The organism is Staphylococcus sp. SA22, from assembly GCF_054165785.1.
In genome coordinates this window covers 1-57671 of sequence record NZ_JBSZQY010000012.1, presented here as the reverse complement: position 1 = coordinate 57671, position 57671 = coordinate 1, and the positions used below count along the sequence as shown (strand labels likewise).

General features: G+C 33.9%; 56 protein-coding genes (1 of these 56 running past the window's edge). 39 read left to right on the top strand and 17 right to left on the bottom strand.

Annotated features, from left to right (window positions below; all coding sequences use genetic code 11):
* Positions 1-133, bottom strand: partial view of a hypothetical protein gene (locus ACXQH5_RS10570; RefSeq protein ID WP_078065156.1) — the start only. The gene continues 368 nt to the left of window position 1, outside the view; the window shows 133 of its 501 coding nt (coding positions 1-133); it begins with the start codon at positions 131-133; the stop codon falls past the left edge of the window.
* A 197-nt stretch (positions 134-330) separates the two neighbouring features.
* Positions 331-900, bottom strand: a complete 570-nt coding sequence (locus tag ACXQH5_RS10565) for a TetR/AcrR family transcriptional regulator (protein WP_078065187.1) — start codon at positions 898-900, stop codon at positions 331-333.
* Positions 901-1084: 184 nt separating this feature from the next.
* Between ACXQH5_RS10565 and ACXQH5_RS10560 the strand changes: the two genes are divergently transcribed.
* The 13 genes from ACXQH5_RS10560 to ACXQH5_RS10500 all read left to right on the top strand — a co-directional run bounded on the left by ACXQH5_RS10560 (position 1085) and on the right by ACXQH5_RS10500 (position 16186).
* Positions 1085-1183, top strand: coding sequence for a hypothetical protein (locus ACXQH5_RS10560; RefSeq protein WP_223181132.1), 99 nt, complete (start codon positions 1085-1087; stop codon positions 1181-1183).
* Between the two features lie 126 nt (positions 1184-1309).
* Entirely contained in the window at positions 1310-2365 is a 1056-nt protein-coding gene (locus tag ACXQH5_RS10555; protein ID WP_000200684.1) for a PTS transporter subunit IIC, read from the top strand.
* Positions 2366-2973: 608 nt separating this feature from the next.
* Positions 2974-3675: a lytic transglycosylase IsaA gene (gene isaA / locus ACXQH5_RS10550; protein WP_000751271.1), complete on the top strand. Its 702-nt coding sequence runs from the start codon at positions 2974-2976 to the stop codon at positions 3673-3675.
* Positions 3676-3950: 275 nt separating this feature from the next.
* A complete protein-coding gene (locus tag ACXQH5_RS10545) occupies positions 3951-4439 on the top strand; it encodes a GNAT family N-acetyltransferase (RefSeq protein ID WP_000996742.1) in 489 nt (162 codons plus the stop codon).
* Between the two features lie 503 nt (positions 4440-4942).
* The gene (locus tag ACXQH5_RS10540) at positions 4943-6754 is read left to right on the top strand and encodes an acyltransferase family protein (RefSeq protein ID WP_000379824.1); all 1812 of its coding nucleotides are present in this window, start codon (positions 4943-4945) and stop codon (positions 6752-6754) included.
* 360 nt (positions 6755-7114) lie between these two features.
* Positions 7115-7882, top strand: a complete 768-nt coding sequence (locus ACXQH5_RS10535; RefSeq protein ID WP_000725219.1) for a CHAP domain-containing protein — start codon at positions 7115-7117, stop codon at positions 7880-7882.
* A 174-nt stretch (positions 7883-8056) separates the two neighbouring features.
* Complete coding sequence (gene crtO / locus ACXQH5_RS10530; RefSeq protein WP_001824501.1) at positions 8057-8545, top strand: glycosyl-4,4'-diaponeurosporenoate acyltransferase; 489 nt, start codon at positions 8057-8059, stop codon at positions 8543-8545.
* Positions 8538-10031 carry a phytoene desaturase family protein gene (locus tag ACXQH5_RS10525; RefSeq protein WP_000160452.1) on the top strand — a complete coding sequence of 498 codons (1494 nt, stop codon included), beginning with the start codon at positions 8538-8540 and terminating at the stop codon, positions 10029-10031. The genes crtO and ACXQH5_RS10525 overlap by 8 nt, the downstream gene beginning before the upstream one ends.
* A gap of 5 nt (positions 10032-10036) precedes the next feature.
* On the top strand, positions 10037-11164 hold the full coding sequence (gene crtQ, locus ACXQH5_RS10520) for a 4,4'-diaponeurosporenoate glycosyltransferase (protein WP_057504558.1): 1128 nt from the start codon (positions 10037-10039) through the stop codon (positions 11162-11164).
* A gap of 36 nt (positions 11165-11200) precedes the next feature.
* On the top strand, positions 11201-12064 hold the full coding sequence (gene crtM, locus ACXQH5_RS10515; protein WP_000178301.1) for a 4,4'-diapophytoene synthase CrtM: 864 nt from the start codon (positions 11201-11203) through the stop codon (positions 12062-12064).
* Between the two features lie 11 nt (positions 12065-12075).
* Positions 12076-13584 carry a phytoene desaturase family protein gene (locus ACXQH5_RS10510; protein ID WP_000686178.1) on the top strand — a complete coding sequence of 503 codons (1509 nt, stop codon included), beginning with the start codon at positions 12076-12078 and terminating at the stop codon, positions 13582-13584.
* Between the two features lie 426 nt (positions 13585-14010).
* Complete coding sequence (locus ACXQH5_RS10505) at positions 14011-15165, top strand: aminotransferase class I/II-fold pyridoxal phosphate-dependent enzyme (protein WP_000625068.1); 1155 nt, start codon at positions 14011-14013, stop codon at positions 15163-15165.
* 22 nt (positions 15166-15187) lie between these two features.
* Positions 15188-16186 carry a D-lactate dehydrogenase gene (locus tag ACXQH5_RS10500; RefSeq protein ID WP_000161354.1) on the top strand — a complete coding sequence of 333 codons (999 nt, stop codon included), beginning with the start codon at positions 15188-15190 and terminating at the stop codon, positions 16184-16186.
* An 89-nt stretch (positions 16187-16275) separates the two neighbouring features.
* Here the strand turns inward: ACXQH5_RS10500 and copZ are convergent, their stop codons facing one another.
* The 3 genes from copZ to cwrA all read right to left on the bottom strand — a co-directional run bounded on the left by copZ (position 16276) and on the right by cwrA (position 19788).
* Positions 16276-16482, bottom strand: a complete 207-nt coding sequence (copZ, locus tag ACXQH5_RS10495) for a copper chaperone CopZ (protein WP_000076662.1) — start codon at positions 16480-16482, stop codon at positions 16276-16278.
* Between the two features lie 466 nt (positions 16483-16948).
* A complete protein-coding gene (locus ACXQH5_RS10490; protein ID WP_000024120.1) occupies positions 16949-19357 on the bottom strand; it encodes a heavy metal translocating P-type ATPase in 2409 nt (802 codons plus the stop codon).
* A 239-nt stretch (positions 19358-19596) separates the two neighbouring features.
* Positions 19597-19788, bottom strand: a complete 192-nt coding sequence (gene cwrA, locus ACXQH5_RS10485) for a cell wall inhibition responsive protein CwrA (protein WP_001221404.1) — start codon at positions 19786-19788, stop codon at positions 19597-19599.
* Between the two features lie 238 nt (positions 19789-20026).
* Here cwrA and ACXQH5_RS10480 point away from each other — a divergent pair, with 238 nt between their 5' ends.
* The 3 genes from ACXQH5_RS10480 (at position 20027) to ACXQH5_RS10470 (ending at position 22640) form a co-directional block, all read left to right on the top strand.
* Positions 20027-20626 carry a sugar O-acetyltransferase gene (locus ACXQH5_RS10480; RefSeq protein ID WP_000136498.1) on the top strand — a complete coding sequence of 200 codons (600 nt, stop codon included), beginning with the start codon at positions 20027-20029 and terminating at the stop codon, positions 20624-20626.
* Positions 20627-20816: 190 nt separating this feature from the next.
* On the top strand, positions 20817-22361 hold the full coding sequence (gene pruA / locus ACXQH5_RS10475; RefSeq protein ID WP_000259692.1) for an L-glutamate gamma-semialdehyde dehydrogenase: 1545 nt from the start codon (positions 20817-20819) through the stop codon (positions 22359-22361).
* Between the two features lie 111 nt (positions 22362-22472).
* Complete coding sequence (locus ACXQH5_RS10470; protein WP_001796738.1) at positions 22473-22640, top strand: hypothetical protein; 168 nt, start codon at positions 22473-22475, stop codon at positions 22638-22640.
* 76 nt (positions 22641-22716) lie between these two features.
* Here ACXQH5_RS10470 and farR read toward each other — a convergent pair whose 3' ends face one another.
* Entirely contained in the window at positions 22717-23265 is a 549-nt protein-coding gene (gene farR / locus ACXQH5_RS10465) for a fatty acid efflux pump transcriptional regulator FarR (protein ID WP_000665226.1), read from the bottom strand.
* A 143-nt stretch (positions 23266-23408) separates the two neighbouring features.
* On the opposite strand from farR, the gene farE reads away from it, so the two are divergent.
* The 4 genes from farE (at position 23409) to ACXQH5_RS10445 (ending at position 28530) form a co-directional block, all read left to right on the top strand.
* Positions 23409-25898, top strand: a complete 2490-nt coding sequence (gene farE, locus ACXQH5_RS10460) for a fatty acid efflux MMPL transporter FarE (protein WP_001051437.1) — start codon at positions 23409-23411, stop codon at positions 25896-25898.
* 215 nt (positions 25899-26113) lie between these two features.
* Positions 26114-26341: a FeoA family protein gene (locus tag ACXQH5_RS10455; RefSeq protein ID WP_000932073.1), complete on the top strand. Its 228-nt coding sequence runs from the start codon at positions 26114-26116 to the stop codon at positions 26339-26341.
* 11 nt (positions 26342-26352) lie between these two features.
* The gene (gene feoB / locus ACXQH5_RS10450; RefSeq protein ID WP_000432888.1) at positions 26353-28347 is read left to right on the top strand and encodes a ferrous iron transport protein B; all 1995 of its coding nucleotides are present in this window, start codon (positions 26353-26355) and stop codon (positions 28345-28347) included.
* A gap of 12 nt (positions 28348-28359) precedes the next feature.
* Entirely contained in the window at positions 28360-28530 is a 171-nt protein-coding gene (locus ACXQH5_RS10445; RefSeq protein WP_000111116.1) for a FeoB-associated Cys-rich membrane protein, read from the top strand.
* Between the two features lie 67 nt (positions 28531-28597).
* On the opposite strand, the gene clpL is transcribed toward ACXQH5_RS10445, so the two are convergent.
* A complete protein-coding gene (gene clpL / locus ACXQH5_RS10440) occupies positions 28598-30706 on the bottom strand; it encodes an ATP-dependent Clp protease ATP-binding subunit ClpL (RefSeq protein ID WP_001063329.1) in 2109 nt (702 codons plus the stop codon).
* Positions 30707-31068: 362 nt separating this feature from the next.
* Between clpL and ACXQH5_RS10435 the strand changes: the two genes are divergently transcribed.
* Together ACXQH5_RS10435 and sey are read left to right on the top strand one after the other, a co-directional pair.
* Positions 31069-31590, top strand: coding sequence for a methylated-DNA--[protein]-cysteine S-methyltransferase (locus ACXQH5_RS10435; RefSeq protein WP_000262593.1), 522 nt, complete (start codon positions 31069-31071; stop codon positions 31588-31590).
* Between the two features lie 200 nt (positions 31591-31790).
* A complete protein-coding gene (gene sey / locus ACXQH5_RS10430) occupies positions 31791-32456 on the top strand; it encodes a staphylococcal enterotoxin type Y (RefSeq protein ID WP_000644943.1) in 666 nt (221 codons plus the stop codon).
* A gap of 228 nt (positions 32457-32684) precedes the next feature.
* Here sey and ACXQH5_RS10425 read toward each other — a convergent pair whose 3' ends face one another.
* Positions 32685-33851 carry a hydroxymethylglutaryl-CoA synthase gene (locus ACXQH5_RS10425; protein WP_000151980.1) on the bottom strand — a complete coding sequence of 389 codons (1167 nt, stop codon included), beginning with the start codon at positions 33849-33851 and terminating at the stop codon, positions 32685-32687.
* Between the two features lie 254 nt (positions 33852-34105).
* On the opposite strand from ACXQH5_RS10425, the gene ACXQH5_RS10420 reads away from it, so the two are divergent.
* Complete coding sequence (locus tag ACXQH5_RS10420; RefSeq protein WP_001191008.1) at positions 34106-35386, top strand: hydroxymethylglutaryl-CoA reductase, degradative; 1281 nt, start codon at positions 34106-34108, stop codon at positions 35384-35386.
* A 139-nt stretch (positions 35387-35525) separates the two neighbouring features.
* Here ACXQH5_RS10420 and ACXQH5_RS10415 read toward each other — a convergent pair whose 3' ends face one another.
* Positions 35526-35957 (bottom strand): CHAP domain-containing protein, encoded by a 432-nt coding sequence (locus ACXQH5_RS10415; protein ID WP_000455861.1) that lies wholly within the window; start codon positions 35955-35957, stop codon positions 35526-35528.
* Positions 35958-36347: 390 nt separating this feature from the next.
* Positions 36348-36566 carry a sterile alpha motif-like domain-containing protein gene (locus ACXQH5_RS10410; protein WP_000011686.1) on the bottom strand — a complete coding sequence of 73 codons (219 nt, stop codon included), beginning with the start codon at positions 36564-36566 and terminating at the stop codon, positions 36348-36350.
* A 166-nt stretch (positions 36567-36732) separates the two neighbouring features.
* On the opposite strand from ACXQH5_RS10410, the gene cidR reads away from it, so the two are divergent.
* The 8 genes from cidR to ACXQH5_RS10370 all read left to right on the top strand — a co-directional run bounded on the left by cidR (position 36733) and on the right by ACXQH5_RS10370 (position 45304).
* Positions 36733-37611, top strand: a complete 879-nt coding sequence (cidR, locus tag ACXQH5_RS10405) for a cidABC operon transcriptional activator CidR (RefSeq protein WP_000351763.1) — start codon at positions 36733-36735, stop codon at positions 37609-37611.
* A gap of 212 nt (positions 37612-37823) precedes the next feature.
* Positions 37824-38219: a holin-like murein hydrolase modulator CidA gene (gene cidA, locus ACXQH5_RS10400; RefSeq protein WP_000549734.1), complete on the top strand. Its 396-nt coding sequence runs from the start codon at positions 37824-37826 to the stop codon at positions 38217-38219.
* The gene (locus tag ACXQH5_RS10395) at positions 38212-38901 is read left to right on the top strand and encodes an LrgB family protein (RefSeq protein ID WP_001001019.1); all 690 of its coding nucleotides are present in this window, start codon (positions 38212-38214) and stop codon (positions 38899-38901) included. Before cidA ends, ACXQH5_RS10395 begins: the two co-directional genes overlap by 8 nt.
* A gap of 39 nt (positions 38902-38940) precedes the next feature.
* The gene (locus ACXQH5_RS10390) at positions 38941-40680 is read left to right on the top strand and encodes a pyruvate oxidase (RefSeq protein ID WP_001062648.1); all 1740 of its coding nucleotides are present in this window, start codon (positions 38941-38943) and stop codon (positions 40678-40680) included.
* A gap of 299 nt (positions 40681-40979) precedes the next feature.
* The gene (gene ptsG / locus ACXQH5_RS10385) at positions 40980-43046 is read left to right on the top strand and encodes a glucose-specific PTS transporter subunit IIBC (protein WP_000473669.1); all 2067 of its coding nucleotides are present in this window, start codon (positions 40980-40982) and stop codon (positions 43044-43046) included.
* A gap of 360 nt (positions 43047-43406) precedes the next feature.
* Positions 43407-43817: an acyl-CoA thioesterase gene (locus ACXQH5_RS10380; RefSeq protein WP_000206030.1), complete on the top strand. Its 411-nt coding sequence runs from the start codon at positions 43407-43409 to the stop codon at positions 43815-43817.
* Positions 43818-43858: 41 nt separating this feature from the next.
* A complete protein-coding gene (locus ACXQH5_RS10375) occupies positions 43859-44203 on the top strand; it encodes a thioredoxin family protein (RefSeq protein WP_000240662.1) in 345 nt (114 codons plus the stop codon).
* 132 nt (positions 44204-44335) lie between these two features.
* Positions 44336-45304: an alpha/beta hydrolase fold domain-containing protein gene (locus ACXQH5_RS10370; protein WP_001228163.1), complete on the top strand. Its 969-nt coding sequence runs from the start codon at positions 44336-44338 to the stop codon at positions 45302-45304.
* A gap of 80 nt (positions 45305-45384) precedes the next feature.
* Here ACXQH5_RS10370 and ACXQH5_RS10365 read toward each other — a convergent pair whose 3' ends face one another.
* Complete coding sequence (locus ACXQH5_RS10365; RefSeq protein ID WP_078065155.1) at positions 45385-46320, bottom strand: DMT family transporter; 936 nt, start codon at positions 46318-46320, stop codon at positions 45385-45387.
* Positions 46321-46502: 182 nt separating this feature from the next.
* Positions 46503-46706, bottom strand: a complete 204-nt coding sequence (locus ACXQH5_RS10360) for a hypothetical protein (RefSeq protein ID WP_001177186.1) — start codon at positions 46704-46706, stop codon at positions 46503-46505.
* Positions 46707-47254: 548 nt separating this feature from the next.
* On the opposite strand from ACXQH5_RS10360, the gene ACXQH5_RS10355 reads away from it, so the two are divergent.
* From ACXQH5_RS10355 to ACXQH5_RS10335, 5 genes are all read left to right on the top strand, one after another.
* Entirely contained in the window at positions 47255-48298 is a 1044-nt protein-coding gene (locus ACXQH5_RS10355; protein ID WP_000353637.1) for a PTS fructose transporter subunit IIC, read from the top strand.
* Between the two features lie 2 nt (positions 48299-48300).
* Positions 48301-48981, top strand: coding sequence for an L-serine ammonia-lyase, iron-sulfur-dependent subunit beta (gene sdaAB, locus ACXQH5_RS10350; RefSeq protein WP_001140231.1), 681 nt, complete (start codon positions 48301-48303; stop codon positions 48979-48981).
* A 13-nt stretch (positions 48982-48994) separates the two neighbouring features.
* Positions 48995-49894, top strand: a complete 900-nt coding sequence (sdaAA, locus tag ACXQH5_RS10345) for an L-serine ammonia-lyase, iron-sulfur-dependent, subunit alpha (protein WP_000460421.1) — start codon at positions 48995-48997, stop codon at positions 49892-49894.
* Positions 49895-49912: 18 nt separating this feature from the next.
* Positions 49913-50011, top strand: a complete 99-nt coding sequence (locus tag ACXQH5_RS10340; protein ID WP_031845086.1) for a hypothetical protein — start codon at positions 49913-49915, stop codon at positions 50009-50011.
* Between the two features lie 61 nt (positions 50012-50072).
* Positions 50073-50243 carry a hypothetical protein gene (locus tag ACXQH5_RS10335; RefSeq protein WP_001549802.1) on the top strand — a complete coding sequence of 57 codons (171 nt, stop codon included), beginning with the start codon at positions 50073-50075 and terminating at the stop codon, positions 50241-50243.
* A 148-nt stretch (positions 50244-50391) separates the two neighbouring features.
* Here ACXQH5_RS10335 and ACXQH5_RS10330 read toward each other — a convergent pair whose 3' ends face one another.
* Positions 50392-50883 carry a GNAT family N-acetyltransferase gene (locus tag ACXQH5_RS10330; protein WP_000617353.1) on the bottom strand — a complete coding sequence of 164 codons (492 nt, stop codon included), beginning with the start codon at positions 50881-50883 and terminating at the stop codon, positions 50392-50394.
* A gap of 193 nt (positions 50884-51076) precedes the next feature.
* On the opposite strand from ACXQH5_RS10330, the gene srtA reads away from it, so the two are divergent.
* Positions 51077-51697, top strand: coding sequence for a class A sortase SrtA (gene srtA / locus ACXQH5_RS10325; RefSeq protein ID WP_000759357.1), 621 nt, complete (start codon positions 51077-51079; stop codon positions 51695-51697).
* A 160-nt stretch (positions 51698-51857) separates the two neighbouring features.
* Here srtA and ACXQH5_RS10320 read toward each other — a convergent pair whose 3' ends face one another.
* Both ACXQH5_RS10320 and ACXQH5_RS10315 read right to left on the bottom strand, forming a co-directional pair.
* Positions 51858-52589 carry a peptide ABC transporter permease gene (locus ACXQH5_RS10320; RefSeq protein ID WP_078065307.1) on the bottom strand — a complete coding sequence of 244 codons (732 nt, stop codon included), beginning with the start codon at positions 52587-52589 and terminating at the stop codon, positions 51858-51860.
* Positions 52590-52594: 5 nt separating this feature from the next.
* Entirely contained in the window at positions 52595-53230 is a 636-nt protein-coding gene (locus ACXQH5_RS10315) for an ATP-binding cassette domain-containing protein (protein WP_000773919.1), read from the bottom strand.
* Positions 53231-53550: 320 nt separating this feature from the next.
* Between ACXQH5_RS10315 and ACXQH5_RS10310 the strand changes: the two genes are divergently transcribed.
* Positions 53551-54351 (top strand): Cof-type HAD-IIB family hydrolase, encoded by an 801-nt coding sequence (locus ACXQH5_RS10310; protein WP_000237542.1) that lies wholly within the window; start codon positions 53551-53553, stop codon positions 54349-54351.
* Between the two features lie 247 nt (positions 54352-54598).
* On the opposite strand, the gene ACXQH5_RS10305 is transcribed toward ACXQH5_RS10310, so the two are convergent.
* Positions 54599-55591 carry a D-lactate dehydrogenase gene (locus ACXQH5_RS10305; protein WP_000161536.1) on the bottom strand — a complete coding sequence of 331 codons (993 nt, stop codon included), beginning with the start codon at positions 55589-55591 and terminating at the stop codon, positions 54599-54601.
* A gap of 269 nt (positions 55592-55860) precedes the next feature.
* Between ACXQH5_RS10305 and ACXQH5_RS10300 the strand changes: the two genes are divergently transcribed.
* Positions 55861-56532 (top strand): NAD(P)H-dependent oxidoreductase, encoded by a 672-nt coding sequence (locus tag ACXQH5_RS10300; RefSeq protein WP_000069098.1) that lies wholly within the window; start codon positions 55861-55863, stop codon positions 56530-56532.
* 119 nt (positions 56533-56651) lie between these two features.
* Here the strand turns inward: ACXQH5_RS10300 and ACXQH5_RS10295 are convergent, their stop codons facing one another.
* A complete protein-coding gene (locus ACXQH5_RS10295; protein WP_000863974.1) occupies positions 56652-57458 on the bottom strand; it encodes a VOC family protein in 807 nt (268 codons plus the stop codon).
* Between the last annotated feature and the right edge of the window lie 213 nt (positions 57459-57671).

The following is a 57671-nucleotide window of genomic DNA, read 5'->3' as shown; positions in this document are numbered from 1 at the left end:
GACATGTGTTGTTTAGACATACTATACTACTATGTCGTACGTTTGCCAATAAACACGCACATATCATTTGTTGCCTAAACAACATATTGCCTGAAGTGTTGTTTAAGTACGCAAAAACAAAAATGCTTGTCACTAAAATCTATATGTTTTAATGACAAGCTTATTTTCATTCAGTTAACGACTGCCAATATGACATTGTAGAGTATAGGACGTTGATTTATGTCCTAGACACGGCTAATCAATCGTAATACGTTAAATTTTATTGTGTGTACAAGTATGAACCTAAGTCACATAGTGATTTCTAGATGCATGACTAAATACCAAGTTTAATTAAAAATGTGCTATATGATGAATTAAAAATGGAAGGTTGCGATCGATAAACACATCGGCTGTCTCTTGGCTCGTGTTAAACCAATGTAATGCTAAGCCTGATATACCAGCTGCTAAAAAACTCCCACTATTTACAATGATATCTCGTTGATGCTCTGGGTAGCTGTTTTCTAACATAATCGCAAAAATATCTTCTAATTCATTATTAATACGTTGATGTGCTTTGTTACAAAATGCTTCACTATTTAATTCGCAAGACTTTGCAGCATCTTTGATATAACTCGCAATTGAAATGAAAATATTACGCAGTACCTTTTCATTAATGACACTAGAAATGCTCAAGTTATCATTCAAGTCTTTTAAAATGGTTACAGACAATGTGTAGTCTAGGAGGTCTTCTTTATCAGTGAAATGAGCGTAAAATGTTGCACGATTTAGCGTAGCAATATCAGTGATATCTTTAACTGTAATTTGAGATAATTTCTTTTCTCTAGAAATTTTAAGAAAAGCATCGACAAGCAATTGTTTGGTTCTAACGATTCTTGGATCTATGGATTTACTTTCCATCATTTGTTCACTACCTAACATCTGTTGTTTTAACACTTATTATCAGTATCTTCTATTATATTGTCAATTGTGTTGATGATATGTAAGTGCTGATACGCTCCTAACAAATAATGTACCTTTTTGGTAAGCATTTGAATGTCTTTCTTCTATTATATTAATGGATTTTAAAAATGAAGATAAAATAAAAGTGTATTGTAACAATATGTTTGAAAAATTGCCAATTTCTTTATCTAAAAATTCAGAATTTTGTGATATACTATTTTTCATAGTCTTGAGTTATAGATGATACTGCTAGCCTAAATATAACAACATCGGCATGCACATCTTAGAATTTAAGCTAGTGGCAGCTTATAACTTAAGGCTCTTTATTATTTGCATAAAGATGTATATACATAAATGGAAGGATGATATTATGACATCAATTAAAACAATTACACCCAAAGATTTTATATTTAGAGTTTTATCAGGTGTCGCCATAGGTATTGTTGCGGGTTTAGTTCCTAATGCGATACTTGGAGAAATTTTTAAATACTTTATGGATTATCATCCGATTTTTAAAACGTTATTAGGCGTTGTCGTTGCAATTCAATTTACAGTACCTGCTTTGATTGGTGCATTGGTTGCCATGAAATTTGACCTATCGCCATTAGCAATTGCTGTTGTGGCAAGTGCAGCATATGTAGGAAGCGGTGCAGCGCAGTTTAAAAATGGTGCTTGGATGATTACGGGTATTGGTGATTTAATTAATACAATGATTACAGCAGCGATTGCAGTGTTGTTCATTTTACTTATTCAACATCGCGTAGGTAGTATGGCATTGATTGTATTCCCAACAGTTGTTGGCGGTATTTCAGGTGCAATTGGTGTTTTAATATTGCCGTATACGAAAATGATTACAACAGCCATCGGTAATATGGTTAATGGTTTTACAGAATTACAACCAATTGTCATGAGTATTTTGATTTCAATGGTATTTAGTCTTATTATTATTTCTCCACTATCAACTGTGGCCATTGCCTTTGCGATAGGTATTACAGGTTTAGCAGCTGGGTCAGCGTCAATTGGTATTTCCGCGACTGAAGCAGTATTGATAATTGGTACAAGTAAAGTGAATCGTTTAGGGGTGCCGTTATCCGTCTTCTTTGGAGGTGTTAAAATGATGATACCTAACATGGTGAAATATCCAATTCTTATGTTACCAATATTGACGACAGCCATTGTATCAGGTTTGGTATCAGCATTAGTAGGTATTCATGGAACGAAAGAGTCAGCTGGATTTGGTTTTATAGGGATGGTAGGACCGATTAATGCATTTAAATTTATGGAGGTTGATTCTGCTTGGTTGAGTGTCTTACTAATTGTAGTAGCGTTCTTTGTTGTACCATTTGTAACAGCTTGGCTTGCAGATATCATTTATCGTAAAGTGTTTCGTTTATATACTAATGATATTTTTAAATTCATGGGATAAGGACAGTATGTTTTTTGAAAATATGAGACCAAAAATTATTTAATGTTATTGTGAATTGAGAGAATAAAGTTTAACAATATAATTGAGCTGTAGTTTATTTGTGCTTATAAAAGATAAGTCAATCCACAAAAGATGTGTGCATAGTAACTTTGAATATATAACAATAATAGCAATCAACACATTTGCAGAATCATATGTGTTGATTGCTTTTTAATTGCGTTTAATGTACGAAAATAAGAGAAGTTACATGTCAGATATATTACAGCTATGTAACAAAAATACAATCTGTAATATTACGAAAGTTGTAATAGTTGAGCTAAACATAGTAAAAATCTTATGTGTTAAAGACTATTTCAAGGGTTGATTGGATTCTAAAAGGTACATATTTCACATTGCAGTATAAAACAGCCATATTTCAACATTACAAATAAAACTTGATATTGTAATGTTTTGTAAAGAAAGTGTAATTTACTGGCTGGTTTTTTGTGATATAGTGATTACCGTTGAAAGAAATAAAAGACAATTTAAACTTGCACTACGACATTTCAAATTCAAAATATAATTACTAAAAACATAAACTTACAATTATTACTGGAGGATTTTTTACTATGAAAAAGACAATTATGGCATCATCATTAGCAGTGGCATTAGGTGTAACAGGTTACGCAGCAAGCACAGGACATGAAGCACACGCTGCTGAAATGAACGTTGATCAAGCACACTTAGTTGACTTAGCACACAATCACCAAGATCAATTAAATGCAGCTCCAATCAAAGATGGTGCATATGACATCCACTTTGTAAAAGATGGTTTCCAATATAACTTCACTTCAAATGGTACTACATGGTCATGGAGCTATGAAGCAGCTAATGGTCAAACTGCTGGTTTCTCAAACGTTGCAGGTGCAGACTACACTACTTCATACAACCAAGGTTCAAATGTACAATCAGTAAGCTACAATGCACAATCAAGTAACTCAAACGTTGAAGCTGTTTCAGCTCCAACTTACCATAACTACAGCACTTCAACTACTTCAAGTTCAGTGAGATTAAGCAATGGTAATACTGCAGGTGCTACTGGTTCATCAGCAGCTCAAATCATGGCTCAACGTACTGGTGTTTCAGCTTCTACATGGGCTGCAATCATCGCTCGTGAATCAAATGGTCAAGTAAATGCTTACAACCCATCAGGTGCTTCAGGTTTATTCCAAACTATGCCAGGTTGGGGTCCAACAAACACTGTTGACCAACAAATCAACGCAGCTGTTAAAGCATACAAAGCACAAGGTTTAAGCGCTTGGGGATTCTAATTCCTTCATAATTAATAAAAGTAATGTTTAGACATTAAATATATAGCTCTTCCCATAGAAATTGGGAAGAGTTTTTTTATTAATTAAAAATACATTTCTTAAAAAGTGGATATTGAAGTTAGGGAAATTTATTGGACTTTATTGTATTACTGCTAAAATACTTGTCTTTATTAAGTGCCAAGTGGAATGAAACTTCATTTGAGGATGTACTGAGTACACTAGATACAAACTAAACGCGCATTTTATGATTAAATTAAATGAAAAAGGAGATAAAAATGGCTATAAACATAATTGAATATAATAGGTCTTATAAGGAAGAGTTAATCAAATTTATTTTATCGATTCAAAAAAATGAATTTAATATAAATATTGATAGGAATGATCAACCTGATTTGGAAAACATCGAACATAATTATTTGAATAGCGGAGGTCAATTTTGGCTTGCAATAAACAATCATCAAAATATTGTTGGTACTATAGGTTTGATTAGACTAGATAATAATATGTCTGCACTTAAAAAAATGTTTGTTGATGAAGGTTATAGGAATTTAAAAATAGGTAAAAAACTTTTAGATAAAGTTATAATGACATGTAAAGAACAAAATATCGATGGTATTTATTTAGGAACAATTGATAAATTTATTAGTGCACAGTATTTTTATTCTAATAATGGCTTCCGTGAAATTAAGCGAGGAGATTTACCAAGTAGTTTTCCTAAATTAGATGTAGATAATAGGTTTTATTATAGAAATTTAAAAGATTAATTCGATGCAATGAATAATTGATATGACAATCTTAGTAATATTCATTTTAAAAGTGACACATAGCGTTTAAATATAAAGGCTGACGTGATATATCGTTTGGTTTAAATTAGAGGATAGGCTGCATTTCACTTTATTTTCAATACATATCAGTTTATTCAACTTTTTAAAAGTAAATTCGAACAGCATATCTTAATGATTCTGTTACAGTAAGATGCATAAAATATAAAACGAACTTTTTTTGTAAAAATATAATGAAAATAACAGTTATTTTGCTAAAAATTCAAGAATCTATGATAATCTATGTTATGTAGTAAAATCGACAAATTTATATGTGGTTTGCAGTAATGAAATTAACTGTAATAATTGTTTTCTACTTAATAAAAAATTTAAAACTATCTTAATTAAGGGTTAAATCAATTAATGAAAATCATTGCAATATTTTATTTTCAAAAATATTGTGATATGCTACAAAATAGAGAAAAATAAATGGGGCGTTTATTAACATGGATACAAAAGACTTTAAACGTTTAGAAAAAATGTATTCCCCGCGATACTTACCCGGATTAGATGGATTGAGGGCATTCGCAGTTATAGGAATCATTATTTATCACTTGAATGCACAATGGTTAAGTGGGGGCTTTTTAGGAGTAGATACATTCTTCGTTATTTCAGGTTATTTAATAACAAGTTTGTTGATAAGTGAGTATTATCGGACGCAAAAAATCGATTTGCTAGAGTTTTGGAAGCGACGATTGAAACGACTCATTCCGGCAGTGTTATTTTTAATCTGTGTCGTGCTTACGTTCACACTGATATTTAAACCGGAATTGATTATACAAATGAAACGAGATGCTATTGCAGCTATATTCTATGTTTCAAACTGGTGGTACATTTCACAGAATGTAGATTATTTTAACCAATTTGCTATTGAACCACTCAAACATTTATGGTCTTTAGCCATTGAAGAACAATTTTACTTGCTTTTCCCATTGGTTATCACGTTCTTATTACATAGATTTAAACCGAGAAATATTATTCAAACGCTATTTATTGTATCGTTGATTTCTTTAGGACTTATGATAGTGATTCATTTTATCACTGGAGATAATTCACGTGTGTATTTTGGGACAGATACACGACTGCAAACTTTATTGCTTGGTTGTATATTAGCATTTATTTGGCCACCGTTTGCTTTGAAAAAAGATATTTCTAAAAAGATTGTCGTATCATTAGATATTATAGGGATATCTGGTTTTGCGGTGCTAATGACTTTGTTCTTTATAGTTGGAGACCAAGATCAATGGATATATAATGGAGGATTTTACATTATATCATTTGCAACTTTATTCATTATTGCGATTGCGGTACATCCTTCTAGTTTATTTGCTAAATTTTTAAGTATGAAACCTTTGCTAATTATAGGTAAACGATCATATAGCTTATATTTATGGCATTATCCTATCATTGTTTTTGTGAACAGTTATTACGTACAAGGACAAATACCGGTATACGTTTATATTATAGAAATTTTGTTAACAGCGTTAATGGCTGAAATTTCGTATCGCTTTATTGAAACACCTATACGTAAAAAAGGATTTAAAGCTTTTGCATTTTTACCTAAAAAGAAGAGTCAATTTGCTAGAACTGCGTTAGTTATCTTATTATTGATTCCATCTATCATCGTGCTCAGTGGGCAATTTGATGCACTTGGTAAACAACATGAAGCTGAGAAGAAAGAGAAGAAGACTGAATTTAAAACAACGAAGAAAAAGGTCGTTAAAAAAGATAAGCAAGAGGATAAGCAGACAGCGAATAGTAAAGAGGATATTAAAAAGTCATCACCGTTATTAATTGGTGATTCGGTTATGGTGGATATTGGTAATGTCTTTACTAAGAAAATACCAAATGCACAAATTGATGGTAAAGTTGGACGGCAACTCGTTGATGCTACACCAATTGTGAAATCGCAATATAAAGACTATGCTAAAAAAGGTCAAAAAGTTGTAGTAGAGCTTGGTACAAATGGGGCATTTACGAAAGATCAATTAAATGAACTATTGGATAGTTTTGGAAAAGCAGACATATATTTAGTTTCTATTAGAGTACCTAGAGATTATGAAGGTAGAATAAATAAATTAATTTATGAGGCAGCTGAAAAGCGTCCTAATGTACACCTTGTAGATTGGTATAAAGCTTCTGAAGGTCATCCGGAGTACTTTGCATATGACGGCATACATTTAGAATATGCAGGTAGTAAAGCATTGACTGATTTGATTGTAAAAACAATGGAAACACATGCTACAAATAAGAAATAACTTGATGCACTAAACTTTTGAAATATTACATTACTTCTGATTTTTATTATCAAAAAGGATGTATTTCATTAAAAGTTTAGTGCTTTTTTATTTTCAAATCCCATGTTAACGGTGCAGAAAAAGTGTTGTAAACATTCTAATTGGTATATTACATTCAATGATGCTTTGTTAGGAACAGATTACATTATGATAACAAAGACCACAAGGTACCTAATCTCTGTTATAGTTTGTTTTGTCGCAAAACTATAAAAGTTATAATTATTTGCATACTAAAAAAATAAAAAATATAAAATTTAAAATAATTGAGTCGCTAATGACTATATGTATAGAGTGTTTTGATTATTGGGAGGATATTTAATTATGAAAAAAATCGTTACAGCTACAATCGCTACAGCAGGACTTGCCACTATCGCATTTGCAGGACATGATGCACAAGCCGCAGAACAAAATAACAATGGATATAATTCTAATGACGCTCAATCATACAGCTATACGTATACAATTGATGCACAAGGTAATTATCATTACACTTGGACAGGAAATTGGAATCCAAGTCAATTAACGCAAAACAACACATACTATTACAATAACTACAATACTTATAGTTATAACAATGCATCTTACAATAACTACTATAATCATTCATATCAATACAATAACTATACAAACAATAGCCAAACAGCAACAAATAACTATTACACTGGTGGTTTAGGTGCAAGTTATAGCACAACAAGCAATAATGTTCATGTGACTACAACTGCAGCGCCATCTTCAAATGGTCGTTCAATTTCTAATGGTTATGCATCAGGAAGTAACTTATATACTTCAGGACAATGTACTTATTATGTATTTGATCGTGTTGGTGGGAAAATTGGTTCAACATGGGGCAATGCTAGTAATTGGGCTAGCGCAGCTGCATCATCTGGCTATACAGTGAACAATACACCAAAAGCTGGTGCTATCATGCAAACAACACAAGGCTATTACGGTCATGTTGCTTACGTTGAAGGCGTTAACAGCAACGGTTCTGTTCGTGTTTCAGAAATGAACTATGGACATGGTGCTGGTGTGGTTACATCTCGTACAATTTCAGCAAACCAAGCAGGTTCATATAATTTCATTCATTAATCAAAGGTAAATCAAATGACGTCAATATTCTCTAACATGAGAGTATTGGCGTTTTTGTTTTATATAAATATAAATGAGAGCGGTTTATTCACTGATCTTTAGGGAACTAAGTAATAAAATGATAATTTATACTATGTCAGTATGATTGAGAGTGATTCAATTTAGATGAAAACCATGAAAAAATATATCAAAACAGCATTTTTCTGTAGTATGTATTGGTTAATTGTTCAACTAAATATAGCAAATTTAGGTACAAGAATTCCTGACAAGTATTTTCGTCAGAAGCATATAATATTTAAATCATTTAACTTTGAGAAGCATGGAAAATTTTGGAACAAATGGTTTTACGTAAGAAAATGGAAGCATAAGATTTTAGATGGTCATAAGCTTAATCGAAATATATATGATCAGCGTCATTTAATGACAATCAATTCTGATGAAATTGAAAAAATGATTATAGAGACAAAGAGGGCAGAGTTAATTCATTGGATATCAATACTTCCAGTCATCATATTCAATAAAGGCCCTCGTTTAGTAAAGTATATAAATATTTTCTATGCAATGATAGCTAATGTTCCTATCATTATTGTGCAACGTTATAATCGACCGAGATTAACGCAGTTACTACGCATATTAAAACGAAGAGGTGAACGTCATGACTAAACATATCATCGTTATTGGTGGTGGCTTAGGTGGGATTTCTGCAGCAATTCGAATGGCACAAAGTGGCTATTCGGTCTCATTATATGAACAAAATAATCATATAGGAGGCAAAGTTAATCGTCATGAATCAGATGGCTTTGGCTTTGATTTAGGTCCATCTATTTTAACGATGCCTTATATTTTTGAAAAATTATTCGAATATAGCAAGAAGCAAATGTCAGACTACGTTACAATCAAGAGATTGCCACATCAATGGCGTAGCTTTTTTCCAGATGGAACGACTATCGATTTGTATGAAGGTATTAAAGAAACAGGTCAGCATAATGCGATATTGTCGAAAAAGGATATAGAGGAACTGCAAAATTATTTGAATTATACAAGACGAATCGATCGTATTACTGAAAAAGGGTATTTTAACTATGGTTTAGATACACTATCTCAAATTATTAAATTTCATGGGCCATTAAATGCACTTATTAATTATGATTATGTACATACTATGCAACAGGCCATAGACAAGCGTATCTCGAATCCATATTTGCGACAAATGTTAGGCTATTTTATCAAATATGTAGGTTCTTCATCATACGATGCGCCAGCTGTATTATCTATGTTATTCCATATGCAACAAGAGCAAGGCCTTTGGTATGTAGAAGGTGGAATCCATCATTTAGCCAATGCCTTGGAAAAGCTAGCGCGTGAAGAAGGTGTCACAATTCATACAGGTACACGTGTGGACAATATTAAAACATATCAAAGACGTGTGACAGGTGTCAGATTAGATACAGGTGAGTTTGTAAAGGCAGATTATATTATTTCAAATATGGAAGTCATACCTACTTATAAATATTTACTTCACCTTGGTACTCAACGATTAAACAAATTAGAGCGGGAATTTGAGCCAGCAAGCTCAGGATATGTGATGCATTTAGGTATTGCTTGCCAATACCCGCAATTAGCACATCATAATTTCTTTTTTACGGAAAATGCTTATCTCAATTATCAACAAGTTTTTCATGAAAAGGTATTGCCAGATGATCCGACCATTTATCTAGTAAATACGAATAAAACTGATCACACACAAGCGCCAGTAGGTTATGAAAATATCAAAGTCTTACCACATATTCCATATATTCAAGATCAGCCTTTTACAACTGAAGATTATGCGAAGTTTAGGGATAAAATTTTGGATAAATTAGAAAAAATGGGACTCACTGATTTAAGAAAACACATTATTTATGAAGATGTTTGGACACCGGAAGATATTGAAAAAAATTATCGTTCTAATCGTGGTGCAATATATGGTGTTGTAGCAGATAAAAAGAAAAACAAAGGATTTAAATTTCCTAAAGAAAGTCAGTATTTTGAAAACTTGTACTTTGTAGGTGGATCAGTAAATCCTGGTGGTGGCATGCCAATGGTTACATTAAGTGGGCAACAAGTCGCAGACAAAATAAACGCGCGAGAAGCGAAGAATAGGAAGTGATATCTATGAAATGGTTATCACGAATATTAACAGTAATAGTGACCATGTCTATGGCGTGTGGTGCATTGATATTTAATCGTAGACATCAGCTAAAGGCGAAAACGCGGAACTTCAATCATAAATCATTAACAATTATTATTCCGGCTAGAAACGAAGAAAAAAGAATAGGTCATTTACTACATTCGATAATACAACAGCAAGTTCCAGTAGATGTCATTGTTATGAATGACGGATCGACAGATGACACAGCACGTGTAGCGCGTTCATATGGTGCGACTGTAGTAGATGTTGTTGATGATGCTGACGGCAAATGGTATGGGAAATCGCATGCTTGTTATCAAGGTATGACGCATGCATGTACGAACCGTATTGCTTTTGTAGATGCTGATGTAACTTTCTTAAGGAAAGATGCTGTTGAAACGTTGATTAATCAGTATCAATTACAAGGCGAAAAAGGATTGTTAAGCGTACAGCCTTATCATATAACAAAACGTTTCTACGAAGGGTTTTCAGCGATATTTAATTTAATGACAGTCGTTGGTATGAATGTATTTTCTACCTTAGACGACGGTCGGACTAACCAGCATGCATTTGGACCGGTGACATTAACAAATAAAGAAGATTATTATGCAACTGGAGGTCATAAAAGTGCGAACCGTCATATTATTGAAGGATTTGCTTTAGGAAGTGCATATACTTCACAATCATTGCCCGTAACAGTTTATGAAGGATTTCCATTTGTTGCATTTCGCATGTATCAAGAAGGATTTCAGTCATTACAAGAAGGATGGACAAAGCATTTGTCGACTGGGGCAGGTGGCACAAAGTCTAAGATCATGGCAGCAATTGTGTTGTGGTTGTTCGGTTCTATTGCGAGTATTTTAGGGCTATGTCTTAGTTTAAAATATCGCCAAATGTCTGTAGGAAAAATGTTAACAGTTTACTTGAGCTATACTACACAATTTATTTATCTGCATCGAAGGGTCGGCCAATTTTCTAATTTATTAATGGTATGTCATCCATTGTTATTTATGTTTTTTACTAAAATTTTCATCCAATCTTGGAAACAAACGCATCGTTATGGTGTAGTTGAATGGAAAGGTCGTCAATATTCTATATCTAAAGAACAATAAATCAAGGTAATGGCATTTCAATATAGGAGGACTAGTATGACAATGATGGCTATGAATTTTAAATATTGTCATAAAATCATGAAGAAACATTCAAAAAGCTTTTCTTACGCTTTTGACTTGTTACCAGAAGATCAAAGAAAAGCGGTTTGGGCAATTTATGCTGTGTGTCGTAAAATTGATGACAGTATAGATGTTTATGGCGATATTCAATTTTTAAATCAAATAAAAGAAGATATACAATCTATTGAAAAATACCCATATGAACATCATCACTTTCAAAGTGATCGTAGAATCATGATGGCTCTTCAGCATGTTGCACAACATAAAAATATCGCCTTTCAATCTTTCTATAATCTCATTGATACTGTATATAAAGATCAACATTTTACAATGTTTGAAACGGACGCTGAATTATTCGGATATTGTTATGGTGTTGCTGGTACAGTAGGTGAAGTATTGACTCCGATTTTAAGTGATCATGAAACACATCAGACATACGATGTCGCTAGAAGGCTTGGTGAATCGTTGCAATTGATTAATATATTAAGAGATGTCGGTGAAGATTTTGAAAATGAACGGATATATTTTAGTAAGCAACGATTAAAGCAATATGAAGTTGATATTGCTGAAGTGTACCAAAATGGTGTTAATAATCATTATATTGACTTATGGGAATATTATGCAGCTATCGCAGAAAAAGATTTTCGAGATGTTATGGATCAAATCAAAGTATTTAGTATTGAAGCACAACCAATCATAGAATTAGCAGCACGTATATATATTGAAATACTGGACGAAGTGAGACAGGCTAACTATACATTACATGAACGTGTTTTTGTGGATAAGAGGAAAAAAGCAAAGTTGTTTCATGAAATAAATAGTAAATATCATAGAATATAGGTGGTTGAATAATGAAGATTGCAGTAATTGGTGCAGGTGTCACAGGATTAGCAGCGGCAGCCCGTATTGCTTCTCAAGGTCATGAAGTGACAATATTTGAAAAAAATAATAATGTAGGCGGGCGTATGAATCAATTAAAGAAAGACGGCTTTACATTTGATATGGGCCCCACAATTGTCATGATGCCAGATGTTTATAAAGATGTATTTACAATGTGTGGTAAAAATTATGAAGATTATATTGAATTGAGACAATTACGTTATATTTACGATGTGTATTTTGACCGCGATGATCGTATAACGGTGCCTACAGATTTAGCTGAATTACAGCACATGCTAGAAAGTATAGAACCTGGTTCAACGCATGGTTTTATGTCCTTTTTAACAGATGTTTATAAAAAATATGAAATTGCACGTCGCTATTTCTTAGAAAGAACGTATCGCAAACCAAGTGACTTTTATAATATGACGTCACTTGTGCAAGGTGCTAAGTTAAAAACGTTAAATCATGCAGATCAGCTAATTGAACATTATATTGATAACGAAAAGATACAAAAGCTTTTAGCGTTTCAAACGTTATACATAGGAATTGATCCAAAACGAGGCCCGTCACTATATTCAATTATTCCTATGATTGAAATGATGTTTGGTGTGCATTTTATTAAAGGCGGTATGTATGGCATGGCTCAAGGGCTAGCGCAATTAAATAAAGATTTAGGCGTTAATCTTGAACTTAATGCTGAAATTGAGCAAATTATTATTGATCCTAAATTCAAACGAGCTGATGCGATAAAAGTGAATGGTGACATAAGAAAATTTGATAAAATTTTATGTACGGCTGATTTCCCTAGTGTTGCGGAATCATTAATGCCAGATTTTGCACCTATTAAAAAGTATCCACCACATAAAATTGCAGACTTAGATTACTCTTGTTCAGCATTTTTAATGTATATCGGTATAGATATTGATGTGACAGATCAAGTGAGACTTCATAATGTTATTTTTTCAGATGATTTTAGAGGCAATATTGAAGAAATATTTGAGGGACGTTTATCATATGATCCTTCGATTTATGTGTATATTCCAGCGGTCGCTGATAAATCACTTGCGCCAGAAGGCAAAACTGGTATTTATGTGTTAATGCCGACTCCGGAACTTAAAACAGGTAGCGGAATCGATTGGTCAGATGAAGCTTTGACACAACAAATAAAGGAAATTATTTATCGTAAATTAGCAACGATTGAAGTATTTGAAGATATAAAATCGCATATTGTTTCAGAAACAATCTTTACGCCAAATGATTTTGAGCAAACGTATCATGCGAAATTTGGTTCGGCATTCGGTTTAATGCCAACTTTAGCGCAAAGTAATTATTATCGTCCACAAAATGTATCGCGAGATTATAAAGATTTATATTTTGCAGGTGCAAGTACGCATCCAGGTGCAGGCGTTCCTATTGTCTTAACGAGTGCGAAAATAACTGTAGATGAAATGATTAAAGATATTGAGCAGGGCGTGTAAGGGAGTAGTCTAATAGAAAGATGTGAGAAAAGTATAAGGGGAACGTAAAAGGCATAGTGAAATAAGTATGTGCTTAAGAAGTTTTATTTAACAATGAATGACGCCTGTTAAGGTTCACGTTTGAATACGTACCTTGATGGGCGTTATACTTTATATAAGCATATCTAACTGGTTGCGCATGCGGATATACATGGCAGTTGAATCATAACGATTGAGTGTATATTAATCTGAAAATTCCTAATATTGACAATAATATTGTACCTACCTAAAATGAAAATAAATTCATTCAATACAACGTGTGTCATAAGTTCTGTTGAACATAACGGTGAATGGCGATGTCATTGTAACCATCTAAATGAGAGTGATACAAGTTGTTAGGACTATGATAGTCGCCAAGGCTATGTTTAATGATAGAGGAGGAATTTGATGATCTCTAACAAATTAGCAAATATCCCTGATAGTTATTTCGGGAAAACGATGGGACGTAAAATCGAACATGGACCATTGCCATTAATTAATATGGCAGTTGGAATCCCTGATGGGCCCACGCCACAAGGTATTATTGATCATTTTCAAAAAGCACTAACTATTCCTGAAAATCAAAAATATGGTGCTTTTCATGGTAAAGAGATGTTCAAGCAAGCCATTGTAGATTTTTATCAAAGACAATATGATGTGACGTTAGATAAAGAAGATGAAGTATGTATTTTATATGGTACAAAAAATGGATTAGTGGCAGTACCAACATGTGTTATCAATCCAGGAGACTATGTATTACTACCTGACCCAGGCTACACTGATTATTTAGCAGGTGTACTTTTAGCTGATGGCAAGCCTGTTCCGCTTAATTTAGAACCGCCGCATTATTTGCCAGATTGGTCCAAAGTTGATTCACAAATAATAGATAAAACAAAACTCATTTATTTAACGTATCCAAATAATCCAACTGGATCGACAGCTACGAAAGAAGTTTTTGATGAAGCGATAGCTAAATTTAAAGATACAGACACTAAAATCGTGCATGATTTTGCTTATGGTGCTTTCGGTTTCGACGCTAAAAATCCTAGTATACTTGCTTCGGAAAATGGGAAAGATGTTGCGATTGAAATTTATTCCTTGTCTAAAGGTTATAACATGTCAGGTTTTAGAGTTGGTTTTGCAGTTGGTAATAAAGATATGATTCAAGCTTTGAAAAAGTACCAAACGCACACAAATGCTGGGATGTTTGGTGCATTACAAGATGCCGCAATATATGCTTTGAATCATTATGATGATTTTTTAGAAGAACAAAGCAATGTATTTAAAGCACGACGTGACCGATTCGAAGCCATGCTTGCAAAAGCTGATTTGCCATTTGTTCATGCTAAAGGTGGTATATATGTATGGTTGGAAACACCGCCTGGTTATGACAGCGAGCAATTTGAGCAATTTTTAGTGAAAGAGAAGTCAATACTTGTTGCTCCAGGGAAACCATTTGGAGAGAATGGTAATCGTTATGTGAGAATCTCATTGGCGTTAGATGACCAGCAATTAGACGAAGCTGCAATAAGATTAACAGAATTAGCATATTTATATGAATAATAAAGTTAAGGGTGATGTTAAAATGACAAAAATTAAAATCATGAGTGTACGCGATGAGGATATGCCTTATATCAAGGCGTGGGCAGAGAAACATCATGTTGAGGTAGATATTACTAAAGAAGCATTAACTGATGACAATGTTGAAGATGTCGCTAGTTATGATGGCTTATCGCTATCACAACAAATACCATTATCAGAGCATGTTTATAAACGATTAAATGAACTAGGTATTAAACAAATCGCACAACGTAGTGCTGGATTTGATACATATGATTTGGAGTTAGCAAACAAGTATAACTTGATTGTGTCAAATGTGCCGTCATACTCTCCGAATTCAATTGCGGAGTTTGCTGTGACCCAGGCTATTAATGTGGTTCGTCATTTTAATCAAATTCAAACGAAAGTGCGAGAGCATGATTTTAGATGGGAACCTACTATTTTATCGAAATCCATTAAAGATTTAAAAGTAGCTGTTATTGGTACAGGTCGAATTGGCCGTGTAGTAGCCGATATATTTGCCAATGGTTATCAAAGTGATGTGGTCGCATATGACCCGTTTCCTAATGCTAAAATTGCAACGTATGTCGATTACAAAGATACGATTGAGGAAGCGGTTGAAGGTGCTGATATCGTGACATTACATGTACCTGCAACGAAATATAATCATTATCTATTTAATGCTGAATTATTTAAACATTTTAAAAAGGGCGCAGTATTTGTCAATTGTGCGAGAGGTTCTTTAGTAGATACTAAGGCGTTATTAGACGCATTAGACAATGGTGTGATTAAAGGTGCAGCACTTGATACGTATGAATTTGAACGCAAACTTTTCCCAAGTGATCAAAGGGGCAAAACACTGAACGATCCATTGTTAGAATCGTTGATTGACAGGGAAGATGTCATATTAACACCACATATTGCGTTTTATACTGAAGCTGCAGTTGAAAATCTAATTGTCGATGCATTAGATGCAACATTAGATGTATTGCAGACTGGAGATACTAGGTTACGAGTAAATTAAAAATCGAACTGATGAGATAATTTGGATTGTTGGGATTCTCATCAGTTCGATTTTTTAATTTGGTGTTGATGACGTTGAATATTGCCTAATTAAACGACATCGTAACCTTGATCTTCGATTGCGTCTTTCATTTGAGATACAGCAACTTTACTGTCATCATATTGAACACTTACTTGACCATTTTCAAGGTTAACTTCAGCTGAAGTGACACCGTCAATATTATTTAATGCAGATTCAACAGCACTTTTGCAGTGACCACAGCTCATACCTTCAACATTTAAAATTTCTTGTGACATAGCATTCACCTCCTTTTAGGGAGTGGGACAGAAATGATATTTTCGTAAAATTTATTTCGTCGTCCCACCCCAACTTGCATTGTCTGTAGAAATTGGGAATCCAATTTCTCTTTGTTGGGGCCCCGCCGGCAAGGTTGACTAGAATTGAAAAAAGCTTGTTACAAGCGCATTTTCGTTCAGTCAACTACTGCCATTATAACTTTGTAGAGCATAGAACATTGATTTATGTCTCAGGCTCTTATGCAGTTGGAGCGAAAATCCAACTGTAAACCATAGTGTACTTATTATTTATAATAATGTTGGAACCTAATAGGCGGAGCTATTAGGTAAGATACACTAATTCGCCAAGCGAAAAGTGTAACTATATATGCAGTAGGAGCGAAGATCCAACTGTAAACCGCGACATTATAGAGCCAATCACTAGCCTACCTCAGAATCACCAACGAATCCTTCATTATTAAGGAATCTAGGCATCTTTACGGCGTGGTTCTAATCGCATATTTTTCAATCTAAGTGCGTTTGTGACAACACTTACTGAACTTAGTGCCATTGCAGCACCAGCAACCCATGGCGCAAGTAAGCCCAATGCAGCTATAGGGATACCGGCAATATTATAGCCGAATGCCCAAAATAGATTTTGACGAATATTACGAATGGTTGCTTTACTTGCATAAATGGCTTTAGGAATAAGCATCAAGTCGCCACCAAGAATAGTAATATCAGCTGCTTCAATGGCAACTTCTGTACCTGTACCAATGGCGATACCGATATCAGCTTTAACTAATGCAGGTGCATCATTTACACCGTCACCAACCATCGCAACCTTCTTGCCTTGTTGCTGTAGTTTCGCAATTTGTGCAGCTTTTTCTTCTGGTAAAATATCTGCAATAACAGTATCTATGCCTACTTGTTTTGCAATGGCTTGAGCAGTGTTTTTATTATCGCCAGTTAACATAGCAACTTCAATGCCCATATCATGCAATTGTTTTATAGCATCTTTGGCATGATCTTTTACAGTATCTGCCACTGCGATGATACCAGTTAATGAATAATTAACAGCAATGAGCATAGCAGTTTTACCATCTCGTTCATAATGTGTTAAATCATCAGAAATATGGTTAGGCAAGCTAATATCATTGTCAGCCATTAATTTACGGTTACCAACCAATATATGGTGATGATCAATCGTTGCTTCAATTCCATGACCAGGTACTGCTTTAAATGTTGTCGTCTCAGTTAATGTTAATTGCTTTTCTTTTGCATAATTGACAATGGCTTCTGCCAATGGGTGTTCAGAATCTTTTTCAGCAGTAGCAAGCAGTTGTAGCGTTTGATCGTCACCATGATAATCTGTCACGACTGGACGACCATTTGTAATGGTACCCGTCTTATCTAAAACGATGGTATCAATTTGATGTGTGCGTTCAACAAACTCGCCACCTTTAAATAAAATACCATTTTCAGCAGCGCGACCGGTACCTACCATAATAGAAGTTGGTGTAGCAAGTCCTAATGCGCATGGACAAGCAATGACAAGAACGGAAATACTCGCAACAAGTGCAGGTTCAAATGTACCTGGTGTAACTAAAGTAATCCACACGATAAATGTTAATAGTGCGATACCAACAACGATAGGAACGAAATAACCAGAAATAATATCTGCCAATCGTTGAATCGGCGCTTTAGAACTTTGAGCTTCTTCGACAACCTTAATAATATTTGCTAACGCAGTGTCCCCGCCAACTTTTGTTGCTGTCATAGTAATAGTACCGTTTTTGTTCATCGTTGAACCAATTACAGTGTCATCAACATTCTTTTCAACAGGGATAGATTCACCTGTTAACATAGATTCGTCGATGGCAGTCATACCTTTAATAATTTTGCCATCAACAGGTATCTTTTCACCTGGTTTAACGATAAGTGTATCTCCAACATGTACTTCATTTAGAGGAATCATCAATTCATTACCGTCTTTTAAAATGCGTGCTTCTTTAGCTTGTAAACTTAATAATTCGCCAAGCGCATTGGTTGTTTGAGACTTCGCTCTAGCTTCTAAATACTTACCGAATAAGATTAAGGTAATTAGTACGGCGCTTGTTTCAAAGTATAAATGCGGTTGCGTTGTTGAGCCATTTAGCCAACGAACCATTTCATAAATACTGTAAAAATATGCTGCACTTGTACCAACAGCAACAAGTACATCCATATTGGCGCCACCATTTCTTAAGTTTTTATAAGCACCTACATAAAATTGCCATCCAATAATAAATTGTACAGGTGTAGCTAAAATAAATTGGAACCATGGATTCGTAAATAGTGCTGGTATATGCATATTGAAAAGATGCGCAAACATTAACATTAATAGCGGTAAAGATAATACTGCTGATATGATAAGCTTAATCAATTTATGTTGTAGCGCTTCAGCTTTGCGTGACGTTTGATCTTTATTGTTATCTTTAATAGACGCGTCATAACCTAATTTTTGAATGCGAGTGACAAGTTTATCAGCATCTGTTTCTTCAGGATAATAGTCAACTTTAGCTTGCTCTGTTGTTAAATTGACCGTTGCATTTTGAACGCCGTCCATTTTATTTAACACTTTTTCAATACGGCTTGAGCATGCAGCACAAGTCATGCCTGTAATGTCTAATTCGACAGTTTCTACAGCGACACCGTAACCTAAATGTTGAATCGTATTAATAAATTCTTGGACATCATGTTGATCAGGGTTATACTCAACAGTTGCTTTCTCTGTAGTTAAATTCACTTGGGCATTAACGTCATCAAGTTTATTCAGTTTCTTTTCGATACGATTTGAACATGCGGCACAAGTCATACCAGTGATATCTAATGTTGTTTTTTTCGTATTAGCCACATTATTGCCTCCCTGTGATTCATTGTTACACGTCTAATGTACCCCCTATAGGTATATAAGTCAATCGTTGCGTTTTACTTTTACCAATTTTAAAAAGAAAAAGAGAGATTGCCGTGCAAACATTGCACAACAATCTCTCTATTTAGCATCTATATAAAAGAAGTCGTAATTAATATTAAAGGATGTATGAATGAAAGGTAAAACTTAAATGACTTCTGGATTTGCAATTCTTGGGTGACTTAAAAGAAATCAGATGGGTTAAATTCTTTAGCATGTAAATTTTTAAAATTATTAAGATGGATGACTTTATCATCATCTTTGTTGTCTGACAACTGACGACTCGTGTCGTTTGTCATTTCGTAATCTTGTATCGTTTTGACCAAACCTAAAATGATTAAGATAGCAACTGTGCCTGTAATTAATATTCTCATCGCTATCATACTCCTTTATATTTCTCTTACTCACATTGTACGTTAATAGATTAAAAAATGAATGCGTCTGTAGTATTGAATTTATCTACTACTTTAGCAGTATTTGATGCGAGAATTGTTTAGATAAGGGTGATAAGGTCATGATTTCATAATGTTATAGCGTATTAGTTGCATAGGCGAATGTTTATTTGATTAACTTTTAAACAAGTAAATAAGTTATTAGGAGTTGAAAGGTGTAATGACTGAAAAAGAAAAAATGTTAGCAGAAAAATGGTACGATGCAAACTTTGATCAAGACTTAATAAATGAACGTGCACGAGCGAAAGATATTTGCTTTGAATTAAATCATACAAGACCGAGTGACACAAATAAAAGAAAGGAATTAATCGATCAATTATTTCAAACAACAACAGACAATGTAAGTATTTCGATTCCTTTTGATACAGATTATGGTTGGAACGTTAAACTAGGAAAAAATGTCTATGTAAACACCAATTGTTATTTTATGGATGGTGGACAGATTACAATTGGCGATAATGTTTTTATAGGACCTAATTGTGGATTCTATACAGCAACACATCCACTTAATTTTCATCATAGAAATGAAGGTTTTGAAAAAGCCGGACCCATTCATATTGGCAGTAATACTTGGTTTGGCGGTCATGTAGCCGTGTTACCAGGGGTGACGATTGGAGAAGGTAGTGTGATTGGTGCAGGTAGTGTTGTCACAAAAGATATTCCGCCACACAGTTTAGCGGTTGGAAATCCTTGTAAAGTCGTTCGTAAAATTGATAATGAGGTACCATCAGAAGCATTGAACGATGAAACACTATATTAGTTGTCATGACACTTCTAAATTTTAAAAAGTAACTAATCATTTTCAAAATGCTTGAGAAGAAAGGTATAAAGCAGAAAAATGAAAGCGATTGCAAAACCGACCTTACTCATAGTAAAATGAGTTTAAATGATGTTATATCATTAAATCAAAGGGTTAAACCACTTTCAAAATTTATAGGGGGTAAGTGTACATGGTAGTAGAATTTAAAAATGAACCTGGTTACGATTTTTCAGTCCAAGAAAATGTGGATATGTTTAAGAAAGCATTGAAAGACGTGGAAAAAGAATTAGGTCAAGACATACCATTAGTGATTAATGGAGAGAAGATTTTCAAAGATGACAAAATTAAATCAATCAATCCTGCAGACACATCACAAGTGATTGCAAATGCATCAAAGGCAACAAAACAAGATGTTGAAGATGCATTTAAAGCAGCAAACGAAGCTTATAAATCTTGGAAAACATGGTCAGCAAATGATCGTGCAGAGCTTATGTTACGTGTTTCGGCAATTATTCGTCGTCGAAAAGCGGAAATTGCGGCAATTATGGTTTATGAAGCAGGTAAACCATGGGATGAAGCAGTTGGTGATGCAGCTGAAGGTATTGATTTTATTGAATACTATGCGCGTTCAATGATGGATTTGGCTCAAGGTAAGCCAGTACTTGATCGTGAAGGTGAACACAATAAATATTTCTATAAATCAATTGGTACAGGTGTTACAATTCCACCGTGGAACTTCCCGTTTGCGATTATGGCTGGTACGACTTTAGCACCAGTTGTTGCAGGTAATACAGTGTTATTGAAACCTGCTGAGGATACACCTTATATCGCTTATAAATTAATGGAAATTTTAGAAGAAGCAGGATTACCAAAAGGAGTAGTTAACTTTGTTCCTGGCGATCCGAAAGAAATTGGTGATTACTTAGTTGATCATAAAGATACGCATTTCGTTACATTTACAGGTTCACGTGCGACAGGTACTAGAATTTATGAACGTAGTGCCGTTGTTCAAGAAGGTCAAAACTTCTTGAAACGTGTTATCGCTGAAATGGGTGGTAAAGATGCCATTGTAGTTGATGAAAATATTGATACAGATATGGCAGCAGAAGCTATTGTAACGTCAGCGTTTGGTTTCTCTGGTCAAAAATGTTCAGCATGTTCACGTGCAATTGTGCATAAAGACGTTTATGACGAAGTATTAGAAAAGTCAATCAAACTAACAAAAGAATTAACGTTGGGCAATACTGTAGACAATACGTATATGGGCCCGGTTATTAATAAAAAACAATTTGATAAGATTAAAAATTATATCGAGATTGGTAAAGAAGAAGGTAAATTAGAACAAGGTGGCGGCACTGATGATTCAAAAGGTTACTTTGTAGAACCAACAATCATTTCAGGACTTAAATCTAAAGATAGAATCATGCAAGAAGAAATTTTTGGACCAGTTGTTGGCTTTGTGAAAGTTAACGATTTTGATGAAGCAATTGAGGTTGCAAATGATACAGATTACGGTTTAACTGGTGCAGTGATTACAAATAATCGTGAGCATTGGATTAAAGCGGTAAACGAATTTGATGTAGGTAATTTATACCTTAACAGAGGCTGTACTTCAGCAGTTGTTGGATACCATCCATTTGGTGGTTTCAAAATGTCAGGTACGGACGCTAAAACAGGTAGCCCAGACTACTTATTACACTTCTTAGAACAAAAGGTTGTTTCAGAAATGTTCTAATGCTTCATAATGAACAAGGGCCATCCATTGCGGTTGGCTCTTTTTATTTATAACTTTTAAAATTAAGTAATAGCAACCATATTTTTAGAAAAGGATTATAGGTATAAGAATGTGAGATACGTTATTTCAATAATAATGGGAATTGTATTAGCAATTTGGTCATTTAAACAACTGAGTCAAAGTCATTTAGATAGCGGATTTATTTTTTTCTTCATAGTTTATGTGTTGTGTATCAGTTATTTTAATAGCGATAAGCACGATAAAAATAAAAAACGATAGTAGTACACGAATTCATTAACGTGTACACTATCGTTTTTATTATGAATGTTGGTAACGCTTATGAGCCTCTAATCTACTATTTAATCTTAATATTTATTACCTTATGGAAAATTTTATCAATTTCCTCGCTAGGCCAGTCAATTTTTTCATCTTTTATCCAATGCATAAAACCTTCAATCAACGAACCGTATATATAAAATAATAAATTATTAGGAATATCTCCATCGACATCAATTCTGTCGCTATTGTTTTTGATGTCGTCATTCATAATTTTAATGCAAACATTTTTTAAAACTTTATTAAACTCTGCATCTTCTTGTTGGAAGTCTGCTACTTTTTGTAAGTCTTCTTTATTATTAATTGTATCGTTAATCGTTTGGAATGGGTGGTTAAGGCGATCACTAATATCAGTCGCAAAATATGCTTTGGTCAATTGATTGAACAAATATTCAAGTAAGTCATATTTATCATAAAAATGTTTATAAAATGTTGTACGGTGTACGAGCGCGTTATGACATATTTGGTTGACGGTAATTGTTTGGAACAGATGTTGTTCTAACAATTGAAGCAAACTTGAAGACAATGCTTTCTTTGTCTTAATCACTCTTAAATCGGTCTCTTTCATCTACATTTCTCCTTAATATGTAGTTTAAAATACAGAATTCAAAAATTAGTTCTTTAAGATGCATGGTATAGATACTATAATCGAACAATAATCTACACTGTATAGTTAAACTATAACGTTGATTTTAAAGGGAGGCAATATATTTGGCGAAATTTTTATACAAGATGGGTACATTTATCGCAAAGCATAAGTGGTCCACATTAATCGCATGGGTAATAATTGTAGCTGCAATATTTATACCAATTGCTACAAATGCACCGAAATTTGACAATGATATTAAAATGACTGGATTAAAGTCATTAGACACGAATGAAAAGATTGAAAAGCATTTTAATCAAGATAGTGAAAAGGCACAAATTCGTGTGGTCTTTAAGACGACTAAAGATGATGGTATTGTGCAACCGAGTATCACTAAAGATATTAAGAAAACGTTAGATGATATTAAAAAAGATGACAAGCACATTGATAAAGTATCAGATCCATACGAAAATAAGCAAATTAGTAAAGATAAAACAACTGCATTTGCAGATATCACATACAATGTTAGTCAAACATCTTTAAAAGATGGCTCTAGAGATAATATTAAAAGTCATTTAAAAGATTTGCGTGACAATCATAATGTACAGACTGAATTAACAGGAACAGGTATGACATCTACAGAAGTAGGTGGTAATTCTGAACTAGTTGGTATCATAGTTGCATTTGTAGTGTTATTGATTACATTTGGTTCAGTCATTGCTGCAGGATTACCAATTATAAGTGCATTGATTGGTCTAGCATCTGGGGTTGGCATTATTAGCCTATTGACCTATGTCTTTGATATACCTAATGTTACATTAACTTTAGCGGTAATGATTGGGCTCGCTGTTGGTATCGATTATGCATTATTTATTTTGTTTAGATATCGACAAGTAATGAAAACTGAAACAGACTATGTTAAAGGTATCGGACTTGCAGTGGGAACAGCAGGTAGCGCAGTCATCTTCGCTGGTGTGACAGTTGTGATTGCCGTATGTGGTTTATCGCTAGTTGGCATAGATTTCTTAGCAGTGATGGGGTTTGCTTCGGCAATTAGTGTTATATTTGCTGTATTCAGTGCACTGACTTTATTACCTGCGTTAATTAGCATTTTCCATAAACGCATTAAAGTGAACAAATTGCAGTCTAATTTTAAAAAAGATATTGATACGCCGTGGTCTAAATTTATTACTGGTAATGCACTTGCAGCAGTATTATTAGGTTTAATTATATTAGTTGCAGCGGCTATTCCAGTTAGTCATATGCGTCTAGGCATTCCGGATGATGGCGTAAAGCCAGCAGATTCTACTCAGAAAAAGGCATACGATATTATTTCAGATAAGTTTGGCGAAGGATTTAATGGCCAAATACCGATGCTGATTAACGTTAAAGATAAAAAAGATGATCCACAAGGATTACAACAAGATTTACAATCTGTGTATAAAGATATTAAAGATAAGAAAAATGTAGATATTGTTACGCCGCCACAAATGAGTAAAGATAATGATTACGCTTTGATGGTCGTGATACCTAAGCAAGGGCCTAATGCAGAGAGTACAAACGATTTAGTGCATGATTTACGAGATTATCATAAAGATGCACAAGATAAATATGGGTTCAAAACGGAGATTTCAGGACAAAGTGTCATTAATATTGATATGTCTAAAAAGTTAAATGAGGCGATACCTTTATTTGCAACAGTAATTGTTGTATTGGCATTTTTCTTATTAATGATTGTCTTTCGTTCAATTCTAATACCGTTAAAAGCAGTTTTAGGATTCGTCTTGTCATTAATGGCAACACTAGGTTTTACAACCTTTGTAATGCAAGATGGCTTTATGAAAGGATTATTCGGCATAGAAACGACAGGACCAATGCTAGCCTTCTTGCCGGTTATTACAATTGGTATACTATTCGGCTTAGCAATGGATTACGAAGTCTTCCTTATGTCGCGAATTCATGAAGAATATAGTAAAACAGGGGATAATGATTATTCTATCAAAGTAGGATTGAAAGAAAGTGGTCCTGTTATTGTAGCAGCTGCATTAATCATGTTTAGTGTCTTCTTTGCGTTTGTATTCCAAGAAGATGTCATGATTAAATCAATGGGTATGGCATTAGCTTTTGGTGTACTCTTTGATGCCTTCGTAGTCAGAATGATGTTAATTCCTGCATTAACTAAATTGTTTGGAAAAGGTTCGTGGTATTTACCAGCATGGTTGAATCGCATTATTCCACGAGTTGATATTGAAGGACATGCACTTGAAAAATATAAAACGGTTGAATCACAGGAATCTGAATCTAAAGATAGTAAGGAAACATACGACACAACCTTTAAAGTATATCCACAAGGTGCAACAAATGTATCGAAACATCAAGATGTACATGGGCAAGATGATGCACGTTCAATAGTACTAGATGATAAAACGATGGCATTGTACCAAGAAGTGAAACAGCAATCAGCAAGTTCATTGTTTTTATATGATGCTTTAATGGATTATCAAAACAAGCATCAACTAAATTCAAAACAACAAACAACGAATATAGAACAGTTGAATAAAAATATTGAAAAGCTCAATCAATTGTTAGAAAAAAACTTAAGAAATAAATCATAAAATAACATGTACATGCCTCCGCTTTAAATGTCTATCAATGACATTTGAAGCGGAGGTTTTTTGCATGGAAGCGATTATACAAAATATTTTTGCAATGTCACAAATTTTACATGAAAAATGAAAATTATTTAAATAAAGTATTGCGAGCTATAATTTTAAAGGTTATGATTTTTAAGTGATAATGATTATTATTTCTAATAGGAGAGCGAAATAGTATGTTAAACATTAAAAATGGTGAAATGAATAAGGCTTATAAAATAAAGCGAATGGATATTGCTAATGAGAATATGTTGTATCGTCTAAGTGCCTTTGGGTTAACAGATGACGCTATCATAACGATTAAACAAAAATGTTTATTTAAAGGGCCATGTATTATTGAAGTAAACGGACAACAGTTAAGTATTAGACATTGCGATGCTTGTTCTATTGCATTAGAAGAATAGGAGCCGGACGAATGGAAAATTATTGTATTTTAGGAAATCCTAATGTTGGTAAAACATCTTTGTTTAACGCTTTAACTGGTTCGTATGAATATATAGGCAACTGGAGTGGCGTAACGGTAGAGAAAAAAGTAGGGAAGCTTAAAGAAAATGTAGGACAATTAATTGATTTACCAGGTACATATGATTTATCGCCGATTTCTAAAGATGAAACTGTAGTGACAGACTATTTATTAAACGATTCATTTTCAGGAATCATTAACATTGTTGATGCGAGTCAACTAAAAAGAAATATGCAATTAACAGTACAATTGTTAGAACTTAATAAACCAATATACATCGGATTAAATATGATTGATGTAGCTACAAAGCGCGGGATAAAAATCGATTATCATAAATTGATGAAAAAGTTAAAAACACCTATTTTTCCAGTTGTGGCACGTACAGGGAAAGGAACTAAACATTTACTTGGCGAAATAAAGCATCTAGGGGAAGGGTATCAACCGCATTTTAAAATCAATTATGGTGAGAAGATTGAAGAGACAATTAAAAATATGTGTCAAATAATAATGACAGAGACATCTCATGATAAGTATCAAGCTAGGTTTATTGCGATTCAATTCTTATTAAATAACATGCAAATTGCAAACGAACTTAATTCAGAGGTTGTAAATAAATTGTCGAGTTTTCGTGATCAAGTTGCCGAACAAGTAGAAGCTGTATCTGTTCGTCGAGAGATGGAGCGTATACGCAATCATTATATTGAGACGTTATTGCAAGACGTGGTAACGTATCCAGATGAAGATAAGCAATATTTCAGCTCTAGAATTGACAAGATATTAACACATAAATATATAGGGATGCCGATCTTTCTAGCGATTATGTGGTTAATCTTTCAAACTACATTTACATGGATTGGCACACCTTTGTCGGATCAACTCGATGCATTTATAGGTGGTACATTTACGGATAGTGTGAAGACGATTATGAATTATCTTGGCGTTATACCATTTTTACAAGATTTAATTACAGATGGCATTATTGCTGGTGTAGGATCAGTATTAGTCTTTGTACCACAAATTGTTGTGCTCTTTTTCTTTATATCTTTATTAGAAGATTCAGGTTATATGGCACGTATTGCGGTTTTAATGGATCGTATTATGGAATCGTTCGGTTTAAGCGGGAAGTCTTTTATACCGATGATTATCGGATTTGGTTGTAACGTACCGAGTATTATGGCTGCGCGCAGTATTGAAAATGAAAAAGAGCGTTTAACAACGATATTAATTGCACCATTCATGTCATGCTCTGCTAGACTGCCAGTGTATGCATTGTTCGTAGGTATCTTTTTCAAAGAGAATCAATCTTTAGTAGTATTAAGCCTGTATGTTTTAGGTATTATTATGGCATTTTTAGTCAGTACAGTACTTACTAAGACGGTTTTAAAAAATGATAATGCAATCTTTATTGTGGAATTGCCAACATACCGTGTGCCTTCCATTAAAACGTTGTGGCGTAGTACTTGGGAAAAGGCTAAGGGCTTTGTTCGTAAAGCAGGTACATTTATTTTTGGCGGCTCAGTAGTCATTTGGCTATTAAGTTATGTAGGGCCACATGGTATCAATGTGAATATCAATCAAAGTTTTTTACATATGGTTGGTAGCTTCTTTGGTATGTTAGTGCAACCGCTCGGATTTGGAACATGGCAAGCAGGTGCTACGTTAGTGCCAGGATTTTTAGCAAAAGAAGTTATCGTAAGTTCGATGGCGATTATCTATTCATCAAGTGATGCAGGCCTTGTCAATGTGATTCAAAATCAATTTACACCGCTATCTGCGTATGCATTTATGATATTTATACTATTGTATATTCCTTGTGTTTCTACAGTGGCAGCAATCCGTAAAGAGACTTATTCATGGAAATGGACGGCACTTGCAGTTGCCTATCCTCTAGTCACTGCATATGTCTTAACATTCATTTTTTATCAAGTCGGACATTTATTTGTTTAAGGAGTGGTTAAAGTGTCAGTTATTATTAACATTTTAATTTTTTTAGCAATTTTCGGATATGCCTTGTATACGTTAGTTAAATTTTTCAAACGTTCGAAACAAGGGAAATGTGGCACATGTGACATTGATCGTGATTGTTGTGGAACAGAACAACACACAGCGAATCATTTTCCTGGGAAATAATTTAAAAAATGAGCACAGGCGAGGGCGTCCTGATGCTCATTTTTTTGATACACTATATGTTAAAGTATCATGATTTACCTTTGACGACTAACTCATTGTCTTCGATATCTAAATCCACATGTTTAACGTCTGTATGATCTAAATAATAATCTGTTATTTTGTCACGCACTTGTTGTTCAACAATACGTCTTAATGGGCGTGCGCCTAAGTCTTCATCATAACCTTCTTCAATTAACCAATCTTTTGCATCTTGAGAGACATTCATCGTAATACCTTTTTTATCTAATGTTACTTGGACATCATCCAACAATAAATTAATGATTTCTTGTAGTGACTCTTTATCTAGGTGTAAGAATTCTACAATACCATTGAAGCGGTTAAGGAATTCAGGACGGAAGAATTTTTTCATTTCTTGCATAATGTCATCGTATTCTTGGTCTGTACCGTTACCAAAACCAGCGTTTGACGTACAAATAATGATTGTGTTTTTAAAGTTGATGACGTTACCTTGACCATCTGTTAAATTACCATCATCCATCACTTGGAGTAATAATGTTAATATTTGTGGATTAGCCTTTTCAATTTCATCAAATAGAATGACTGAATATGGATTGCGTCGTACTTTTTCAGTTAATGTATTTGAATTATCGTCATAACCGACATAGCCAGCAGTTGTACCAATCATTTTAGAAACAGCAGTAGTATCACTATATTCACTCATATCAAGTCGAATCAGTGCCTCTTTATTACCAAATAAATCAATGGCTAACTGTTTGGCAAGCTCTGTTTTACCAACACCAGTAGGACCGACAAATAGGAAGCTACCAATTGGACGATTGCCATCATCAAAACCAGCTCGATTACGACGAATGGCACGAGAAACCATTTCTACAGCTTTATCTTGACCAATGATTTTACTTCTTAAACGACTAGAAATATTTTTTAAACGTTCAATGTCATTGGCATCCATTTGAGATACAGGAATACCAGTTAATCGTTGAATGGTATCAGAAATATCATGCACCGTTGCTACTGCAGTATGTTCACCATTACTGTTTTCTAATATATCTTGTAGAGATTTGATTTCATTTTGAATGTCATCTGCTTTTTTATATTCTTCAGCACTTACAGCTTTACGCTTATCATGTTCCAATTCAGAAATACGTTTTTCAGTCGCGACTTTATCAATAGCAGGGCTTTGTGCAGATAAATGTGCAGCTGTAATATCTAATACATCGATTGCTTTGTCAGGTAATAAGCGTTGTGGAATATATTGAATGGATAAGTCTACACATGCCTTTAATACGTCATCAGGTAATTTGACTTGATGGTGTGTTTCAAATTTTTCGCGAATTCCTTTTAAAATTTCAACCGTATCTTTTGCGCTTGGTTCGTTAACCAGCACCTCGTTAAAACGACGTGTTAATGCAGCGTCTTTCATGATATTGTTTCGATATTCATCTTGAGTCGTTGCACCTATAATTGAAATTTCACCACGACTTAATGCTGGTTTTAAAATATCAGATAACCCTTTACTACCGGAATCACTTCCTGTTGCGCCGGAACCGATGATTTGGTGAATTTCGTCAAAGAAGAGCACAGCATTTTGTGATGACTTAACGCCTTCAACTAACTTTTGGATGTTTTCTTCAAAGGCGCCACGATATTGCGTTCCAGCTTCAAGCGATGAAATATCTATAGATATAATTTCTTTATCTTTGATTGCTGCAGGTACGTTCCCTTCAACGATTGCTTGCGCTAAACCTTCGACAATCGCAGTTTTACCAACTCCAGCTTCTCCGACTAGGATAGGATTGTTTTTAGTGCGTCTACTTAAGACTTCTGCAGTTTCTTGGATTTCTTTATCACGACCGATGACTGGATCTAATAATCCGTCACGAGCCTCTTGCGTTAAGTTACGACCAATTTGTTCTAAATAATTGCCATTGCCACTTTGTTGACCTTGTTGTCTTAGTGCTGCTTGTTGAAAAGCTTGCGCACTTTGTTCGGCAGAATGATTACCACCTTGTTGCGTAAATTGTGCTAATTCTTCCGGTGAAACTTCTTTACCATTAATATAGTATTTCTTGTTACTAGTCTGATTTGAGTTTTGCATGTCTTGCATCATTCTTCGTAAAATAGAATCGAAGTCACTATTGAAAAAATTGTTATTCATAAACATCACCTCTAAATTTTTAAACTAATAAGTAAAAGAAAATACATTGAAACTATATGCAAAATATAAACAATGGCAATTCTATTTTTCCACCATTGTAGTTTTGAAAACGGCGCATTGTAGGCACTTTATGAACTTTTTGTGTAATTTTTGAAGTAAGTAAGAATTTAAAAGTAAATATTAATCAATGGTTAAGAAACGTATGTGTTGATACATAGTTAATTAAGAAATGGTATATTGTGTTGGTAGTCTATGTGAATTTTGATTTGGAAGTGAATAGTTGATCTTGATAAAGCATAAAGTGTTAATCATTTTCATAAAGTTAAATGAATAGTATGATGATGCAAAAGGAGTGTGTGTTTATGGTATATAAGAGTTACTATGATTCGCCTGTAGGACGATTGGAACTTGTGAGTGATGGGATAAGTCTGACCGCTGTTTTGTTTGAAAATCAACAAGATGATAGTACTAGGGAAGAAAATACGTCTTTAGCGATATTTAAAGAGGCGACACAGTGGTTAGACGCGTATTTTAAAGGTGACAATCCTGAAATCACAATACCTGTAAAGCCAACAGGTAGTCATTTTCAACAGTGTGTTTGGAATGAATTAAGACAGATTCCTTATGGGACGTTAACAACGTATGGTGCTATTGCCAAAAAAGTAGGCAAGGTGCTTGATAAGCCAAAAATGTCAGCACAAGCGGTTGGAGGTGCAGTCGGAAGCAATCCATTATCAATTATCGTGCCATGTCATCGCGTTGTTGGTAAAACGGGTAGCTTAACAGGATTCGGTGGAACGATTAATAATAAAATTAAGCTGTTAGAGTTGGAGAATATCGATATGTCAAAGCTTTATGTACCAAAACATAGCACGAAGCCGTAACGTATAAATATGTTAGAAAAATAAATCTATGCATTGTTAAATACGTTAAATTATTTTAAAAACTAATCAAACTAAATTAATGATAATTTTAGAAAATTAACATCTAGAAATATTGATATATAGATCATTCGGTAATAACATTAAATTGCGCGCAAAGCATTTGATGCATTTAATCTTAAATGAGAAAGGATGATCTGAAAATGAAAGCGAAACTATGGTTTTTATTGACAACTTTGGCATTTTTGATTGCAGTAACGGGATCTATTGGAATAGCAGAAGTAAAAGCAAAAACAACTGGATTGATTACAGAAAATAGTAATGACAGTTTAAAAGAGCATTATGCACAAAAATTTGAAGTTTATACGAATAAAGAAGTAACAGGAGTTGGGGAAAATTATATAGACACGAAAGTTGACACCTACAATGTACGGACAGTGCTCTACAACACTGATTATTTGAAACAGTTTAAAAATCAAGACAAAGTTAATATATGGGGAACATTATATGAAAACCAACAATCTAAAGTATATCGTGGCACAGTAGTTAAGTATGATCCTATATCAAAAGTAACTAACTTATCTTATAGAATGAACTTGTTTGTTAACGGTCATCAAACTAAAGTGAATCCAGACAGTTTATTAGAAGTTAAGAATAAACAGATTTCTCTAAAAGAAACAGATTTTAGAATTAGAAAATATTTATTAGAAAAAGAACACCTATATAGTAATTACAATTCAGGGGAACTAATTATAGAAATGAAAAATGGAGCAAGACATAAAATAGATTTAGGCGACATATTGAGTGACTCACAAGAAAAAACGTTTGATTTTGATAATATTAGTCATATAGATATTTATATGAAATAGGTCGTTCCAACATAAAATGCGTCTAGGGTACTTTGACTTTGACAATTTAAAATAGAATAGCTTAGGAAATTAAGTTCTTAGAAAAACTTCAATAATGTGTCAAATAGACATAATGAATTCATTCAAGACGAAGCATTATGAATAGAAAACAGCAGTAAGACGATTTCAATGAGAAGCTGTCTTACTGCTGTTTTTAGGTTATATTTAAATGTCTTTCAAATACACAGATTACTCTGGTCTGTGATATTCGCGAACGTTATTTTCAATATTTGATAAGTAGAAAATATGACGATCTTCATGAACAGCATCTTGTTCTTCGTCAAAGTCTACGTCATCAAAACGTTTGAAGAATGTTTCATATGCATCAACAGATACTTCAGTACGGTTATTTAATAATGCTTTGTGCGCAGCCTGATCTAAATGATCTTTGTAGCCTTCAACTAATGTCGCACTATAAAATTCACCAACTGAACCTGAGCCATAACTGAATAAACCGATTGTTTCACCAGCTTGTAAATCACGATTTTCAAGTAATGATATTAGGCTTAAATATAATGATCCAGTATAAATATTACCGACATAACGGTTATAATCTACAGCATCTTCATATCCTGAACGTAAACGCTCTTGAGTTGTTTCGTCAGCGTTATCAATGATTGACTCTAATGCCTTTTTACCCATTTTTGTAAATGGAACATGGAAGCATAGTGATGCGAAGTCAGCGAGCGACTTACCTTGACGTTTTGCGTATTCATTCCAGCTTTGTTGGAATGAGCGGATATAAGCATCTTTAGATAATGCACCATCAACTAATGGATATTTATGTCCAGTTGGACGCCAGAAATCATAAACGTCTTCAGTGTAAGCAACAGCATCTTCATTTAATGCCAAAATGCTTGGATTATGTGCAATAACCATCGCAACTGCGCCAGCACCTTGTGTTGGCTCGCCGCCTGAATTCAATCCATAACGTGCTGTATCTGTAGCAATAACTAATACTTTTTCATTCGGTCTAGTTGCTAAATAATCTTTAGCTAATTGAATTGCTGGTGTTGCAGCATAACAAGCTTCTTTCATTTCAAAGCAACGTGCAAAAGGTTGAATACCTAATAAGTTGTGAATTTGAACAGCGGCTGCTTTAGCAGCATCAACTGCTGATTCAGTTGCCACAATTACCATACCAATTTTCTTTTTATCTTCGTCTGTTATAATGTCCTTAGCAGCGTTAGCGCCCATTGAAACGATGTCTTGATTTACAGGACTAACAGCCATTTCAGTTTGACCAATTCCAATTAAAAATTTGTTTGGGTCTACTTGGCGTGCTTCTGCTAATTTAGCCATGTCTACATAGTACTTTGGAACGTAAAAGTTTATTTTGTCGATACCTATTGTCATAAGGTTTTACATCCTTTCAAATTTATAAAAGCAACACTTGTATCATATCAGAATATGCTAATTTTATACAAAGAAATATACTAAATTTAAAAATGATTTGTCGTTTCTTGTAAGCGTTTTAATTTACCTTGTTTTATTTTAAAGTCAAAACGACAATTATTCAATTGAATTTTAAGACGAATAACGTTATTTTATGGTAAAAATAGTAGTGATTGAAATGTTAAAAAATTATGTGAAGTAAAAGGAGTATGTCCATGCAAAGTTTAGATAAGAATTTCCGACATTTATCTCGTCAACAAAAGTTACAACAATTGGTAGATAAGCAATGGTTATCAGAAGAGCAATTCAACATTTTATTGAATCATCCATTAATTGATGAGGAAGTAGCAAATAGTTTAATTGAAAATGTCATCGCGCAAGGTGCATTACCCGTTGGATTATTACCGAATATCATTGTGGACGATAAGGCATATGTTGTACCTATGATGGTGGAAGAGCCTTCAGTTGTCGCTGCAGCTAGTTATGGTGCAAAGCTAGTGAATCAGACTGGCGGATTTAAAACGGTATCTTCTGAACGTATTATGATAGGTCAAATCGTCTTTGATGGCGTTGACGATACTGAAAAATTATCAGCAGACATTAAAGCTTTAGAAAAGCAAATTCATAAAATTGCTGATGAGGCATATCCTTCTATTAAAGCGCGTGGTGGTGGTTACCAACGTATAGCTATTGATACATTTCCTGAGCAACAGTTACTATCTTTAAAAGTATTTGTTGATACGAAAGATGCCATGGGCGCTAATATGCTTAATACGATTTTAGAGGCCATAACTGCATTTTTAAAAAATGAATTTCCGCAAAGCGACATTTTAATGAGTATTTTATCCAATCATGCAACAGCGTCCGTTGTTAAAGTTCAAGGCGAAATTGACGTTAAAGATTTAGCAAGGGGCGAGAGAACTGGAGAAGAGGTTGCCAAACGAATGGAACGTGCTTCTGTATTGGCACAAGTTGATATTCATCGTGCTGCAACACATAATAAAGGTGTTATGAATGGCATACATGCCGTTGTTTTAGCAACAGGAAATGATACGCGTGGTGCAGAAGCAAGTGCGCATGCATACGCAAGTAGAGATGGACAATATCGTGGTATTGCAACATGGAGATACGATCAAAAACGTCAACGTTTAATTGGTACAATAGAGGTGCCTATGACATTGGCAATCGTTGGCGGTGGTACAAAAGTATTACCAATTGCTAAAGCTTCTTTAGAATTGCTAAATGTAGATTCAGCACAAGAATTAGGTCATGTAGTTGCTGCCGTTGGTTTAGCGCAAAACTTTGCAGCATGTCGCGCGCTCGTTTCCGAAGGTATCCAGCAAGGCCATATGAGCTTGCAATATAAATCTTTAGCTATTGTTGTAGGTGCAAAAGGTGATGAAATTGCGCAAGTAGCTGAAGCATTGAAGCAAGAACCCCGTGCGAATACACAAGTAGCTGAACGCATTTTACAAGATTTAAGAAGCCAACAATAATCAAATGCGAATAGCGATTTTTAAAGAAAAGTTTAAGTCAGTCCATCGTAGCGCTTAGATAAATTAATATGAACAAAAAATAAAAACTTCTATCACACGCATACAGGAATTTGAAGCGTTCGTGATAGAAGTTTTTTGATTAGTAAATATAGTTAAAGTTACGTGCTGCCTTTTTGCTTAGTACACGTGTATTGTATTTTAATGGGCGATAAAAGTTGTATTCTGAAACTTTAATACTACCGTTTTTATATACTTGTTCAACAACTGCGACATGTCCATAATATCCTGCAGTTGATTGCATGACAGCAAATTTTCTTGGTGTACGACCAGTCGCATATTTTGATTTACGTGCATTGTAATACCAATTTTTAGCATTGCCCCATCTATTAGAAACAGGTTTACCGACTTGTGCGCGACGTTTAAATGCCCACCATGTACATTGGTTTTTACTATAATAATTAACTGCGGCATGCGATTGATGCGTTTGTTCGACGGATTGATAAGTGAAATCTGCTGAGAAAAGTACTGCAAAAGCAATTAATAAACGAATTAGTATCTTTTTATATTCCATTTTTATCTCCCAAGTTAATTTTTTTCTTTATTCAACGTTATTTATGATAACAAAATTTTTTTAGAAAACAATGCAAGCAATCAACAATAAAAGTAACTGTAATGAAGCTGTCATATAAAGTGTTAAATTGTAATAAAAATGGATTTTTTCATAAAATGTAGAAATTCATGTATCTAACAATTAAGTGTCATAGTGATACAAGGATGTCAGGATTGATTAACAGCGGATATTAGTGGGAAAATATAAAATGATTTAAAAGAAAAGATACGTGGTTCTATAACTGAAAGAAAATAGCAATCACAACATAATAAATGAAGCGATAACATTAAAAATAGCGCCCCTGCAATCAGAGCGCTAACATGAGATGATGTGACTCCATGTATTCATGTATCATTGTACATTTGTGAATTGGTTGAAAACTGATAGTGCCCGTTTAATTACAGGTACTGAGATGCTTTCAGGACATGGATTTGTTCGAAAATATGACAATATTTCACTATGGCTCTTCACTTCTCTAGGGAAATTGCTATCTTGATTAATCCAATCAACCAATTCACCTAATGGTGTGTCATCACCAAGAAAATTTTGCATAAATTCGTAAAAGCTCAATACCTCACCTCGATTAATATACTTGAGCCATTATTATAATAACATAAAAGAATGTGTATTTTACATGAAACTTTTTATAAAGTAATTTTATAAATCTAAATTTATTGAATGTTTAAGAAGTTGTGTATAATGAAATAAACGTGTTGAAATAGTTAGGATGATGTTAGTGGATATCAAACATATGAAATATTTTATTGAAGTCGTTAAGCAAGGAGGCATGACTAATGCTTCCAAATCATTATATATTGCACAACCTACAATTAGTAAAGCAATTAAAGATATTGAAAATGAAATGGGCACGCCCTTATTTGATAGAAGTAAAAGACATTTAATACTTACCGATGCAGGTCAAATTTTTTATGAGAAAAGTAAAGAAATTGTTGCACTGTATGATTATTTACCATCTGAAATGGAACGCTTGAATGGACTGGAAACAGGGCATATAAACATGGGTATGTCGGCAGTCATGAATATGAAGATTCTTATCAATATTCTTGGTGCATTCCATCAACAATATCCAAATGTTACATATAATTTAATAGAAAATGGCGGAAAAACGATTGAGCAGCAAATTATCAATGATGAAGTAGATATAGGCGTGACCACTTTGCCAGTCGATCATCATATTTTCGATTATACTACCCTAGATAAGGAAGATTTGCGACTTATCGTGAGCAGAGAGCATCGACTCGCAAAATATGAAACTGTTAAACTCGAAGATTTAGCAGGTGAAGACTTCATTTTATTTAATAAAGACTTTTACTTGAATGATAAAATTATTGAAAATGCTAAAAACGTTGGCTTTGTTCCGAATACTGTAGCGCAAATTTCACAATGGCATGTTATAGAAGATTTAGTTACGAATGAATTAGGTATTAGTATTTTACCAACATCAATTTCAGAGCAACTAAATGGAAATGTGAAGCTACTACGCATTGAAGATGCGCATGTACATTGGGAATTAGGTGTTGTTTGGAAGAAGGATAAACAATTAAGTCATGCCACAACGAAATGGATAGAATTTTTGAAAGATCGTTTAGGCTAACATATTAATAAAGCACTCATTATTTAAGGCGCATCATTGCGTGGGTCATTGAAATAATGAGTGTTTTTTTGTGAAAATGAAGTGAAATTTAGAGAGCGTTTCCATAGAAAATAGTAATACAAACTATAAAAAAAGAGTATTTTTATATTGTGTACGCCATCTTTATAATAGTTATTGTAACAATTTAGACATATTTAGAAAGGGATGGCGCCATGCACAAAGTCCAATTAATAATCAAACTACTACTACAACTAGGAATCATCATTGTGATTACTTATATTGGCACAGAAATTCAAAAGATTTTTCATCTTCCCTTAGCCGGCAGTATTGTTGGTCTATTTTTATTTTATTTACTATTACAATTTAAGATTGTACCGCTAACTTGGGTAGAAGACGGTGCAAACTTTTTATTAAAGACCATGGTCTTTTTCTTCATACCGTCAGTTGTAGGTATTATGGATGTTGCTTCCGAAATTACGCTAAATTATATACTCTTTTTCGCAGTCATTATTATAGGAACATGCATCGTTGCATTATCTTCAGGTTATATTGCTGAAAAAATGTCTGTTAAACATAAACATCGTAAAGGTGTAGACGCTTATGAATGATTACGTGCAAGCCTTATTAATGATTTTGTTGACTGTCGTTTTATATTATTTCGCTAAAAGGTTACAACAAAAATATCCGAACCCATTTTTGAATCCAGCATTAATTGCATCTTTAGGAATTATTTTTGTCTTACTTATCTTTGGAATTAGTTATAACGGGTATATGAAAGGTGGCAGTTGGATCAACCATATTTTAAACGCAACGGTTGTATGTTTAGCGTACCCACTTTATAAAAATAGAGAGAAAATTAAAGACAATGTCTCTATCATTTTTGCAAGTGTATTAACTGGCGTCATGCTGAATTTCATGTTAGTGTTCTTAACACTTAAAGCATTTGGCTATTCTAAAGACGTCATTGTAACGTTATTGCCCCGATCTATAACAGCCGCAGTAGGTATCGAAGTGTCACATGAACTAGGTGGTACAGATACGATGACCGTACTTTTTATTATCACAACGGGTTTAATCGGTAGTATTTTAGGTTCGATGTTATTAAGATTTGGAAGATTTGAATCTTCTATCGCCAAAGGTTTAACGTATGGGAATGCGTCACATGCATTTGGCACAGCTAAAGCACTAGAAATGGATATTGAATCCGGTGCATTTAGTTCAATTGGGATGATTTTAACTGCAGTTATTAGTTCAGTGTTAATACCTGTTCTAATCTTACTATTTTACTAATTAGAAAAAGACACTAAGAAAGGGAGGCTATTAGTAATAATGGCAAAAATAAAAGCAAATGAAGCATTAGTTAAAGCATTACAAGCATGGGATATAGATCACTTGTATGGTATTCCAGGAGACTCAATCGACGCAGTAGTCGATAGTTTACGTACAGTGAGAGATCAATTTAAATTTTATCATGTACGTCATGAAGAAGTAGCAAGCTTAGCGGCTGCTGGTTACACAAAATTAACTGGTAAAATCGGTGTGGCATTAAGTATCGGTGGCCCTGGTTTAATTCATTTATTAAATGGTATGTACGATGCCAAAATGGATAATGTACCGCAATTAATATTATCTGGACAAACGAATAGTACAGCACTTGGAACGAAAGCATTTCAAGAAACAAATTTACAAAAATTATGTGAAGATGTAGCCGTTTATAATCACCAAATTGAAAAAGGTGACAATGTGTTTGAAATCGTTAACGAAGCAATTCGTACGGCATATGAACAAAAAGGTGTAGCTGTTGTTATTTGTCCTAACGACTTATTAACTGAAAAAATTAAAGATACAACGAATAAACCAGTAGATACATCAAGACCAAAAGTAGTATCACCAAAATATAAAGACATCAAAAAAGCGGTTAAACTAATTAATAAAAGTAAAAAGCCTGTCATGTTAATTGGTGTAGGCGCGAAACATGCGAAAGATGAGCTACGTGAATTTATTGAAATGGCTAAAATTCCTGTCATTCATTCATTACCAGCTAAAACAATCTTGCCGGATGATCATCCATATAGTATCGGTAACTTAGGTAAAATCGGTACCAAAACATCTTATCAAACAATGCAGGAAGCGGATTTATTAATTATGGTTGGTACAAACTATCCATATGTGGATTACTTACCTAAGAAAAATATTAAAGCCATTCAAATTGACACAAATCCTAAAAATATCGGACATCGTTTCAATATTAATGTGGGAATTGTTGGAGATAGTAAAATTGCGTTGCATCAGTTAACTGAAAATATTAAACATGTTGCTGAAAGACCATTCTTAAACAAAACGTTAGAACGTAAAGCGGTTTGGGATAAATGGATGGAACAAGATAAAAATAATAATAGTAAACCATTACGTCCAGAACGATTAATGGCATCAATCAATAAATTTATTAAAGATGATGCAGTGATTTCAGCAGATGTAGGTACAGCAACAGTTTGGTCAACACGATACTTAAACCTTGGTGTAAATAACAAGTTCATCATTTCAAGTTGGTTAGGTACAATGGGTTGCGGTCTTCCAGGTGCAATGGCATCAAAAATTGCATATCCAAATAGACAAGCCATCGCAATTGCTGGTGACGGTGCATTCCAAATGGTGATGCAGGACTTTGCAACAGCTGTACAATATGATTTACCTTTAACAGTGTTTGTTCTAAATAATAAGCAATTAGCGTTTATTAAATATGAACAACAAGCTGCTGGTGAATTAGAATATGCGGTTGATTTCTCTGATATGGATCATGCCAAATTTGCTGAAGCAGCAGGTGGTAAAGGTTATACAATTAAAAGTGCTAGCGAAGTAGATGCTATTGTAGAAGAGGCACTAGCACAAGATGTACCAACAATTGTAGATGTTTATGTTGATCCTAATGCTGCGCCATTACCAGGTAAAATTGTAAATGAAGAAGCGCTTGGTTATGGTAAATGGGCATTTAGATCTATTACTGAAGATAAATATTTAGATTTAGATCAAATTCCACCTATTTCAGTTGCAGCAAAACGTTTCTTATAACTGATTGAAAGGTTATCACAATTGAATTGAACTATAAAAACGGTAATTTCTATTTCAACAAAATGGGAATTGCCGTTTTGTTTATTTATCACAAATGATTGTACTGAATTGATGATAAAATTGTGAAAAAGTTGTTGAAAACGCTTTTACAAATATGTATAATAGCTATGAATTACATATCACTTGCGTGTTACTGGTAATGCAGGCATGAGCAAACAACCGTACTATGAGAATAGTCTTGTTTGTTCATGTCTGCTTTTTTGTACATGGAAGCGGAAATTGAGATAGGGGATGTTTATATGTTTAAGAAATTGTTTGGACAATTGCAACGTATCGGTAAAGCATTAATGTTACCTGTTGCGATTTTACCAGCAGCTGGTATTTTATTAGCGTTTGGTAACGCAATGCACAACGAACAATTAGTAGAAATTGCACCATGGTTAAAAAACGATATCATTGTAATGATTTCGTCGGTCATGGAAGCAGCAGGACAAGTTGTATTTGATAACTTGCCATTATTATTTGCAGTTGGTACAGCACTTGGATTAGCAGGAGGAGACGGTGTTGCAGCATTAGCAGCGCTAGTAGGTTACTTAATTATGAATGCAACAATGGGGAAAGTGTTGCACTTTACAATTGATGACATTTTCTCATATGCCAAAGGGGCAAAAGAATTAAGTCAAGCAGCGAAAGAACCAGCACATGCCTTAGTATTAGGTATTCCAACATTACAAACGGGTGTGTTTGGTGGTATTATCATGGGTGCTTTAGCAGCATGGTGCTACAACAAATTTTATAACATTACACTACCACCATTTTTAGGATTCTTTGCAGGTAAACGATTTGTACCGATTGTGACATCGGTCGTAGCGATTGCAACAGGTGTGGTTTTAAGCTTTGCGTGGCCACCAATTCAAGACGGATTAAATAGTTTATCGAATTTCTTATTAAATAAAAATTTAACATTAACAACGTTTATATTCGGTATTATTGAACGCTCATTAATTCCATTTGGTTTACATCATATTTTCTATTCACCGTTCTGGTTTGAATTCGGAAGTTATACAAATCACGCAGGTGAATTAGTTCGTGGTGACCAACGTATTTGGATGGCACAATTGAAAGATGGCGTACCATTTACTGCTGGTGCATTTACTACTGGTAAATATCCATTTATGATGTTTGGTTTACCAGCGGCGGCATTTGCTATTTATAAAAATGCACGACCAGAACGTAAAAAAGTCGTGGGTGGTTTAATGTTATCAGCAGGATTAACTGCATTTTTGACTGGTATCACTGAGCCATTAGAATTTTCATTCTTATTTGTAGCACCAGTACTTTATGGAATTCACGTATTATTAGCTGGTACATCATTCTTAGTAATGCATTTATTAGGCGTTAAAATTGGTATGACATTCTCAGGTGGTTTCATAGATTATATTTTATATGGTTTATTAAACTGGGATCGTTCACACGCATTATTAGTTATTCCAGTCGGTATTGTATACGCTATCGTGTATTACTTCTTATTCGACTTTGCAATTCGTAAGTTTAAATTGAAAACACCAGGTCGTGAAGATGAAGAAACTGAAATTCGTAACTCTAGTGTCGCAAAATTACCATTTGATGTCTTAGATGCAATGGGTGGAAAAGAAAATATTAAACATTTAGATGCATGTATTACACGTCTGCGCGTAGAAGTGGTTGATAAATCAAAAGTAGATGTCGCAGGTATTAAAGCTTTAGGCGCATCAGGTGTATTAGAAGTTGGAAACAATATGCAAGCTATCTTTGGTCCAAAATCAGATCAAATTAAACATGATATGGCCAAGATTATGAGTGGTGAAATTACGAAACCAAGTGAAACGACAGTGACTGAAGAAATGTCAGATGAACCAGTTCACGTAGAAGCACTTGGAACAACAGACATCTATGCACCAGGTGTCGGTCAAATCATTCCATTATCAGAAGTACCTGATCAAGTATTCGCTGGTAAAATGATGGGTGATGGTGTTGGCTTTATCCCTGAAAAAGGTGAAATTGTAGCACCGTTTGATGGTACAGTGAAAACAATCTTCCCTACGAAACATGCGATAGGATTAGAATCTGAAAGTGGTGTCGAAGTACTTATTCATATTGGTATCGATACAGTGAAACTGAATGGTGAAGGATTCGAAAGTCTGATTAACGTTGATGAAAAAGTAACACAAGGTCAACCATTAATGAAAGTGAATTTAGCATACTTGAAAGCGCACGCACCAAGCATCGTTACACCAATGATTATTACAAATCTTGAAAATAAAGAACTTGTCATTGAAGATGTACAAGATGCTGATCCAGGTAAGCTAATTATGACAGTCAAATAATGATTGAAAATGAAATAGCATATCAAATGAATGAACTTTTAGTCATTCGTAGTGCGTATGCGAAGTAGCGAGTTGAAAGAGAATACGGTACAAAAGGCAGTAGCTTAAAATGAAGCTACTGCCTTTTTAGTGCGTGTTGATGAGAATAAGGTAAACATTAGTGTTAGATATAGAAAACATTGCTTATGTTTATGTCACTTTTTAGAAAAATGCATCTTCGCGACTAGCCAAATTAATAGCGTCATTGAAAAGTTTGATTTTCCGTAATAAAGTTCAATTGCTTGTATTTTTATCATGAAAGTAATAAAAATAAATTAACATGATTTTAAATCTATTTGTAAGATAAGGAGATTTGTCATTATGACAACAGAAGGTCTATTAGTTGCAGAGAAAGAAATCGAAGTGAATGGTTACGACATTGATGCGATGGGTGTCGTTAGTAATATCGTTTATATTAGATGGTTCGAAGATTTGAGAACAGCGTTTATTAATCAGCACATGAATTACTCAACAATGATCAATCAAGGCATTTCACCTATACTTATGAAAACGGAAGCAGAATATAAAGTACCTGTCACAATACATGACAAACCAGTAGGCCGTATTTACTTAGTTAAAGCAAGCAAGATGAAATGGATGTTTCAGTTTGAAATTGTGTCCGCACATGGCGTGCATTGTATTGGTACACAGACAGGCGGTTTTTACAGATTGAGCGATAAGAAGATTACCTCTGTGCCACAAGTATTTCAAGACATTTTAGCAACAAAATAGTGACTTCATTTTAAAATATAAAAAGTAAGAAGGTGTTCGAAATGGTTAAGCAATTAAATAGTGTCGAAGCATTCCGTGAATTTATTCATCAATATCCGTTAGCAGTTGTACATGTCATGCGTGATCAGTGTAGCGTGTGTCATGCCGTTTTACCACAAATTGAAGACTTGATGCAATCATATCCCAATGTGCCATTAGCTGTGATTAATCAAAGTCAGGTGGAAGCTATTGCTGGAGAATTAAATATTTTCACTGTACCTGTGGATTTAATCTTTATGAATGGAAAAGAAATGCATCGTCAAGGGCGTTTTATCGATATGCAACGTTTTGAACATCATCTTAAGCAAATGAATGATAGTGTGAATAACGATGTCGATGAGCATTAATATCGCAAATGATTAGCATTGCTAAGATTATGTAGACATCATAACTTATTTCCCAGTAAATATTGGTAGTAATAAGAATCAGCATGGTACAGTAGAGCTATAGTAGAAATCATCAAAGAGGAGTGACGACAAATGCGTAAAAAATGGTCTACACTTGCGTTTGGATTTTTAGTAGCGGCATACGCACATATTAGAATTAAAGAAAAACGCAGTGTGAAAAGTTATATGTTAGAACAAGGTATACGATTATCTAGAGCTAAGCGTCGTTTTATGTATAAAGAAGAAGCGATGAAAGCATTAGAAAAAATGGCGCCACAGACAGCAGGTGAATATGAGGGCACCAATTATCAGTTTAAGATGCCAGTAACAGTGGATAAGCACTTCGGTTCAACCGTTTATACCGTTAATGATAAACAAGATAAGCATCAACGCGTTGTATTATACGCACATGGAGGCGCATGGTTCCAAGACCCACTCAAAATTCATTTCGAATTTATTGATGAACTTGCAGAAACACTCAATGCTAAAGTCATCATGCCAGTATATCCGAAGATTCCGCATCAAGATTATCAAGCGACGTATGTGCTTTTTGAAAAGTTGTACCATGATTTATTGAATCAAGTAGCAGATTCTAAACAAATCGTTGTAATGGGTGACTCTGCGGGCGGTCAAATTGCTTTATCATTTGCTCAATTGTTAAAAGAAAAACATATTGTGCAACCAGGACATATTGTATTAATTTCACCAGTTTTAGATGCAACGATGCAGCATCCTGAAATTCCTGACTACTTAAAGAAAGACCCAATGGTAGGTGTGGATGGCAGTGTGTTCTTAGCTGAACAATGGGCAGGGGACACACCTTTAGATAACTACAAAGTATCACCAATTAATGGTGACTTAGATGGTTTAGCTCGTATTACATTAACTGTTGGTACAAAAGAAGTACTGTACCCAGATGCTTTGAACTTATCGCAATTGTTGAGTGCGAAAGGTATCGAACATGACTTTATACCTGGATATTACCAATTCCATATTTATCCAGTATTTCCGATACCAGAGCGCCGACGCTTTTTATACCAAGTGAAAAATATTATTAACTAAAATAAAAAACTCTGATATCACCTATAAGGTAGCTACGTTGTTAAAAATAGTTACTTGCTAAAGTGATTATCAGAGTTTTCTTATTCATCTAATGCTTCAGGTTGTCTTTTAAGTGATAGTAATAAAATTAAAATCATAATAAGTATGATGCCTACGATTTGAAATGGTTTGAATGCCACATGTAACCATAGACTGCTTGCGATAACGGCTACGACAGGTTCAACAGTTCCGAATAATGTTGTTTCTTTCGCTGATATGTATTGTAAACTGTCGATAAAGAAATAAAATGCGAGTGCGGTACCACCGATAATACCAAAGATTAAAAATAATATAATTGATATGTCCCATTTAGTGATATCAATGTGCCAAATTGGATGGCGTAAATTCATCGCAACACCAGAAATAAGCATTGCCCACCCGACAATTAGAATCGAACCGAAGCGGTTAAGTAGGTCTGAAGGATAAATTGTGTAAAAAGCGAGTGCTACACCAGCTAAAATACCCCAGAATAAACTTGCAGGATTGACGACTAAATTAGAAAATGAACCATTCGTTAATAATAAAAATGTTCCTAATAGTGTCATGATAATAGCAAGCACATCAAATAATGTTAGTTTTGCAACGCCTCTTATGACAAACCAAATAATAATATAAACTGGCGCAATGTATTGTAGTAATGTTGCAATCGCAGCATTACCTGTATTAATAGATGCCATATAAGCATATTGTACAACTAACATGCCCAGTATACTGAAGGTAAGTAATTTGCCTAACATACGTCGATCTTGGAATACGCTAAATATAGAACGTTTGGGTTGTATCATTTTGTACATAATAAGTAAGAAAACACCACTGACTACAAGTCGAGCAGTGACGTACCAATCGACATTAATATTCTTATATTTGAACAAGAAATCAGAAACAGTACCACCTAATCCCCATAAACAAGCACCGACAATGGCAAGTATAATTCCTTTTAAACGCAAAGCTGAATGATTATTCGCCAAGTATCTCACCCCTATAAAACTTAACACCAACAACATAAAATATGTCAGTGTATGATAATGATTTAATTCATTATATCGACTTTTAAGAAAGAGTGAAATGAGAAAATAAAAAAATCATCTAAGATGTAGTGGTCTAGATGATAGATAAATGAATCGATATGGGAAATGAATGTTGAAACACAGAGGATAAACTATTTAAATGAGATTTCAGGAAGACTCAAATGTTTTTGCGTAAGAGATCCATGATGAGAATGCTGACTATCTAACACGAAATGTGATACATCATGTCCAGTCATACTCGTATATAAAATAATGACTAAATAAGAAGTGAACGTTATAAAGATAAGTGCTAAATAGATAGAAATTGCAACTTTAACGGAATGACTCAATTGCATCTTTACCGCCTCCACTAAGTTATACTAAATATTTTCATCTTCAGTATAACCAGCCATTGTTAAGTTGATGTAAATTTAGCTTTAAAAAAAGTAAAGATTCAACCTATAGACTATCATCATTCCTATCAGAAAACTAAAAATAATATCCTACTTTAATTATCTTATTGCAAATATATGTGTAATAAGTTATTTTTGAATATAGTGTGCGGTTTTATAAATACAGCACAAAAACAAAAATAAATAGCTCGAAAGATAAAATGTATAAATATTAAAAATCTTTAGAAATATTACTTACTTTCAGATGTAAAAAAGTTATCAAAAAACTGTCACACAACTGTTTGAAATATAGAGTAAAAAGTTAATTAGTAAATATTAATGACAACATAAGTAGTTTTTGAAACAATCCATTTTAAAAATCTTTCACAAATATGAAATATTTAACTTAAATATTTGATTTGATAACAGATAAAAGTTGAAAACGTTTTCTTGAGGGTGTACGATGTTTATGGTCTGAAAATAAAATAAACATAGAGAGAGGTTTTTGGGAAATGGATATTCTGTTAGGTGTAGGCACATTAGTCTTGGTTTTAGTGATCATGACGCTATTTTTAAAGTATGCACCGTACGGTAAACAAGGACTACAAGCATTATCCGGTGCAGCTTGTGCGACATTTCTACCACAAGCATTCTTAAGTTACGCCATTGGTGGCGTATTTGATATTAAATTTCTACAAGATATTGGGGATTTAGCAGGAAGTTTAAGCGGTATCGCAGTAGGTATTCTAACGTGCTTAAACTTAGGCGTTGCACCAGTATTTGCGGTTATTGTTGGTTTAGTATTACATGACTTTAAATTATTACCAGCATTCATTGCAGCTTATGGCGTAGCTTTTTTAATTAAATGGATTGAAAAGAAAGTTCCAGAAGGCTTGGACTTAATTGTGGTGATCTTAATTGCACCAGCAATTGCTTTCGGACTTGCATCAATCATTACACCTGGTGTGCTAGCAACATTAAAACAAATAGGTAGTGCTGTCACTGCGGTAGGTGATAACAATCCATATGCATTAGCGGTCATTTTAGGACTAGTGATTCCTGTTACAGGTATGACACCGCTAAGTTCAATGGTATTAACAAGTTTATTAGGACTGACAGGTGTTCCTATGGCTATTGGAGCACTAACATGTACAGGTAGCTCATTTGTTAACCTTATTTTATTCCGAAAATTAAACATTGGTGGACCGTCAAAAGCATTTGCAGTTTGTATTGAGCCATTGACGCAAATTGATCTAATAGCGCAATATCCAGTACAACTATATGGTACAAATGCACTGATTGGGGTCGTCAACGCATGTATCGTGACATTTAGCGGACTAGTAATAGGTGTCAAAGGTATGGCAACACCAATTGCAGGTGCCATCGTATTGTTTGGCTTTAATAATGCAGTGACATCAATTGTAACAATCGCAACAGTGATTATTGTCAGCATTGTCTTAGCCTATATTATTGGAACACTAATTAATAAGTTTAATTTAATGAATATCAACTTTAAAATGCCGAGCAAAAAGAATCATATTAAGGAGAGTGTTTAATTATGGCAAAGAGCTATGATTATCAAAGTGCTTTCGATATTATCGGACCAGTTATGATGGGACCTTCAAGTTCTCATACGGCTGGTGCAGTAAAGATTGGGAATTCAGCACGCGCAATATTGGGAGATATTCCTAAAAATATTGAAATACATTATTATGAATCATTTGCTCAAACACACCAAGGACATGGTACAGATGTCGCTATTGTGGGTGGAGCAATGGGATATTCAACATTTGATAACCGAATTAAATCTTCATTAGAAATTGCAGCTGATGATGGTATTAAAATAGATATCATCGAAGAAGAAGGCGATAGTATTGGTCAACATCCAAACTGTGCTTATATTAAATCATCTCGTAATGATGGTCGCTACATTGAAATTATCGGTATTTCAATCGGTGGTGGTACAATTAAAATTAAAGGTATTCATATAAATGGACTAGAAGTAGATTTAAATCATGGATTACCAATTTTAGTTGTTGACGGAAATATGAGTAAAGCACAAGTAAATCATTTCATTAATGATATCAACGATATGAAATTAGACTGTAAAGATGAATTTATTAAGATAGATGAAGATAAATGCTTGGTTGTAATACCATTAAATAAAGCAATCTCAGAATCGACATTAAATACAATTAAAGAGAAATACAGTGACGTAAACGTTTCCTATATAAATTAGAGGGGGAATAAACATGTTTGATTCAATTAGAGAGACTATAGATTATGCCGTAGAAAATAATATGTCATTTGCGGATATCATGGTTAAAGAAGAAATGGAATTAAGCGGTAAATCACGTGATGAAGTGCGAGCGCAAATGAAACAAAATTTAGATGTCATGCGAGACGCAGTAATCAAAGGGACAACAGGTGATGGCGTTGAAAGTGTAACGGGCTACACTGGTCATGACGCTGCTAAACTACGTGATTATAATGAAACACATCATGCTTTGTCTGGATATGAAATGATTGATGCAGTCAAAGGTGCCATTGCAACAAATGAAGTCAATGCTGCGATGGGTATTATTTGTGCAACGCCAACAGCTGGTTCCTCGGGTACCATTCCCGGTGCACTTTTTAAATTAGAAAAAACACATGATTTAACAGAAGAGCAAATGATTGACTTCTTATTCACTTCAGCATTGTTTGGGCGTGTCGTAGCAAACAATGCAAGTGTAGCTGGTGCAACAGGTGGCTGCCAAGCTGAAGTTGGTTCAGCATCTGCAATGGCGGCAGCTGCAGCAGTAGCTATATTCGGAGGATCACCAGAAGCATCCGGGCACGCTATGGCATTAGCGATAAGTAATTTATTAGGTTTAGTTTGTGACCCAGTAGCCGGACTTGTTGAAATTCCTTGTGTTATGAGAAATGCAATTGGTTCAGGTAACGCTTTAATTTCAGCAGATTTAGCATTAGCAGGTATTGAAAGTAGAATCCCTGTTGATGAAGTTATTGAAGCAATGGATAAGGTTGGTCGTAACCTTCCTGCATCATTACGTGAAACTGGATTGGGTGGACTAGCAGGCACACCAACTGGCGAAGCAATTAAACGTAAAATCTTTGGCACAGCTGAAGATATGGTTAAAAATAATTAATGAGATAATAATAAGATATTGATAAAAAAGAAGCATCTGTCTGGATCATTCGTACCAGATAGATGCTTCTTAATTATCTTTCATAAAGTTGAAAAATTTATGGGAAATGCATGCTAATCAAAATAGTGATTGCAAAAGCGCCCCCGTATATCTAAAATAACTTAAAAGGAGTGATGATATGCTAAGACTATCAATCATCTTTATAGCATTCATCATTAACACAACGATTACATATGGATATACGACTGAGGGAACGTGGGTCAATCTATTATTTAAATCTTTATCGCTCAGCATGATTATCGTTTTCATGTTCTACTATATTCGTTTTGTTATTGAGAAAAAGCGTTAAATCAAAGCTATGGGGATAGAATTTGAAAAGAAAAAATAAAAGGGACGATGTAAATTGTCCCTGAGAAGTTTAAAATTTTATATGTTGGCTTGTTATGTTAAGTGAATTGACATGGTTGTCTTGTTTATATTATGTGATTCAAACATTACTAGTCTTGTAAATCTAATTCGTAAAATGCTAAATCTAACCATCTATTAAATTTAAAACCTACATTGGTCAGTGTGCCGGCATGCTTAAAAGCAAACTTTTGATGCAACTGAATACTCGCTTTATTGGAAGCATCAATGCCTGCAACTAGCGCACGATAACCTTTAGCTTTTGCTTCAACAATTAAATGGTGTAGTAATTGACTAGCAATACCTTTTCCTCTAGCTGAAGCATCGACATAAATAGAATGTTCGATTGTATATAGGTATGCTGGCCAAGGTCTAAACGAACCGAACGTCGCAAACCCTAAGACACTTCCATTTTCCTCAAATACAAAGACAGGCTCATGCTTACGTTGTTTCGTTTCAAACCATGCGACACGTTCGTCTATGGTTTGTGGTTCATAAGTATAAACAGCTGTAGTATTGATAATGGCATCATTGTATATCGCTAATATAGCGTTTAAATCCTCTTTTTTAGCGCATCTAATCATAACAATTCCCCCTTAGTAATTATTAAAAGCGTTTCGTTATTTGAATGCAAATATGTGTAATGAAATCTAACGTAAAAGTATACATGTAAATTTTATAGTATAAAATGAATTGCTATGAGTCATTTTGAAATTAATGGTATACTATATGAAATGTTAATAGGCATTGTGAAATGTATAAAAGGAGCCTTAACGTATGAAAAAATGGACAAATCGATTAATGACAATCGCTGGTGTGGTACTTATCCTAGTGGCAGCATATTTGTTTGCTAAACCACATATCGATAATTATCTTCACGATAAAGATAAAGATGAAAAGATTGAACAATATGATGAAAATGTAAAAGAACAGGCGAGTAAGGATAAAAAGCAGCAAGCTAAACCTCAAATTCCGAAAGATAAATCGAAAGTGGCAGGCTATATTGAAATTCCAGATGCTGATATTAAAGAACCAGTATATCCAGGACCAGCAACACCTGAACAATTAAATAGAGGTGTAAGCTTTGCAGAAGAAAATGAATCACTAGATGATCAAAATATTTCAATTGCAGGACACACTTTCATTGACCGTCCGAACTATCAATTTACAAATCTTAAAGCAGCCAAAAAAGGTAGTATGGTGTACTTTAAAGTTGGTAATGAAACACGTAAGTATAAAATGACAAGTATAAGAGATGTTAAGCCTACAGATGTAGAAGTTCTAGATGAACAAAAAGGTAAAGATAAACAATTAACATTAATTACTTGTGATGATTACAATGAAAAGACAGGCGTTTGGGAAACACGTAAAATCTTTGTAGCTACTGAAGTTAAATAATCCATTACGCTAATGGATGAATATATTGAGTGGAAAACAGTCTTGATTGCGAGACTGTTTTTTGTTTGGTCTGAGGCACCAATGACGACGTGTCATTGGTGGAGATTGTAAAAATACATAATAAAAAGAAGCGACAATGGATGCCGCTCCTTTTTATGTACTACATACCGATTTTCAACCATCTCTTTCTACTTAGCAATAAGACAATAGTATTAACTATAAGTAGAAGAACGAAGAATGATACTGTATTTATAATTTCAGTAGGACACATAAATGTTGACTCGTTATTCAATATTTTTTCTACGGCACGATACATCGTGTTGCTCGCCTCAAATGGAGCAACGATACCAAATATATTTTTATTAATGGCAACTAAGATGACTGAACCAATCCAATATACAATGCTGATACCTAAGCTGATTAAAATGTTAGGTGAAACCATACTAATCGTTCCAACAACTAAGATATATTGTAAGATAACGAGTGAAAATAAGATTATTAATAGTAAGTAATGTGAGAAATTCGAATATATAATTGAAATAATTGTGATACTTAGAATTATGAACACTAAACATTCAAAAAATAACACTGCCACCTTTTTATAGAAGAAGGTAAATATATTATCGCCAATCAATTTATAAAACAGGATATTTTTATTCGAATACTCTTTATTAATAAAATATGCAAAAACAAATGAAAATAGTAAGAACCCTAATTGCGTTGCAACAGTATATGAACTGAAGAAAAACTGACCATAGCTTAAATTTTTAACTTTATCAATACCTATTGGTAAAAAATACCCAAGTAAGAAAAGGAATATGAATAGCACACCAAGCGTGTAAATAATTTTATTGGAAATACTTTTTTTAAATTCTAATTTCAAAGTGGACACCTCAATTATAAATTAATGTAATCATTTATGACTTCTTCTTTTGATTGGTACTCTTCTATTTGAAGGTCTTTAAAAATAAAGTATTTACCCGGCAAAGCACTTAAATCGGATAAATTATGTGTAATATTGATAATAGTTTTAGTTTGATGGCTTTGAATAAAATCATTTAAAAATTCATAAATTTCATTAACTGTTTTCTTGTCTAAAGCGTTTGTAATTTCATCTAATATGATTAAATCATGATCTTCCAATAAGAAACTTAATAATTTAAGCTTTTGTTTTTGACCATCACTCAAGTTTTTTAGTAGTACGTTAGACGGTATTGCTTCGATGTTTAGTATGTTATAAATCTTATCGAATGTTTGTCGATTGTTTTCAAATTTTGATTTTAACAATGATAATAAAAAATCTTTTGTTATATCATTAGGAATATTTGATGAACTTGATATTAAGGTTACATTTTGAGAAATGGACTTAGGGATATTTCCACTATTATTTAGTAAGAAATCTTTAGCTAACAAAGATTTTCCTACACCATTTTTACCAACAATGTGATTGATCTGACCAAGATAGAAATTTAAATCACAATTGTCAACTAGTTGTTTGTTTTTAACTTTTAAAGAATAGTTATTTAGTTTCATGTATACAACTCCTATGTATAAAGGGATTTATTACACCGATATTTAATTGTATTTTTAAAAATTCTTTCACATTATGTATAGATGTTATAAATTAGTATATCACACTATATTTTGTCCAAATGATAAATGCTTCATTATATTTTTACAATATTCTGAAATTTATGCTCGCCTCTGAATGCTATATCCGGTGTAATGTGTTTTGCATATATGAAAGCAATTTCAAAATGTGAATATAGGTTCATTGTGGTATGACAAACTTCATTGCTTGTCATGAGATGGATATAATGAAGACGACTAAAAGAGCAATGAGGAGGATAATCATGGTTAAGGCTATTGCGGTAGATATGGACGGGACGTTTTTAGATTCGAAAAAGACATACGATAAATCAAGATTTGAAACGATTTTTACTGAACTTAGAAATAGAGATATTACATTTATTGCTGCGAGTGGCAATCAATATGCGAAGTTGAAGTCTATTTTCGGGGATAGAGATATGTATTTTATTTCTGAAAATGGTGCAGTTATTTATAAAGGCAATGAGTTATATAATTATAAAAGCTTTAATCGTCAGGTGTTTCAACAGGTTGTCGATTACTTAAATATGAACCAAGGTATTGATCAACTCGTCATCTGTGGTTTGAAAAGCGCGTATATTTTAAAACATACTTCTGAAGCGTTTAAAGAAGATACGAGATTTTATTATCATCAGTTAAAAGAAATTGACAGTCTACAGCAATTACCTGAGGATGATTATGTCAAAATAGCATTTAATATTAATCGTGAGACGCATCCGAATGTTGACGAAGAAGTAGCAACGCAATTCAGCAATGATATTAAACTTGTCTCAAGTGGGCACGATAGTATTGATATTATTATGCCAAACATGACTAAAGGGCAGGCATTAAAACGATTGTTAGATAAATGGGAAATGTCTCCTTCAGAGCTCATGGCCTTCGGAGATGCGAATAATGATAAAGATATGCTTGCGTTCGCTAAGCATAGTTATGTGATGGAAAATAGTCATGATGAAGAATTGTTCAATATTGCCTCTGCTGTCGCTCCAAGCAATGATAAGCAGGGTGTTTTAACGATTATCGAACAAGAAGTGTTGAAAAAGTAGGTAGTATATCATCAATGAAGCAGCTATCATGATACTAAATACATGTTAAATGAAAACTTTGAATACGAATCATCAAATATTAATATATCTCAAACAGATTAGGCAATAATGCCATAGTAAAATAAGCGCACTACAGTCATTTGATATAGATGATAAAATAAAGCGGATTTTAATCAAATCGATTTTGATACAGATATACAAAATAAAAAGCAAAGGCACATGGCGCGCCTTTGCTTTTAAATATATATTAATTTAAACGTGTTTCACATGTACCAGTGTTAATGACAGATAATGCTGCGTTTAAACCACCTTCAACAAGGTTTTGTACTGCTTCATCAGAGAAGAAAGCAATATGTGGTGTTACTAAAATTCTTTCATGTTCGATTAACTCTAATAATGTTTTATCGTCAATGTCTTTATTAGTCCAGTCATTTGTGAAGTATGCTGCTTCATTTTCATAAGTATCAATCGCAGCACCTAACAAAGTACCATCGTTCACTGCAGCGATTAAATCAGGTGTATTGATGACTGCACCACGTGCTGCGTTAACTAAGATTGCACCTTTTTTCACATGATCAAACATTGCTTTATCGAATAAATGATAGCTTTCTTTGTTCGCTGGAACATGTAAAGAAATAATATCGGCATCTTTAATAGCTTCTTTAACACTATCTTTATAAGTTAAAAAGTCTAAATCTTTATTAGGATAAGCGTCATAAGCTGTAATTGTAGCACCAAATCCTGCATATATTTTAGCTGTAGCAGCACCGATACGACCCGTACCGATAATTGCAACAGTCATATTTTTAACTGGTTTAGACATGATTTCTGCTTGCCAAGTAAAATCATGTGCTTGTACACGGCGTTCAATATCTGGGAAGCGACGCACTAATTGTAGGGCGATAGAAACAGAATACTCTGCAATTGTTTCAGGTGAATAACTAGGAACGTTAGATATCACAATGTTGTGTTTTTTAGCTAAATCTAAATCATACATATCAAATCCAGCAGTACGTTGTGCAATTTGTTTAATACCGTAAGATTCTAATTTAGGATAAACGTCATTTTCTAACTTACCAAATTGCATTGTAGTTACGCCATCGTAATCTTTTAATTGATCGACTGTAGCACTTGATAATAGCTCTTTAGAAGTAGTTACTTCGACATTATTCTTTTTCCCCCAATTTAATGCCATCTCTTTCTCATAATCACGCGTACCAAAGAACATAATTTTTGTCATTATTAAAAACCTCGCTTTTAAAAGATTGAAAAGTAAATGAGTGAAATTAAAGATTATGTACATTAAAATCACGCCACAATTTAATTGTGAAAAATATCACAAATATATTATAACACTAAATTTTCCAAAATTCAAAAGTGTGTTTTATTGCAGAAAACTTATAACATGTGCACAAGTTATAGTGAATTGCAAACGGATTACTTTAGTCTTTTTAAAACATGAAGTATAATTTGTATAGCAATAAATATAAAAATTGGAGGCTATGTTCAATGAGCAATATGAATCAAACAATTATGGATGCATTTCATTTCAGACATGCGACTAAGCAATTCGATCCACAAAAGAAAGTTTCGAAAGAAGATTTTGAAACAATATTAGAGTCAGGTAGATTGTCTCCAAGTTCTCTTGGGTTAGAACCTTGGAAGTTTGTCGTGATTCAAGATCAAGCGTTACGTGATGAATTAAAAGCGCACAGTTGGGGCGCAGCGAAACAATTAGATACAGCGAGCCATTTTGTGCTAATTTTTGCGCGTAAAAATGTAACGTCAAGATCACCGTATGTACAACATATGTTAAGAGATATTAAAAAATATGAGGCACAAACGATTCCAGCTGTTGAACAAAAATTCGATGCATTCCAAGCAGATTTCCATATTTCTGATAATGATCAAGCCTTGTATGACTGGTCAAGTAAACAAACGTATATCGCATTAGGCAATATGATGACGACAGCCGCATTGTTAGGTATTGATTCATGTCCGATGGAAGGTTTTAGTCTGGATACAGTGACAGACATTTTAGCAAATAAAGGCATCTTAGATACTGAGCAATTTGGTTTATCAGTGATGGTCGCATTTGGCTACAGACAACAAGATCCACCGAAAAATAAAACACGCCAAGCATATGAAGATGTTATTGAATGGGTTGGACCAAAAGAATAAATAGAATACAGTATGTCTAAATATATAAAATTAAAAAGTTAGCAATAAAAAAGCCTGCGATTACATAAATGAATCGCAGGCTTTTGCGTGAAAAAATTGTATTAATAAAGTATGGATGATTATTTTTCTGGAACAAGGTCAGTATTTGAATGAACTGTGATGTCAAAACCTTCTGGTGCCGTAAATGTATGTGTTGAGGCGTCGGGTTGATAAATATCAACATGTGTTAATCCATAACTTTGTGCATTGTTTTGTCTTGCTTGATTGGATTGCCAAGTATTAGCAGCAATATGATGGTGATAATGATTCGTTGACATAAATAGCGCACGTGGAAAATCAGACACATGTTGGAATCCTAATTGTTCAATGTAACAATGATATGCTGCGTCTAAGTCATGTGTTTTTAAATGTAAGTGTCCAATCATGCCTTTTGCTGGCATTCCTTGCCAACCTTCATCAGTACGATGTGTTAATAAGGTTTGGCTATCAACTTCTAAAGTATCCATTTTAACTTTGCCATTTTGCCATTCCCATGAAGATGAAGGTCTATCGCTATAGACTTCAATACCATTACCTTCGGGGTCGTTGAAATATAAAGCTTCACTTACTAAATGATCACCAGCGCCGATGCCCATATTTTTTTGTGCCACGAAATATAAGAAGTTAGCTAGATCCTCAGTAGTTGGTAATAAAAATGCTATATGAAAAAGCCCTGCTTCACGTGGGGAAGTCTGACGGCCGTCTTCTAATAAATGTAACGTTAGAGTATGGCCACCAGTCCCAACAGATAATACGGTTGTGTTATCGTCAGAACTTTTAACGGATAGTCCTAAAATGTTTTTGTAAAATGTTGTCATTAAGTCTAAGTCTCTTACGTTCAGTTCAATGTTTGTCACTTGTGTTGCTGTTTTATCGTGAAATGCCATTATGCATCGCCTCGTTTTCTATTTTTCTATAAGTTAGTATAAAAAGTATACCAGAAAAGGAAATGAATTGATAGCAAAAAGTTTGAAATGCAAAATAACATGATGTTTCGCAATTTTATATTGATACGAACAAATAAATCAAAACCACCCGTGTGAACGGGTGGTTTGTTCTGCGGCTATAAGCCTTCCTTACTGGCCAGCCCTAAAAGGGCA

Excerpts from the sequence above, each read along its gene's own strand:
- ACXQH5_RS10380 (WP_000206030.1), top strand. The coding sequence starts at position 43,407 with ATGACAACAGAAGGTCTATTAGTTGCAGAGAAAGAAATCGAAGTGAAT.
- ACXQH5_RS10545 (WP_000996742.1), top strand. The coding sequence starts at position 3,951 with ATGGCTATAAACATAATTGAATATAATAGGTCTTATAAGGAAGAGTTA.
- copZ (WP_000076662.1), bottom strand. The coding sequence starts at position 16,482 with ATGTCACAAGAAATTTTAAATGTTGAAGGTATGAGCTGTGGTCACTGC.
- ACXQH5_RS10300 (WP_000069098.1), top strand. The coding sequence starts at position 55,861 with ATGAGCAATATGAATCAAACAATTATGGATGCATTTCATTTCAGACAT.
- ACXQH5_RS10360 (WP_001177186.1), bottom strand. The coding sequence starts at position 46,706 with ATGCAATTGAGTCATTCCGTTAAAGTTGCAATTTCTATCTATTTAGCA.
- ACXQH5_RS10500 (WP_000161354.1), top strand. The coding sequence starts at position 15,188 with ATGACAAAAATTAAAATCATGAGTGTACGCGATGAGGATATGCCTTAT.
- ACXQH5_RS10305 (WP_000161536.1), bottom strand. The coding sequence starts at position 55,591 with ATGACAAAAATTATGTTCTTTGGTACGCGTGATTATGAGAAAGAGATG.
- ACXQH5_RS10295 (WP_000863974.1), bottom strand. The coding sequence starts at position 57,458 with ATGGCATTTCACGATAAAACAGCAACACAAGTGACAAACATTGAACTG.
- ACXQH5_RS10535 (WP_000725219.1), top strand. The coding sequence starts at position 7,115 with ATGAAAAAAATCGTTACAGCTACAATCGCTACAGCAGGACTTGCCACT.
- isaA (WP_000751271.1), top strand. The coding sequence starts at position 2,974 with ATGAAAAAGACAATTATGGCATCATCATTAGCAGTGGCATTAGGTGTA.
- farR (WP_000665226.1), bottom strand. The coding sequence starts at position 23,265 with ATGAAAGAGACCGATTTAAGAGTGATTAAGACAAAGAAAGCATTGTCT.
- feoB (WP_000432888.1), top strand. The coding sequence starts at position 26,353 with ATGGAAAATTATTGTATTTTAGGAAATCCTAATGTTGGTAAAACATCT.
- ACXQH5_RS10525 (WP_000160452.1), top strand. The coding sequence starts at position 8,538 with ATGACTAAACATATCATCGTTATTGGTGGTGGCTTAGGTGGGATTTCT.
- ptsG (WP_000473669.1), top strand. The coding sequence starts at position 40,980 with ATGTTTAAGAAATTGTTTGGACAATTGCAACGTATCGGTAAAGCATTA.
- ACXQH5_RS10335 (WP_001549802.1), top strand. The coding sequence starts at position 50,073 with ATGCTAAGACTATCAATCATCTTTATAGCATTCATCATTAACACAACG.
- ACXQH5_RS10375 (WP_000240662.1), top strand. The coding sequence starts at position 43,859 with ATGGTTAAGCAATTAAATAGTGTCGAAGCATTCCGTGAATTTATTCAT.
- sey (WP_000644943.1), top strand. The coding sequence starts at position 31,791 with ATGAAAGCGAAACTATGGTTTTTATTGACAACTTTGGCATTTTTGATT.
- ACXQH5_RS10310 (WP_000237542.1), top strand. The coding sequence starts at position 53,551 with ATGGTTAAGGCTATTGCGGTAGATATGGACGGGACGTTTTTAGATTCG.
- pruA (WP_000259692.1), top strand. The coding sequence starts at position 20,817 with ATGGTAGTAGAATTTAAAAATGAACCTGGTTACGATTTTTCAGTCCAA.
- ACXQH5_RS10330 (WP_000617353.1), bottom strand. The coding sequence starts at position 50,883 with ATGATTAGATGCGCTAAAAAAGAGGATTTAAACGCTATATTAGCGATA.
- ACXQH5_RS10480 (WP_000136498.1), top strand. The coding sequence starts at position 20,027 with ATGACTGAAAAAGAAAAAATGTTAGCAGAAAAATGGTACGATGCAAAC.
- ACXQH5_RS10435 (WP_000262593.1), top strand. The coding sequence starts at position 31,069 with ATGGTATATAAGAGTTACTATGATTCGCCTGTAGGACGATTGGAACTT.
- ACXQH5_RS10555 (WP_000200684.1), top strand. The coding sequence starts at position 1,310 with ATGACATCAATTAAAACAATTACACCCAAAGATTTTATATTTAGAGTT.
- clpL (WP_001063329.1), bottom strand. The coding sequence starts at position 30,706 with ATGAATAACAATTTTTTCAATAGTGACTTCGATTCTATTTTACGAAGA.
- crtM (WP_000178301.1), top strand. The coding sequence starts at position 11,201 with ATGACAATGATGGCTATGAATTTTAAATATTGTCATAAAATCATGAAG.
- ACXQH5_RS10565 (WP_078065187.1), bottom strand. The coding sequence starts at position 900 with ATGATGGAAAGTAAATCCATAGATCCAAGAATCGTTAGAACCAAACAA.
- ACXQH5_RS10390 (WP_001062648.1), top strand. The coding sequence starts at position 38,941 with ATGGCAAAAATAAAAGCAAATGAAGCATTAGTTAAAGCATTACAAGCA.
- crtQ (WP_057504558.1), top strand. The coding sequence starts at position 10,037 with ATGAAATGGTTATCACGAATATTAACAGTAATAGTGACCATGTCTATG.
- ACXQH5_RS10540 (WP_000379824.1), top strand. The coding sequence starts at position 4,943 with ATGGATACAAAAGACTTTAAACGTTTAGAAAAAATGTATTCCCCGCGA.
- ACXQH5_RS10315 (WP_000773919.1), bottom strand. The coding sequence starts at position 53,230 with ATGAAACTAAATAACTATTCTTTAAAAGTTAAAAACAAACAACTAGTT.
- crtO (WP_001824501.1), top strand. The coding sequence starts at position 8,057 with ATGAAAAAATATATCAAAACAGCATTTTTCTGTAGTATGTATTGGTTA.
- ACXQH5_RS10420 (WP_001191008.1), top strand. The coding sequence starts at position 34,106 with ATGCAAAGTTTAGATAAGAATTTCCGACATTTATCTCGTCAACAAAAG.
- cidA (WP_000549734.1), top strand. The coding sequence starts at position 37,824 with ATGCACAAAGTCCAATTAATAATCAAACTACTACTACAACTAGGAATC.
- cwrA (WP_001221404.1), bottom strand. The coding sequence starts at position 19,788 with ATGAGAATATTAATTACAGGCACAGTTGCTATCTTAATCATTTTAGGT.
- sdaAA (WP_000460421.1), top strand. The coding sequence starts at position 48,995 with ATGTTTGATTCAATTAGAGAGACTATAGATTATGCCGTAGAAAATAAT.
- ACXQH5_RS10505 (WP_000625068.1), top strand. The coding sequence starts at position 14,011 with ATGATCTCTAACAAATTAGCAAATATCCCTGATAGTTATTTCGGGAAA.
- srtA (WP_000759357.1), top strand. The coding sequence starts at position 51,077 with ATGAAAAAATGGACAAATCGATTAATGACAATCGCTGGTGTGGTACTT.
- ACXQH5_RS10395 (WP_001001019.1), top strand. The coding sequence starts at position 38,212 with ATGAATGATTACGTGCAAGCCTTATTAATGATTTTGTTGACTGTCGTT.
- ACXQH5_RS10455 (WP_000932073.1), top strand. The coding sequence starts at position 26,114 with ATGTTAAACATTAAAAATGGTGAAATGAATAAGGCTTATAAAATAAAG.
- sdaAB (WP_001140231.1), top strand. The coding sequence starts at position 48,301 with ATGGCAAAGAGCTATGATTATCAAAGTGCTTTCGATATTATCGGACCA.
- ACXQH5_RS10415 (WP_000455861.1), bottom strand. The coding sequence starts at position 35,957 with ATGGAATATAAAAAGATACTAATTCGTTTATTAATTGCTTTTGCAGTA.
- ACXQH5_RS10425 (WP_000151980.1), bottom strand. The coding sequence starts at position 33,851 with ATGACAATAGGTATCGACAAAATAAACTTTTACGTTCCAAAGTACTAT.
- ACXQH5_RS10355 (WP_000353637.1), top strand. The coding sequence starts at position 47,255 with ATGGATATTCTGTTAGGTGTAGGCACATTAGTCTTGGTTTTAGTGATC.
- ACXQH5_RS10510 (WP_000686178.1), top strand. The coding sequence starts at position 12,076 with ATGAAGATTGCAGTAATTGGTGCAGGTGTCACAGGATTAGCAGCGGCA.
- ACXQH5_RS10370 (WP_001228163.1), top strand. The coding sequence starts at position 44,336 with ATGCGTAAAAAATGGTCTACACTTGCGTTTGGATTTTTAGTAGCGGCA.